The organism is Galactobacter valiniphilus (genome assembly GCF_003575975.1).
GTDB lineage: Bacteria > Actinomycetota > Actinomycetes > Actinomycetales > Micrococcaceae > Galactobacter > Galactobacter valiniphilus.
This window is the reverse complement of the sequence record NZ_QQXK01000029.1, coordinates 1-47,012: the sequence shown is the minus strand read 5'-3', so window position 1 is coordinate 47,012 and position 47,012 is coordinate 1. Positions and strand designations below refer to the sequence as shown.

At 71.9% G+C, this 47,012-nt stretch carries 45 protein-coding genes, 1 tRNA gene, 1 other RNA gene and 1 pseudogene; 37 read left to right on the top strand and 11 right to left on the bottom strand.

Annotation, left to right across the window (positions count from 1 at the left end; all coding sequences use genetic code 11):
- Window positions 1-213 precede the first annotated feature (213 nt).
- Window positions 214-298: transfer RNA gene (locus tag DWB68_RS13180), tRNA-Ser, on the bottom strand.
- Between the two features lie 182 nt (window positions 299-480).
- Here DWB68_RS13180 and ffs point away from each other — a divergent pair.
- Together ffs and gluQRS are read left to right on the top strand one after the other, a co-directional pair.
- Window positions 481-577: signal recognition particle sRNA small type (gene ffs, locus DWB68_RS13175), an RNA gene on the top strand.
- A 49-nt stretch (window positions 578-626) separates the two neighbouring features.
- Entirely contained in the window at window positions 627-1,532 is a 906-nt protein-coding gene (gene gluQRS, locus DWB68_RS13170; protein ID WP_119425585.1) for a tRNA glutamyl-Q(34) synthetase GluQRS, read from the top strand.
- Between the two features lie 93 nt (window positions 1,533-1,625).
- Here gluQRS and DWB68_RS13165 read toward each other — a convergent pair whose 3' ends face one another.
- Window positions 1,626-2,252 carry a CoA transferase subunit B gene (locus DWB68_RS13165; RefSeq protein WP_119425580.1) on the bottom strand — a complete coding sequence of 209 codons (627 nt, stop codon included), beginning with the start codon at window positions 2,250-2,252 and terminating at the stop codon, window positions 1,626-1,628.
- Window positions 2,253-2,254: 2 nt separating this feature from the next.
- Complete coding sequence (locus DWB68_RS13160; protein ID WP_119425579.1) at window positions 2,255-3,166, bottom strand: CoA transferase subunit A; 912 nt, start codon at window positions 3,164-3,166, stop codon at window positions 2,255-2,257.
- A gap of 216 nt (window positions 3,167-3,382) precedes the next feature.
- On the opposite strand from DWB68_RS13160, the gene DWB68_RS17050 reads away from it, so the two are divergent.
- Together DWB68_RS17050 and recR are read left to right on the top strand one after the other, a co-directional pair.
- Window positions 3,383-7,492, top strand: a complete 4,110-nt coding sequence (locus DWB68_RS17050) for a DNA polymerase III subunit gamma and tau (protein ID WP_267896973.1) — start codon at window positions 3,383-3,385, stop codon at window positions 7,490-7,492.
- Window positions 7,493-7,521: 29 nt separating this feature from the next.
- A complete protein-coding gene (gene recR, locus DWB68_RS13150) occupies window positions 7,522-8,121 on the top strand; it encodes a recombination mediator RecR (protein ID WP_119425578.1) in 600 nt (199 codons plus the stop codon).
- A 45-nt stretch (window positions 8,122-8,166) separates the two neighbouring features.
- Here recR and DWB68_RS13145 read toward each other — a convergent pair whose 3' ends face one another.
- Entirely contained in the window at window positions 8,167-9,246 is a 1,080-nt protein-coding gene (locus DWB68_RS13145; protein ID WP_119425584.1) for an FAD-dependent monooxygenase, read from the bottom strand.
- Window positions 9,247-9,362: 116 nt separating this feature from the next.
- On the opposite strand from DWB68_RS13145, the gene DWB68_RS13140 reads away from it, so the two are divergent.
- The gene (locus DWB68_RS13140) at window positions 9,363-10,271 is read left to right on the top strand and encodes a hypothetical protein (RefSeq protein WP_119425577.1); all 909 of its coding nucleotides are present in this window, start codon (window positions 9,363-9,365) and stop codon (window positions 10,269-10,271) included.
- 17 nt (window positions 10,272-10,288) lie between these two features.
- Window positions 10,289-11,245 (top strand): hypothetical protein, encoded by a 957-nt coding sequence (locus DWB68_RS13135; RefSeq protein WP_119425576.1) that lies wholly within the window; start codon window positions 10,289-10,291, stop codon window positions 11,243-11,245.
- Between the two features lie 43 nt (window positions 11,246-11,288).
- Here DWB68_RS13135 and DWB68_RS13130 read toward each other — a convergent pair whose 3' ends face one another.
- Entirely contained in the window at window positions 11,289-12,065 is a 777-nt protein-coding gene (locus DWB68_RS13130; RefSeq protein WP_119425575.1) for a GAP family protein, read from the bottom strand.
- 101 nt (window positions 12,066-12,166) lie between these two features.
- On the opposite strand from DWB68_RS13130, the pseudogene DWB68_RS17250 reads away from it, so the two are divergent.
- Window positions 12,167-12,874, top strand: a pseudogene (locus tag DWB68_RS17250) (histidine kinase); the annotation flags it as partial.
- 634 nt (window positions 12,875-13,508) lie between these two features.
- Window positions 13,509-14,165 (top strand): response regulator, encoded by a 657-nt coding sequence (locus DWB68_RS13120; protein WP_119425574.1) that lies wholly within the window; start codon window positions 13,509-13,511, stop codon window positions 14,163-14,165.
- Here DWB68_RS13120 and DWB68_RS17045 read toward each other — a convergent pair.
- Window positions 14,162-15,178: a polysaccharide deacetylase family protein gene (locus DWB68_RS17045; RefSeq protein WP_147391679.1), complete on the bottom strand. Its 1,017-nt coding sequence runs from the start codon at window positions 15,176-15,178 to the stop codon at window positions 14,162-14,164. The genes DWB68_RS13120 and DWB68_RS17045 overlap by 4 nt on opposite strands.
- A 220-nt stretch (window positions 15,179-15,398) precedes the next feature.
- Between DWB68_RS17045 and DWB68_RS13105 the strand changes: the two genes are divergently transcribed.
- From DWB68_RS13105 to DWB68_RS13035, 16 genes are all read left to right on the top strand, one after another.
- Window positions 15,399-16,541: an ABC transporter permease gene (locus DWB68_RS13105; protein ID WP_119425571.1), complete on the top strand. Its 1,143-nt coding sequence runs from the start codon at window positions 15,399-15,401 to the stop codon at window positions 16,539-16,541.
- Entirely contained in the window at window positions 16,538-17,224 is a 687-nt protein-coding gene (locus DWB68_RS13100; protein WP_119425570.1) for an ABC transporter ATP-binding protein, read from the top strand. The genes DWB68_RS13105 and DWB68_RS13100 overlap by 4 nt, the downstream gene beginning before the upstream one ends.
- A gap of 218 nt (window positions 17,225-17,442) precedes the next feature.
- Window positions 17,443-18,000 (top strand): dihydrofolate reductase family protein, encoded by a 558-nt coding sequence (locus DWB68_RS13095; protein WP_119425569.1) that lies wholly within the window; start codon window positions 17,443-17,445, stop codon window positions 17,998-18,000.
- A 3-nt stretch (window positions 18,001-18,003) separates the two neighbouring features.
- Complete coding sequence (locus DWB68_RS13090) at window positions 18,004-18,435, top strand: ASCH domain-containing protein (protein WP_199700458.1); 432 nt, start codon at window positions 18,004-18,006, stop codon at window positions 18,433-18,435.
- Window positions 18,436-18,585: 150 nt separating this feature from the next.
- A complete protein-coding gene (locus tag DWB68_RS13085; protein WP_233548810.1) occupies window positions 18,586-19,578 on the top strand; it encodes an ABC transporter ATP-binding protein in 993 nt (330 codons plus the stop codon).
- Window positions 19,575-20,810: an ABC transporter permease gene (locus tag DWB68_RS13080; protein ID WP_119425567.1), complete on the top strand. Its 1,236-nt coding sequence runs from the start codon at window positions 19,575-19,577 to the stop codon at window positions 20,808-20,810. Before DWB68_RS13085 ends, DWB68_RS13080 begins: the two co-directional genes overlap by 4 nt.
- A gap of 198 nt (window positions 20,811-21,008) precedes the next feature.
- On the top strand, window positions 21,009-22,295 hold the full coding sequence (locus DWB68_RS13075; RefSeq protein ID WP_119425566.1) for an aspartate kinase: 1,287 nt from the start codon (window positions 21,009-21,011) through the stop codon (window positions 22,293-22,295).
- 182 nt (window positions 22,296-22,477) lie between these two features.
- Window positions 22,478-23,494, top strand: a complete 1,017-nt coding sequence (locus DWB68_RS13070) for an RAD23 family protein (RefSeq protein ID WP_119425565.1) — start codon at window positions 22,478-22,480, stop codon at window positions 23,492-23,494.
- Window positions 23,446-24,003: a hypothetical protein gene (locus tag DWB68_RS16305; RefSeq protein WP_119425564.1), complete on the top strand. Its 558-nt coding sequence runs from the start codon at window positions 23,446-23,448 to the stop codon at window positions 24,001-24,003. The genes DWB68_RS13070 and DWB68_RS16305 overlap by 49 nt, the downstream gene beginning before the upstream one ends.
- 208 nt (window positions 24,004-24,211) lie before the next feature.
- Window positions 24,212-25,744, top strand: coding sequence for an ABC transporter permease (locus tag DWB68_RS13060; protein ID WP_119425563.1), 1,533 nt, complete (start codon window positions 24,212-24,214; stop codon window positions 25,742-25,744).
- A gap of 89 nt (window positions 25,745-25,833) precedes the next feature.
- Window positions 25,834-26,499 carry an ABC transporter ATP-binding protein gene (locus DWB68_RS13055; RefSeq protein ID WP_119425582.1) on the top strand — a complete coding sequence of 222 codons (666 nt, stop codon included), beginning with the start codon at window positions 25,834-25,836 and terminating at the stop codon, window positions 26,497-26,499.
- A gap of 109 nt (window positions 26,500-26,608) precedes the next feature.
- Window positions 26,609-27,064 (top strand): hypothetical protein, encoded by a 456-nt coding sequence (locus tag DWB68_RS13050; RefSeq protein WP_119425562.1) that lies wholly within the window; start codon window positions 26,609-26,611, stop codon window positions 27,062-27,064.
- Between the two features lie 40 nt (window positions 27,065-27,104).
- Window positions 27,105-27,257: a hypothetical protein gene (locus DWB68_RS17195; protein ID WP_325048568.1), complete on the top strand. Its 153-nt coding sequence runs from the start codon at window positions 27,105-27,107 to the stop codon at window positions 27,255-27,257.
- An 84-nt stretch (window positions 27,258-27,341) separates the two neighbouring features.
- A complete protein-coding gene (locus DWB68_RS17190; protein WP_407645705.1) occupies window positions 27,342-27,554 on the top strand; it encodes a hypothetical protein in 213 nt (70 codons plus the stop codon).
- Between the two features lie 276 nt (window positions 27,555-27,830).
- Entirely contained in the window at window positions 27,831-29,237 is a 1,407-nt protein-coding gene (locus DWB68_RS13040; protein WP_119425561.1) for an aspartate ammonia-lyase, read from the top strand.
- Between the two features lie 200 nt (window positions 29,238-29,437).
- A complete protein-coding gene (locus DWB68_RS13035) occupies window positions 29,438-30,292 on the top strand; it encodes a class I SAM-dependent methyltransferase (RefSeq protein WP_119425560.1) in 855 nt (284 codons plus the stop codon).
- A 65-nt stretch (window positions 30,293-30,357) separates the two neighbouring features.
- Here DWB68_RS13035 and DWB68_RS13030 read toward each other — a convergent pair whose 3' ends face one another.
- The gene (locus tag DWB68_RS13030) at window positions 30,358-31,527 is read right to left on the bottom strand and encodes a hypothetical protein (RefSeq protein ID WP_119425559.1); all 1,170 of its coding nucleotides are present in this window, start codon (window positions 31,525-31,527) and stop codon (window positions 30,358-30,360) included.
- 63 nt (window positions 31,528-31,590) lie between these two features.
- Here DWB68_RS13030 and DWB68_RS13025 point away from each other — a divergent pair, with 63 nt between their 5' ends.
- The 3 genes from DWB68_RS13025 to DWB68_RS13015 all read left to right on the top strand — a co-directional run bounded on the left by DWB68_RS13025 (window position 31,591) and on the right by DWB68_RS13015 (window position 34,847).
- Window positions 31,591-32,499, top strand: coding sequence for a 3-methyladenine DNA glycosylase (locus tag DWB68_RS13025; protein WP_119425558.1), 909 nt, complete (start codon window positions 31,591-31,593; stop codon window positions 32,497-32,499).
- Window positions 32,500-32,645: 146 nt separating this feature from the next.
- The gene (locus DWB68_RS13020) at window positions 32,646-33,095 is read left to right on the top strand and encodes a hypothetical protein (protein WP_119425557.1); all 450 of its coding nucleotides are present in this window, start codon (window positions 32,646-32,648) and stop codon (window positions 33,093-33,095) included.
- 180 nt (window positions 33,096-33,275) lie between these two features.
- Window positions 33,276-34,847, top strand: a complete 1,572-nt coding sequence (locus DWB68_RS13015; RefSeq protein WP_119425556.1) for a Na+/H+ antiporter — start codon at window positions 33,276-33,278, stop codon at window positions 34,845-34,847.
- Window positions 34,848-34,917: 70 nt separating this feature from the next.
- Here DWB68_RS13015 and DWB68_RS13010 read toward each other — a convergent pair whose 3' ends face one another.
- A complete protein-coding gene (locus DWB68_RS13010) occupies window positions 34,918-35,136 on the bottom strand; it encodes a hypothetical protein (protein WP_119425555.1) in 219 nt (72 codons plus the stop codon).
- A gap of 184 nt (window positions 35,137-35,320) precedes the next feature.
- Here DWB68_RS13010 and DWB68_RS13005 point away from each other — a divergent pair, with 184 nt between their 5' ends.
- The 4 genes from DWB68_RS13005 (at window position 35,321) to DWB68_RS12990 (ending at window position 38,231) form a co-directional block, all read left to right on the top strand.
- Window positions 35,321-36,508 (top strand): winged helix-turn-helix domain-containing protein, encoded by a 1,188-nt coding sequence (locus DWB68_RS13005; RefSeq protein ID WP_233548809.1) that lies wholly within the window; start codon window positions 35,321-35,323, stop codon window positions 36,506-36,508.
- An 82-nt stretch (window positions 36,509-36,590) separates the two neighbouring features.
- Window positions 36,591-36,713, top strand: coding sequence for a ribosomal protein bL36 (locus tag DWB68_RS13000; RefSeq protein ID WP_119425554.1), 123 nt, complete (start codon window positions 36,591-36,593; stop codon window positions 36,711-36,713).
- Between the two features lie 133 nt (window positions 36,714-36,846).
- The gene (locus DWB68_RS12995) at window positions 36,847-37,575 is read left to right on the top strand and encodes a DUF3159 domain-containing protein (protein WP_119425553.1); all 729 of its coding nucleotides are present in this window, start codon (window positions 36,847-36,849) and stop codon (window positions 37,573-37,575) included.
- Between the two features lie 62 nt (window positions 37,576-37,637).
- A complete protein-coding gene (locus DWB68_RS12990) occupies window positions 37,638-38,231 on the top strand; it encodes a Type 1 glutamine amidotransferase-like domain-containing protein (protein ID WP_199700457.1) in 594 nt (197 codons plus the stop codon).
- 130 nt (window positions 38,232-38,361) lie between these two features.
- Here DWB68_RS12990 and DWB68_RS12985 read toward each other — a convergent pair whose 3' ends face one another.
- Both DWB68_RS12985 and DWB68_RS12980 read right to left on the bottom strand, forming a co-directional pair.
- Complete coding sequence (locus DWB68_RS12985) at window positions 38,362-38,724, bottom strand: YchJ family protein (protein ID WP_158588315.1); 363 nt, start codon at window positions 38,722-38,724, stop codon at window positions 38,362-38,364.
- A gap of 101 nt (window positions 38,725-38,825) precedes the next feature.
- On the bottom strand, window positions 38,826-39,206 hold the full coding sequence (locus DWB68_RS12980; protein ID WP_119425551.1) for a hypothetical protein: 381 nt from the start codon (window positions 39,204-39,206) through the stop codon (window positions 38,826-38,828).
- 225 nt (window positions 39,207-39,431) lie between these two features.
- Here DWB68_RS12980 and gdhA point away from each other — a divergent pair, with 225 nt between their 5' ends.
- From gdhA to purL, 6 genes are all read left to right on the top strand, one after another.
- Entirely contained in the window at window positions 39,432-40,769 is a 1,338-nt protein-coding gene (gene gdhA, locus DWB68_RS12975; protein ID WP_119425550.1) for an NADP-specific glutamate dehydrogenase, read from the top strand.
- Window positions 40,770-40,802: 33 nt separating this feature from the next.
- Complete coding sequence (locus tag DWB68_RS12970) at window positions 40,803-41,579, top strand: DUF1761 domain-containing protein (RefSeq protein WP_147391678.1); 777 nt, start codon at window positions 40,803-40,805, stop codon at window positions 41,577-41,579.
- 185 nt (window positions 41,580-41,764) lie between these two features.
- Window positions 41,765-42,625 (top strand): NAD(P)H-binding protein, encoded by an 861-nt coding sequence (locus DWB68_RS12965; protein ID WP_119425548.1) that lies wholly within the window; start codon window positions 41,765-41,767, stop codon window positions 42,623-42,625.
- Window positions 42,626-42,927: 302 nt separating this feature from the next.
- Window positions 42,928-43,185, top strand: a complete 258-nt coding sequence (purS, locus tag DWB68_RS12960; RefSeq protein ID WP_119425547.1) for a phosphoribosylformylglycinamidine synthase subunit PurS — start codon at window positions 42,928-42,930, stop codon at window positions 43,183-43,185.
- A gap of 7 nt (window positions 43,186-43,192) precedes the next feature.
- A complete protein-coding gene (gene purQ / locus DWB68_RS12955) occupies window positions 43,193-43,951 on the top strand; it encodes a phosphoribosylformylglycinamidine synthase subunit PurQ (protein WP_119425546.1) in 759 nt (252 codons plus the stop codon).
- Window positions 43,948-46,254: a phosphoribosylformylglycinamidine synthase subunit PurL gene (gene purL / locus DWB68_RS12950; RefSeq protein WP_119425545.1), complete on the top strand. Its 2,307-nt coding sequence runs from the start codon at window positions 43,948-43,950 to the stop codon at window positions 46,252-46,254. Before purQ ends, purL begins: the two co-directional genes overlap by 4 nt.
- Before the next feature lie 434 nt (window positions 46,255-46,688).
- Here purL and DWB68_RS12945 read toward each other — a convergent pair.
- Window positions 46,689-47,012 (bottom strand): transposase (locus tag DWB68_RS12945; RefSeq protein ID WP_147391677.1); only part of this gene is annotated, 324 nt, incomplete at its 5' end.

The window sequence follows — 47,012 nt, the reverse complement described above, 5'->3', positions numbered from 1 at the left end:
TCAGAGATCACATCACGCGACACACATCCAAGACTCGCTCACAAGGCCCCCGAACGTGTTTAGCAACACGCCCTAGGCCATCTGGCCCCGCTGAGCGCTTTCGCGGCCGACCTTCGATGGCCCCGAGGGCCCGTGGGACGGCGGCGCGCGGGAGGAACCCGCATAAAAACAACACCTCCGGCTACCAAAGTCGGTAACCGGAGGTGTACTCCGCGGAGGATGGGGGATTTGAACCCCCGAGGGCGTTAACCCAACACGCGTTCCAGGCGTGCGCCATAGGCCGCTAGGCGAATCCTCCTTGGCTTGCCCGCGTGAAGCAGGCTAGACAAGCTTAGCCCACACCGGGGGTGGATCCGAAATCGGACCGGCCCAAGGGCGCTCTTCCGCGCCATCCCACGGATCTCGAGGCTTCGCGCGGCCGGTCGGCCCGCCCGTGGGGCCGCCGATTCGGCCCCAGCCACACAAGCGCCTATACTGAATGACGGCCCCTCATGTGGTGCTATCTCGTCGAACTCCCCCAGGGCAGGAATGCAGCAAGGGTAGATGGGCTCTGGCAGGTGCATGAGGGGCCTTTAACGTCCCCAGACGACGTCCCCAGCCGCTTTTCGCGAAGGAAGTGCGTGACCATGGGTGCCGGCCGCTACGCCCCCAGCCCCTCCGGCGAACTCCACGTCGGCAATCTGCGCACGGCCATGCTGGCCTGGCTCTTCGCCCGCTCCACCGGCCGCGAGTTCATCCTGCGCGTCGAGGATCTGGACACGGCCCGCACGGCCGCCGGCGCCGAGGAGGCGCAGATCCGCGACCTCGCGGCCATCGGCCTGACGTTTGACACCGTCTCCCCGCGCCAGTCCGAGCGCCTGCCCGTCTATGCCGAGGCCCTCTCCTCCCTGAGGGACCGCGGCCTGCTCTACGAGTGCTTCTGCACGCGCCGCGACATCCTCGACGCACCGCGCGCGCCGCACACCCCGCCCGGCGCCTACCCGGGCACGTGCCGCCACCTGAGCGAGGCCGAGCGCGCCGAGCGCCGCCAGCACCGCCCCGCCGCCTGGCGCCTCGCCACCGAGCACGAGACCGTCACCGTCCAGGACACCCTCCTGGGCCCCGTCACGGGGCAGGTGGACGACGTCGTGGTGCAGCGCAACGACGGCACGCCGGCCTACAACCTCGCGGTGGTCGTGGACGATCACCTCTCCGGCGTGGACCAGGTGGTCCGCGCGGACGACCTCGCGTTCTCCTCGCCGCGCCAGGCGCACCTGCGCGGGCTGCTCTACGGCCCCGAGGCGGCCGCCGAGGTCCAGTACGCCCACGTCCCGCTCGTCATCAACGGCGAGAGCCAGCGCCTCGCCAAGCGCGACGGGGCCGTCACGCTCTCCCGGCTGCACGACGTCGGGCTCTCCAGCGAGCGGGTCCGTGACCTGCTGCTCGACTCGCTCCGGCTGCCCGCCGGCCCCCTCGCGGGGGCCGTGGACGGCTTCGACCCGGCGGCGTTGCCGCGCGAGCCGTGGGTGTTCGAGCCGCCGGCCGGCGCCTGAGCTCACGCTCCTCCACGAAACTGCCGGATCGCTTCAGAACGGCCCGCATCTTTCGGCAGTTCTGAAGCGATCCGGCAGTCGGCGGGAAGGGCGTCAGAGGATCGGCGCGGCCGTCGCGGCCCGCACCTCCTCCGGCGACACCCCCGGCGCGCACTCCACGAGCGCCAGCCCCAGCGGCGTCACGTCCAGCACCGCGAGGTCCGTGATGATCCGGTTCACCACGCCGCGGCCCGTGAGCGGCAGCGTGCACTCCGGCACCACCTTGGACGTCCCGTCCTTGGCCACGTGCTCCATCAGCACGATCACGCGCTTGGCCCCGTGCACCAAATCCATGGCGCCGCCCGGGCCCTTGACCATCTTTCCGGGGATCATCCAGTTCGCCAGGTCGCCGTTGACGGAGACCTGCATGGCGCCGAGAATCGCGGCGTCGATCTTGCCGCCGCGGATCATGCCGAAGCTCAGCGCTGAGTCGAAGAAGCTCGCGCCGGGCAGCACCGTGACGGTCTCCTTGCCGGCGTTGATGAGGTCCGGATCCACCTGGTCCTCCGTGGGGTACGGCCCCACACCGAGGATCCCGTTCTCCGATTGCAGGACCACGGTGCGGCCCTCGGGCAGGTAGTTCGGGACGAGAGTCGGCAGCCCGATCCCCAGGTTCACGTACTGCCCGTCCTGCAGCTCCTGCGCGGCCCGCGCCGCCATCTGCTCGCGTGTCAGCGCCATGATCAGGCCCCCGTTCCGGTCGCGTCGGTTCCGGTGCCCGACGGCGAGGGGCCGGCTTCCGTGGTTCCCCCGCCTTCCGGCGGGGTGGGGGTCGCGGCCCCGGGTTCGGTGCCGGCCGCGGGCGGCTCGGCCTGCGCGGGCGCCGGCTCGGCTGCCCGCACGGTGCGCTTCTCGATGCGCTTCTCGATCTGGCCGACCTCCACGACGCTGTGCACAAACACGCCGGGCAGGTGCACGGCGTCCGGGTGGATCTGGCCGGGCTGGACCAGCTTCTCCACCTGAGCGATGCAGATCTTGCCCGCCATCGCGGCGACCGGGGAGAACTGCCGCGCCGCCTCGTGGAACACGAGGTTGCCGTGGGTGTCGCCGACGGCCGCGTGGATCAGGGCGTAGTCGGTGACGATCGATTCCTCCAGGACGTACTCGCCCTCCTGCCCGCCGGGGGCAAAGGTACGCACCTCCTTGGGCGCGGACGCGATGAGGACGTTCCCTGCGTCGTCGTACCTTTGGGGCAGCCCACCCTCGGCGACCTGCGTGCCCGTGCCCGTGCGCGTGAAGAAGGCGGCGATGCCGGCCCCGCCGGCGCGCAGCTTCTCGGCGAGGGTTCCCTGGGGCATGAGCTCGAGCTCGAGCTCGCCCGAGAGGTACTGCCGCGCGAACTCCTTGTTCTCGCCCACATAGGAGGCGTGGACGCGGCGGATGCGACCGGCGGAAAGCAACACGCCCAGGCCCCAGCCGTCCACGCCGCAGTTGTTGGAGGTGATGTCCAGGTCCGTGGTGCCCTGCGCCAGGAGCGCCTCGATGAGCTGGATCGGGTTGCCGGAGAGGCCAAAGCCTCCCACGGCCAGCGACGCCCCGTCCGGGATGTCGGCCACCGCCTCGGCCGGGGTGGCCACCGTCTTGTCCATCGCCATCGAATGCCTCCACAGGTTTGTGTCTGGGGTCTTTCCTTGGGGTGCTGCGGGCGTCGCCCCGGGTTGCGGTGGCGTACCTCACACATGCAACACCACGGCGCCGCCCCTGTCACGGCCCGCACGCGCTTTCCCTCACCGGGGCCGCTGGTCCACGCGATATGCGCCGGCGGGGCATCCGCCCCGGCGAGCCGTCGGCAGACTCGGTAGGCTGGGCGGGTGACTACTGCCCTATACCGCCGCTACCGTCCGGACACCTTCGAGGACGTCATTGGGCAGGACCATGTCACGGTGCCCTTGCGCACCGCGCTGGCGAAGAACCGCGTGAACCACGCCTACCTCTTCTCCGGCCCGCGCGGTTGCGGCAAGACCACCTCGGCGCGCATCCTGGCGCGCGGCCTGAACTGCGAGCAGGGCCCGACGCCCACGCCGTGCGGCGTGTGCGCCTCCTGCGTCGACCTCGCCACGGGCGGCGCCGGCAGCCTCGACGTCATCGAGATCGACGCGGCGAGCCACGGCGGCGTGGACGACGCCCGCGATCTGCGCGAGCGCGCCACCTTCGCCCCCGCGCGCGATCGCTACAAGATCTTCATCATCGACGAGGCCCACATGGTGACCTCGGCCGGCTTCAACGCCCTGCTCAAGATCGTGGAAGAGCCGCCGGAGCACATCAAGTTCATCTTCGCGACGACGGAGCCGGAGAAGGTCATCGGGACCATCCGCTCCCGCACGCACCACTACCCGTTCCGGCTCATCGCGCCCGAGCCCATGCTGGAGTACGTGGAGCAGCTCTGCGCCGCCGAGGGCATCGGCGTGGCGCCCGGCGTGCTGCCCCTCGTCATCCGCGCCGGCGGCGGTTCCGGCCGCGACACGCTCTCCGTGCTGGATCAGCTCATGGCCGGCGCCACGGCCGAGGGCATCTCCTACGACCTCGCGGTCTCCCTGCTCGGCTACACGCACGCCGAGCTCCTGGACGACGTCGTCGACGCCCTGGGTGCGCGCGACGCCGGCACCGTGTTCGGGGCCGTCGACCGCGTCATTCAGTCCGGTCTGGACCCCCGCCGCTTCGTGGAGGACCTCCTCGAGCGCTTCCGAGACCTCATCGTGGTGCGCGCGCTGGGCCCCGAGGCAGCGAGCGTGCTGCACGGTGTCCCCGCCGATCAGCTCGAGCGCATGGCCGCGCAGGCCACGGGCCTGGGCGGCTCCGAGCTCTCCCGCTGGGGCGACGTCACCAACCAGGCCCTCACCGAGATGACGGGCGCCACGAGCCCGCGCCTGCACCTCGAGCTGCTGTGCGCGCGCCTGTTGCTGCCCTCCGCCGACGATTCCGAGCGCGGCCTCGCCGCGCGCGTTGACCGCCTCGAGCGCAATCTGCACTTCTCGGGCACGCCCGTGGAGTCCGGTTCGGTGCCCGACGGCGCCCAGGCGCCTTCCGCCGCCGGCGCACCCGCCGAGTGGGCCGGGCAGGGCGGCGGCGCCGCCGCGGTCCGCCGCGCCCTGCGCGCCGCCCAGGGCGACGAGGCACCGGCGGCAGCGCCGGTTCCGACGCAGTCAACGCCCGCCCAGCAGGACGCCTCCGGGGCTCCCGCGAGCCCGGCTCCGGCCGAGCCCGCCGCCGGGCCCGCTCCCGCGGCTCCCGCTCCCGCCGAGCCGGCCGCCGCGCCGCTTCCGCGCGGCGCCCAGCCCGCCGCGCCTGCCCCGCAGTCCGCGGCCCCCGCGCCTCAGACCGAGGCGCCCGCCGCGCCGATTCCCGCCGGCTTTGCCCCGGCAGAGGACGAGCGTGTGGCGGCGCCGATGCCTCCCACCCCCGCGCCCCAGGAGGCCCCCGCGGAGGACTTCGGCGGCGTCTCCGACTTCCAACCCACGGCCGAGGAGCTCGCCGAAGCCGAGGACGATTCCGACGGCGAGTTTGAGCCCATCGAGTACCCCGAGGATCAGCCGGGTGAGGCCGCCGGTGGCCTCCCGGCCGCCGACCCGCAGGCGGGAATCGCGACGCAGGCCCCGGCTCAGACGTCGGCCCCGGTGGCTCCCGCTCCCGCGCAGCAGGCACCGCGTCAAGCGGCACCCTCGCGCGGCGAGGGGCCGCTCGTTGATCCGAACTTCAAGGGCGCCCCCTTGGATGCCTCCCCCATCGAGGGCGGCGAGGACCACGTGGCCAAGGCCCGCGAGTTCGCCCAGCGCGCCATGGCGGCCGCCGCGGCCAAGAACGCGCAGCCGTCGGAGCCCAGCTTCACGCAGCGCAACGCCCCGCGCGCGGCAGCGCAGGCCCCCGCGCCGGCTCGGCCCGTGGACCAGGCGCCTGCCCAGACCCCGAGCGAGCCCCAGGCTCCCTCGGAGCAGCAGTCCGCGCCCGTCCACGCCGAGCAGTCCCGCCAGCAGGCCCCGCAGCGTGCGCAGGCGCCGCAGGCTCACACCCAGGCGCCGGCAACCGAACAGCGCGCCGACGCCCCCGTTGCCCCGCAGCAGCGGCCCGAGGCCATGCGGGCCCCGCAGGCGCAGCAGGCGCCCCCAGCGGAGCAGCACGGCGCCCCCGCCCAGGGCGGCGACGTGCCGCACCCGGCCGGCGGTGCGGGCTCAGTGGAGATGTTCCGCCGCGCCTGGCCGCAGATCATGGATCACCTCAAGGACTCGCGAAAGTTCGTGTGGTCCATGGTGCAGCCGCACGTTTCGCTCGCCGGCTTCGACGGCCGCACGCTCGTGTTGGCCTTCGCTCACCCGGGTCCGCTCACGGCCTTCCGCTCGCGCCCCGAGGCCGTTGATCTCGTCCGCGCCAGCATCCGCGAGGTGCTCGGTGTGGATCCCGAGATCGACGTCACCCAGGGTGGTGAGGGCGGCCCAAAAGCTGATGGCCGGCCCGCGCCGGCCGCCCCGGTCGCTCCCAGCAACGCCCCCGCCAGCACTCCCGCTGCGCCCCAGCCCGCCGCACCCGCGGTAGCGGACCAGGACATCGCGCCTCTCGACCCCGCCCTCGGCGCCGGCGAGTCCGCGCCTCAGGGTCAGTACCCGGAGCCCGCCGTCGCGGCCGCACCGGCCCTTCAGGCGCCGGAGGCCGGCCCGAGCCAGCCCACCGCGCAGGATCGCGGCGCACCCGCGCCCGCCGAGGTGAGCACCCCCGCTCCCGTCGGTGAGCCCGCCGCTGCCCCCGTCCCTGCCCGGCCCGCCGTAGCCGAGGCCGTTCAGGCATCCCGCCCCGGGCCTGCTCGGCCGGAGGCCCCGGTCGCACCGGCACCCACGCGCCCCGCCGCCGAAGCGCCGGCCGCTCCGGTTCCGGCCCAGGTGCCCGCCGCACCGCAGGCCGATCGGGCCGCCTCCCCGCGGAACGATGGACCCTCCGCACCGGAACGACAGCAGGCTGTCACTCCCCCCACGGCACCGGCGGCCCCGTCGCAAGCGGGCCGCCCGGCCATCGACCCGCGCCTCCTGACGGATCAGGAGGAACCGTGGGATCCCTACGGCGAGGACGCCCCGCCGATCGACGCCGCATGGGAACTGGCCCCGAGCCGCTCCGCGCGCGCCCCGCAGACCGCGTCCCAGCAGCGCGCCCAGCAGGCGCCGCCGCGCCAGCAGCCCGCACGATCCGAGGCCCCGGCCCCCTCGCCCACCAGCGCCACCGGCGAGGCACCGGCGGCACCGATCCCGACCGCGGCGCTGAGCCGCGCCGAGAGCCCCAGCGCCCCGACCCCCGAGCCCTCCGCGGCTCCGGCACCGGCCAACCGCCCGACCGGGAACCGCTCGGAGGAGGCCCCCGCGGCCCCCGCCCCGCGTGCCCAGGCCGAGGCGCCCGCCGCCCCGGCACCGGCCGCACCGCGCCCGGCCGTCCCGACGGAGGCCCCCGCGGCACCCGCCCCGCGCAACGCCGGCACCAACGAGGCCCCCGCGGCCCAGCTCCCCGGTGCGGCACCGAGCACGGCGCCCACCGCCTCCCCGAGCGGCACCCACGGTGCCTCTGGCGCCCCGGCCGCCCCCGCGCCGTCGGGCCTTGGCTGGGGCCAGGCCCCCAGCACCAGCTGGGGCACCGCGCCGTCGAGCACACCGGAGGAGGCCCCCGCCCCGGCCAAGGAGGCCAGGAGCGGGCGGAAGTCCAAGTACCAGGAGCTCATGGCGCGTGCCCAGGCGAGTGCGCCTGCGGCGGAATGGGGTGCGCCGCGCGGAGGTCGTCAGGCCCCGCCGGTAGACTCCGAACCGGTCGATTTCATTCCCAGCGACGATGACGAGGAGCTGGAGAACTCGACCACCTTTGGCCGGGCGGCGTTGGAGCGCCTCCTGGACGCCACGCTGATCGTGGAGCTTGACCCGCAGGGGCAGCCCATCGAGCAGCGCAGACGCTAAGAGCTGGTTTGTCGCGAGGAGATTGAGCCGTGTACGAGGGTGCCGTTCAGGACCTCATCGACGAATTGGGCCGCCTGCCCGGCATCGGTCCCAAGTCGGCGCAGCGCATCGCCTTCCACATCCTGGAGGCCGACAAGGACGACATGCTGCGCCTCGCGGAGAACATCCGCACGGTGAAGGACAAAGTCCACTTCTGCGAGGTCTGCTTCAACGTGACCGAGGCGGAGCGCTGCAACATCTGCCTCGACGTCCGCCGCGATCCCAGCGTGCTGTGCGTCGTGGAGGAATCCAAGGACGTCATGGTCGTGGAGCGCACGCGTAGCTACCGCGGCCGCTATCACGTGCTTGGCGGCTCCATTAACCCCATGGCCGGCATCGGCCCGGACCAGCTGCACATCCGCGAGCTCCTCACGCGCCTCTCCGACGACACGATCCAGGAGATCATCGTCGCGACCGACCCGAACCTCGAGGGCGAGGCCACGGCCACCTACCTCGCGCGCACGCTCAAGACGCTCGGCATCAAGGTCACGCGCCTGGCCTCCGGCCTGCCCGTGGGCGGCGACCTCGAGTACGCCGACGAGGTCACACTCGGCCGCGCGTTCGAGGGGCGCCGCAGCCTCATCGGCTGAGCCACCGCGGGTCCACGCCCGTTTGGCGTGCCCGACGGCGCCCGCTCACCGCGGGCGGCGGGCCTGAAGTCCCAGCGCCCTCCGCGCGCCGCGCGGCAGGGTGCCGGGCGAGTGGGCGAGGCGGCCCAGCCAGCGCGAGCCGAGCCGCACGGGCGCCACGACCGGCCAGCGCCGGCGCGCATAGCGGCCCACCGCGCCGTCCACCCCGCGCTCGAGCGCGCTGACCAACGACTCCGCGTCCCCGATCGCCATGGCGGCACCCATCCCGAGGTTGGGCGTCATGGCGTGCGCCGCATCCCCCAGCAGTGCCGCGCCCTCGACGCCAAAGGCCGGTCGGTCCAGCTCCTCCAGGCGGTGGCGCAGGACCTCGCCCGCCGGCAGGGCCCGCACGGCGTCAAGCGCCCACTGCGACTCGCGCGAGGGGGAGCGCTCCGGCAGCTCCGGCGCGCTCCCCACGGGCGCCGAGGCGACCACAAACACGTACGCGCGGCCCTCCGTCAGCGGCACCACGCCCACCCGCGTCTGCCCGTCCCACGTCTCGGTTGCCGCGGAAGATCCGGATGCTCCCCCGGCTCCAGCCGGCACGGCCTCCCGCGGCAGGATCGCCCGCCAGCTCAGCTGTCCAGCGTCGATCACCCTGCGGCCCGGTGCCACCCAGGAGCGCACCATGGACCGCAGGCCGTCGGCACCCACGACGAGGTCCGCTTCCAGCACGCGCCCGTCGGCGAGCGCCACCTCGGCGCGTCGCTCACCGCCGTCGCTGCCCGCCGCTACGGGAGGCCCCTCGGGGCTGAGGCCGAGCATGACCTCCACGCCGAGCTCGCGCGGATCGAGCAGCGCCGCGAGCGCCGGCCGAGCGATCGCCACCGCCTTGCCCCGCCCCTCGATCCGCCTCCCCGAGGGCCCTCGCAACAGCATCCCGGCGATCGGCTGGGCCACGTCCCCGAGCCCCACACCGGCACGGGCCACAGCCCGCACCGCGGCGCCCGAGAGCACCAATCCGGCCCCCACGGACTCCAGCGACTCCCGTCGCTCCACCACCGTGACCCGGTGCCCGGCGCGGCTCGCACACCGCGCGAACGCGAGCCCGCCGATCCCGCCGCCCACCACCACGATCTCTGCCATGCCGCGGACCCTACCGCGCTCACCCCTAGCCCCGGACCTCTCGCGCCCCTAGGCTCGGCTGAGATCTTTCCGCCGCCGGCCCACCCAGCCGGCGCCCTCCGCCCCCAGGAGCCTTCGTGTCCAAGCACGAGACCCCCGCCCAGCCAACGCGGCGCGACCCGCGCCGCCGTCGTGCCCTCACCACGGTGAGCCTCGGGACGGCCGCCGCCCTGCTGCTGCTCCTGGCCCTCGGCGACTTCCTCCCGCCGGGCGGGCACTGGTGGTCAGAGCGCCCCATGACGGTCGCGGCGCTCTCCACCGTGGTGGGCACCATCCTCATCGGCGTCATGCTCCAGCGCTGGATGCGCGAGAGCGAGGCGGCGCAGCTCGAGCGCCTGTCCACGGTCGCGTACCGCGGCCTGGCCCAGCAGGTGAACGACGCCGGGCGGAACCTGGTGGCGCCCGTCATCGGCGCCGATCTGGGCGCCTTGGCGGTGCCGAGCAGCTGGGGCGAGGACCTCGCCTCGCTGCGCGGGCGGCTGCGCCGCCTGGGGCACGCGGAAACGCACACGCCGGCCTCGGGCTGGTGGCAGCACGTCACCTCCGGCAGCCACGGCGCGGTGCTCGAGGACCTGCTCACCGACCCAGAGTTCGTTGGCTTGCTCTTCCGTAGCGCCGCGAGCGAGCGTCGCGCGCTGCAACAGGCGACCGCCGCGTGGGCCCCCGTCATGCTCATCTCCTCCGCGAGCACCACCGACCTGGGCCGGCTGCGCTTCCTCACCGACTCGCTCGAGTACCTCGAGGAGACGGTGCGCCCGGCGCACGTGCGGATCCTGGAGGCGTCGGCCGGCGCGGAGGCCGCAGCGGAGCCCGTCGAGGTCACGTCGGCCGAGCGGCAGGGCATCGCCGCCGCGTACTGGGCAGTGATCCGCCACTACGAGCGTCTGGGCGACGAGTTCGCCTCCTCCGCCGCGCTGCCGAGCGACGAGCTGCTGGCGCGGCATGTGCGCGGCGGGCGCTGGTTGGGCAGACTGCGACGGGGGTGAGCTGGGAACGTCCGCGCATGACGCGACACACCAGCATCGCCGACACCCTGCTCGCCCGCGCCCAGGAGGCACCTCCGGTGGTGGCCAAGGAGCTGGAGGCCGCTGCGAAGAAGCTCGAGTCCTACTCGCATGCGCCGGGCGACCGGAAGGCTGCGGCGCGCATCACGCCCGTCCTCACCCCGACCGTCGTGGACGCCCTCGGGGAGGCCTTCATCGCGTTGCGCCGGGCCGAACTCGAGGGCACCGACCCCATCTGGGACAATGAGTTCAAGCAGGCCGATTACGCCTTCGCTGCGCTCCTGCTGGCCTCCGAGGACCCCGCCCTGGCCGCGGCGGCAGCGCCGCACCTGGACGCGCTCGTCGAGCTCGTCCCCCGGCTCCACAGCGACCACATCGAACACCTCAATTACCTCGCGAGCGCCGACACCGAGCAAGACGGCCGCATCAAGGCGGCCGCCGCCGCGGTCATCGAGGCCCAGCCGGCCACGCTCGCGGAGCAATGGGCCGAGGCCCTGGGGCTGGCCCTGCCGCGCGAGTACTGGACCCTGACCCTCATCCTCAAGCTCGTGGAGCCGGACAAGGAGGACTTCACGACCCCGCGCATCGACGCCGCGCTCCTCGCCGACATCAAGAACTATCCGGGGGATTCCACCGACTGGAACATCCGCATCGGGCTCGTCAGCAGGAATACCCTCGGCGGTAGCCGCGCTCCCGCGAGCGACAGGGGCATCCCGCTCGGGTCCTACCACCGCGAGGATCGCAAGGGTGAGGCGATCGTGGAGGGTGCCCTCGAGCCCGCGCAGACGCCCTTCGACTTCCCGCGGATCCTCGCCGATCTGCGCGCCGCGCACCCCGAGCTGAACTACGACCTTGGCAAGCTCTCGGTCTCCGGCGGACCGGGGCGGCTGGGCTCGGCGGCGCGCAAGAAGCGCCTGCGCGAGTGGCTCGCCGGTGACTGGACGCCCGAGGCGTAGCAGGCCGAGCGCGCCCGCCCGCCCGCCCGGCCCGGCGCCCGGCTCAGCCCCCGCCAAACAGGGCGGGGAACAGCTGACCCAGCCCCACGCCGTCGGGCCCTGAGGAGGCCCAGCGCACGATGAGAATGCCGCCGATGGCGGCGATCCACTTGGCCGATTCGCTCACGTAGCCGCCGAGCCTCTCGGCAACCCGCCCGAACCACGCATCCGCGCGGTCGCCGAGCAACACCCGCGCGCCCAACAGCACCAGCGCCGGCACGACCATGACCACGCAGTACAGCGCCAGCACACCCAGCTGCACGGGGAAGGCCGCCCCGCTGGCCACGATCAACCCGGACGCGGCGAGATACGGGAGCATGGTCGGCACCTCCAGCAGCCCGGCCACGACACCGAGCCCCACGAGCGCCCACGGCGTGCGCAGGGCCCGGTCGATGCGCGCGCCCCAGCCGCCCTCGGGACCCCGACGGGCCGCCTTCTCGGCCGCCGCCTTCTCGCGCTCGGCCTTGCTCCACGGCCCGGAGAAGCCGTAGACGATCAGCCCCACGCCGGCGGCGAGCGCGACCCACCGGAGGCCGGGGGCCTCGAGCGCCGCACCCACCGCGTCGCCGCAGCGCTCAACGATCACCCGGCCGCCGCTGATCAGCAGCACGCCGAGGGCCAGGTAGAAGGCCGCCACGACGCCCAGGTACAGCAGCACCTTGCCCGCCAGCGCCCGACTCCCCCGGCGCAGGAGGAGCCACAGCGGGATGACGAGCGTGCCGATGCTCGTGGAGTCGATGAGGGCCAGGACGGCCAGCTGGAGAAGGGTCTCGGTGCTCATACACCTCAGCCTCGGCGGTTGGGGCCGACTGCGCCCCGGCCGGGCGGAGGAGGCGCGCCTCCTCCTTTGGTACCGGGCGGCTCGGAGGCTGGCTCGGTTGAATGGGAGCCATGAAGGCTCCTTGGTGGTCGACGACGCGCGGCGACGTGACGCTCGCGTGCGCCTACCTCGCGCTGCTCGCGGCGTGCGCCACCGGCGCCGTGGGCCTGGCGAAGCTCCCGTGGCTGGACCCTGCCAACCCGGCGCTGCCGTGGTGGGGCTTCGCCGCGGCCCTGCCAGGCCTCGCCGGCGCGGCCCTGCGCCACCGCTCCACGCCCGCCGCGCTCATTCTCGTCGCCGCCTCGACGCTCGGCAGCGCCGCCCTCGGTTTCAGCGTTGGGGTCTTCGTGTTCCTGTTTGAGCTGCTCTTCAGCCTTGTGTTGGTGGCCGGGCCCCGCGGGCCCCGCTGGGCGCGCACCCTCGCCGCTGGACTGAGCGCGGCCGCCGTGGGCGGGACGGCCCTGAGCGGCGCGGGCCTGGGCGCGGCCCTCAGCTCGGCACTGCTCGCCGCTGTGGCCCTCTGGCTTCCAGTGCTCTGGGCCGGTGACCTGCGCCTCGCCGACCGGCTCCGTGCGGCCGAGGCCGAGCGGGCCGACGCCGTGACCGCGGCCGCCAGCGCGCGCGAGCAGCTGGCCGTGGAGCGGGAGCGTCAGCACATGGCGGGCGAGCTGCACGACACGGTCTCCGGACACCTCAGCGCCATCGCCCTGCAGGCCCAGGCCGCCGCGCTCACGAGCGACGAGGCGGCACGTTCGCGGGCCCTCGCGCAGATGCGGGCCGGCTCCGTCGAGGCCCTCGAGCAGATGCGCGCGCTCATCGAGGTGCTCCAGGCCGGGCGCCCGCAGCCCGAGGCCACCGGCACGCTCGCCAACCTCCCGGCCCTCGCCGGTCGGGCCCGCGCGGCGGGCCACGCCGTCTTTCTCGAGGAGGGGCACGACGGCGCTGGGCTGGCACCCGCCGCCGAGGCGGCGGTGTTCAGGGCGGCCTCGGAGGCCGTCACCAACGCGCTCAAGCACGCGCCCGGGTCGGCCCTGAGCCTGCGGTTCACGGCGGGCCCGGGGGTGGGCGCGCCGGGTGGGGAGGATGCGTCGCGCGGTGCTGCTGCGCCGGGCCGACAGCGCCCCCTCGGCAACGACGCCCTCGTGCTCGAGGTCGAGAACGGCTCGACCGCCACGCCCCCGGCGCCGCACGCGCCGGCTGGCAATGGGCTGGGCCTGGCCCAGCTGCGTTCCCGCTTCGAGGCCCTGGGCGGCTCGCTCGCGGCCGGCCCCACCCGTCCGGCGGCTGGCTCCTGCGCGCGAGCCTGCCGCTCGCCGGCGCGGCGGCGCCCGCCGCTCCCCACACCTCACTGGCCGGCCTCGACTCCCCGACCACGCAGACCCTCCCGACCGAAGGACCCGCCGCATGAGAACCGTCCTGCTCGTCGACGACTACGGAGCCGTCCGCGCGGGCCTGCGACTGCTCCTGGAGGCCTCGGGCCTTTCGGTGCTCGGCGAGGCGTCCGACGGCGCCACGGGCGCCACGATGGCGCGTGCCCTGCGCCCGGACGTGGTGCTCATGGACGTGCGCATGCCGGGCACGGACGGGATCGAGGGCACGCGCCTCATCGCGGAGCAGGCGGGACCGCCCGTGCTGATGCTGACGACCTTCGACCTGGAGGAGAGCGTCGCCGCCGCCATCCGTGCCGGGGCCGCCGGCTACGTCCTGAAGACGGCCGAGGCCGAGCGCATCCTCGAGGCGATCGAGGAGGTGGGGGCCGGCCGCGGCTTCGTGGATCCAGCGGTGGTGCCCGCCCTCTTTCGCACGGCCGCCCAGGCCACCCGGCCGCCCGCCGTCGTGCCCTCCCCCTGGCCGCCCGCGGACCTGACGCCGCGCGAGCTGGACGTGTTCGCCCTCTTCGCCGACGGGCTGAGCAACCGGGCCGTGGCCCGGGAGCTCGGCCTCGCCGAGACGACCGTCAAGTCGCACGTCTCCAGCGCGCTGGCGAAGCTGGGCCTTGACTCCCGCGTCCAGGCGGCGCTGTGGTTCGCCGAGCACGCGCCCCGGGAGGAGCGGCCCTAGCGGTGCTTCGGCCCGCCGGGCTTCTGTCCCCAGCCGTACGCGATGCCGAGCGTGGGGTGTTGCCCGATCAGCTCGGTGAGTGTGACGAGGTGGTAGCCCTTGGCCCGCAGGTTCTTCAGGATCTGTGGGACGGCCGCAGCGGTGCTCGCGTGGATGTCGTGCATCAGCACGATGTCGCCGGGCTTGGCAGCCGAGGCCGCCTTGATCGTCTGCGCCGTATTGCGCGTGCGCCAGTCCTCGGTGTCCACGCTCCAATCGGCGATGGGGCGCTTGAGCGCCACCTTCTCCGCCTTGTCCAACGCGCCTCCCGGCGGGCGCAGGAACACGGGCGTGACGCCCACGAGCCCCGCGAGTTCGCGGTCCACCTTGGTGAGCTCGGCGAGCTGCTGGGCGCGCGTGAGCTTGGTCAGATTGGCGTGGTCCCACGTGTGGTTGCCGAGCTGCATGCCGGCCGCCGCCTCGGCCTTGACGAGCTGCGGGTAGGCGCGGATCTGTGTGCCGATGAGGAAGAACGTCGCCTTGGCGTCGGCCGCCTCGAGGGCATCGAGGATCCGCTGGGTGTACCGGCCCGGGCCGTCGTCGAAGGTCAGCGCCACGCACGGGACCTTGGAGCAATCGACGGGGTCCGCGATCGTCTGGGGCGGCGCCGTGGGCGCCACCGTGTCCTGCGTGGCGACGGGTGGCGCCGTGGTCGGGGTGGTGGGAAGCGCCGGGCCTTCGCTGCCCGACGGCGTTGGCTCGCCGGAGGCGCTCGCCCCGCCCTCGCCGGTGGTCGGGAGGGCGCCCTCGGTGTGCTCGGTTGGTCCGGTTGGCTCGGTTGGATTGCTGGGGCTTGGCGTCGGGGAGGCTGAGGGGTCGGCGGCGGAACTCGGCGCGCCGCCCGCCCTGGCTCCGGTGCTCGTGGTGCCGGTGCTGCCGCAGCCGCTCAAGACCAGGGAGGCGGCGAGCGCGGTGGCCGCCAGCGCGGCCGGTCGGGGGGATCGTGACGAGGAGGAACGGGAGAAGAGCAACACCCTGACATGCTAGGCCGGGGGCGCAGGGGGAAACGCCGAGAACGGCTCCCCGCAACCCAACGGTGACCCAATGCCTAGCTCCCGGTCAGGGAACGCCGAGGTGCCTCCGTGGCGCTTTCCCCACTTCCCGACAGGGCGTCGATTTCCTTGCGACACTATCCCGGGTGCATACTCGACATGATGCCGACGTGGTGTCGATAACCCACCCCCAGGTCATTCAATGTTTCTTGCGCTGCGCGAACTCTTCTTCGCGCGAGGCCGCTTCGCCCTCATGGGCGTGGTCGTCGGCCTCATCTCCGTCCTTGTTGTCATCCTCTCCGGGCTCGCCTCCGGCCTCGTCAACGACGGCGTCTCCGGCTTGAAGTCGCTGCACGTCACCTCGTTCGCGTTCAACGCGGGCACCATGAAGGACAACGCCTTCTCCCGTTCCACGGTGGACGCCAAGCAGGTCTCCGCGTGGCAGGGCGTGGACGGCGTTGAGCAGGCCGAGCCGATGGGCGTCTCCATCGTCAACGGCACTACCCAGAGCGATCACCAGATCGACCTCACGCTCTTTGGCGTGCAGCCCGGCGGCTTCCTCAGCCCGTCTGCCGAGGCCGCGCTCAGCGCCGGCGCCCCGGGCGACATCGTCGTCTCCGAGACCGCCGAGCAGAACGGCGTGAAGGTAGGCGACACCATCACCCTCGAGCGCAGCGAGGTGCAGCTGCGCGTCGCCGGGTTTACGAAGGACCAGGCAACCTTCGGCCACGTCGACGTCGCCTACCTCCCACTCGAGACCTGGCGCTACCTCGCCGGCGGCGAGACCCAGGCTGGCGCCGTCACGCCGGAGCGCGTGAACGCGGCGAGCTACGAGCTCGCCTCCGTCGTGGCCGTCAAGGCCGCCGAGGGTGCCGCGATCGACACCGCCGCGGCCGACGAGGCGGCCTCCACCATGACCATGGCCAAGAAGGACTCCTTCAACGCCTCCCCCGGCTACCAGGCCGAGACGATGACCCTCAGCATGATCCAGGTCTTCCTCTACGCGATCTGTGCGCTCGTGGTCGGCGCCTTCTTCACGGTGTGGACCATCCAGCGGTCAAAGGAACTCGCCGTGCTGCGCGCCATGGGTGCCTCCACGGGCTTCCTCCTGCGCGACGCGTTGGCCCAGTCCGTCATCGTCATGGTCGTCTTCACGGGCCTCGGCGTCCTGGTGGGCCTCGGCCTCGGCGCACTCATGCCCGACGCCATGCCCTTCTCCCTCGAGGCCGGGCCCGTCGCGAGCGCGACCGTCCTGACCATCGTCCTCGGCCTGATCGGAGCGGCCGTCTCGGTCCTCCGCGTCACCCGCATCAGCCCCCTGCGCGCCTTCGGAGGTGCCCGATGAACAACGCCCCAGCCCTGCTCCTCGAAAACGTCCAGCTCGCCCTGGGCGACGGCGACGCCCGCGTCACCGCCCTCGACCACGTGAACCTGTGCGTGAACGCCGGCGAGTTCGTGGCGATCGTTGGCCCCTCCGGCTCCGGCAAGTCCTCGCTCCTGGCGATCGCCGGCGCGCTCTCCGCCCCGGACGCCGGCCGCGTGGAGATCGCAGGCCAGGACGTCACGCGCCTTTCGGCATCCAAGGCCGCGCGCTTCCGCCGCGAGAACCTGGGCTTCGTCTTCCAGGCGGACAACCTCACGCCCTCCCTCACGAGCGCGGAGCAGCTCCAGCTCGCCGGGCGCATCGCCGGGCGCAAGGACGTCCCGGTGGACGCGCTGCTCGCGGCCGTGGACATGAGCCACCGCGCCGGCCACCGCCCGGGCCAGCTCTCCGGCGGCGAGCGCCAGCGCGTGGGCATCGCCCGCGCCCTGGCCCTGGTTCCCCGCCTCCTGCTCGTGGACGAGCCCACCGCCGCACTGGATCGCGCGCGCTCGCACGAGGTCGTCGAGCTGCTCGCCGAGCGCGCCAAGGTGGGCGGGACGGCCGTGGTCATGGTGACGCACGACCGCGACGTCCTGGGCCACTGCGACCGCGTCCTCGAGATGGTGGACGGCCGCCTGAGCGAGCTCGAGGCCTCCGCGCTCTGAGCGGCAGCACAGCACGACGGCGCTGGGGCGCCGGGGTGTGCCAGGCCCACCCCGGCGCCCCTCGCCTGTGTCGCGGCGAGGACTTACGCTGATCCAGCGCGCCGCGCGGCGCGCGCCGCGCGGCGCGCGCCCGGGGTGGGCACCCGGGGTGGGCACCCGTCGTCGGGCCCTTCTGGGGCGCCCACCCGCACGGTGAGCGCGGACGAAAGGTCAGGCTCATGGCACGCAAGGTCACGGCGGGGCTGTTCATGTCGGTGGACGGCGTCGCGGAGGCGCCCGACACCTTCCAGTTCGATTCCTTCGACGACGAGCTCGGCGCCGGCCTGGGGGCCTTCATGTCCTCCACCACCGACGCCGTCCTGGGCCGCGTCGGCTACACCGAGTGGAGCGGCTACTTCCCCGGCGCCGGGGCCGGCGATCCGTTCGCCGGCTTCATCAACTCGATCCGCAAGCACGTCGCCTCCAGCACGCTCGAGGAGCCGCTGGCCTGGGACAACACCACGCTCATCTGCGGCGATTTGGGCGAGTACCTGCGCGAGCTGAAGAACAATGGAGCCGAGGGAAACATCGCGGTCATGGGCGGCGTGGAGATCGTGCGCAGCGCGTTTGCCACGGGCGAGCTGGACGAGATCCAGCTCATGATCCATCCCGTGCTCTCCGGCCGCGGCCGCCACCTCTTCCAGGACGGTGACCCGCTCCAGCGCCTCACTCTGGTGGACTCCGTCATCACCTCCAAGGGCAACGCTCTGCTCACCTACACCCGACGACAGGACTAAGACGTGGAGCTCTCCGAGCTGCCGATCTCCGAATACGCCTTCCCCGGCCCGCTGCGCGACACGCTCATCGCGGCGGTCCGCTCCGGCGCCAAAACCACCACCTCGTCGCTGCGCGAGGCCTATCCCGTGTGGGACGAGCCGCTGCCCGTGGCGGGCACGATCCAGGCCGTCATCGACTCCGAGGGCGTGCCCCGCTTTGCCACCGAGATCGTCTCCGTCGAGGTGAAGCGCATGGCCGACGTGGACGACGCGTTTGCGATCGCCGAGGGCGAGGGCTTCGCCGGCGCTGCCGGGTGGCGCGCCGCCCACGAGGCGTACTGGCTCTCGGCGCCGAGCGTCGGGGACCTCGGCTACACGCCGGAGCTCACCGACGACACCCTCGTGGTCTGCGAGACCGTGCGCGTGGTGCCCGCCGAGGAGCTCGCGGCGCTCTGAGCGTCGGCCTCCTGAAGAGTTTGCGTGCCGTGTGCCGTTAAGACCCGCGTCTTGACGGCACACGGCACGCATTCTTTGTTGTCGGAACGTGACCGGGTTTCATGCCGAGGGCTGATGGGCCCGGCGCCGCCCGACCGTAGCCTTGCGCACATGATCACTCCTTCCTCGGGCGGCATCGTGGGGCACGGCCTGCGACGCTCCTTCGGTGATGTGCAGGCCGTGCGCAACATGGAGGTGAGCGCCCCGGCGGGGCAGGTCACCGCCCTCGTAGGGCCCAACGGCTCGGGCAAGACCACGCTCCTGCTCATGCTCGCCACCCTGCTCAAGCCGGACGCCGGCACCATCACGGTGGACGGCATCGACCTGGCCGCCGACCCGCGCGGTGCCCGCTCCCGCCTGGGCTGGATGCCCGACACGCTCGGCGTGTGGGAGTCGCTGACCACCACGGAGATCCTGAGCTCGGTGGGCCGGCTCTACGGGCTCGGCAAGGCCGAGTCGCTCACCCGAGCGGCGCAGCTACTGGAGCTCGTGCGGTTGCCCGAGTTCGCCCAACGACCGGCGCGCGTGCTCTCGCGCGGCCAGCAGCAGCGCCTCTCCCTGGCCCGCGCCCTGGTGCACGACCCCTCCGTCCTGCTGCTCGACGAGCCCGCCTCCGGCCTGGATCCCGACTCCCGCCTGGAGCTACGCGACATCCTGCGCGGCCTGGCCCGTGAGGGCCGCGCCATCCTCGTCTCGAGCCACGACCTGGGCGAGCTCGACGAGTTCTCCGACCGGGCCGTGTTCGTCGCGGCCGGCGAGACCGTCCAGACGCAGTCCCTCCTCGAGGCCGACGCGCAGGAGCGCGCCTACTCCATCCGCTCGCTCGACCCCGCGGCCCTCGAGTCGGCGCTGGACCGCCACGGCGTCCCCCATGAGGCGGCCCGCGACGACCGCCGCGCCGCCAGCACCGTCCACCTCGCCTCCGAGGCCGCCGCAGCACAGTTGCTCGCCCTTCTCGTGGGCGACGGCGTGCCCGTGGTGGGCTTCGCCCCGAGCGCCGGCGCCCTCGAGGAGACCTACCGCCGCACGGTGGGCCGTCTCGCCTCGCCACCCACCAGCCCGCCAGCACCGCCCGCCGCGCACACCCAGGAGGTGGCCCCGTGAGCACGCCAACCCAGACCCCCACACGCCCGCACGCACCGACCCCGTCCGCCCCGCGCCTCGGCCACCTCGACGGCGTTGGCACGATCTTCTCGCTCGAGCTGCGCCAGCGCCTGCGCAGCCGCGGCTGGTACGTCATGCTCGGCCTGTGGTTCGTGGTGGTCCTCGGCGTGACCCTCGCCGTGGGCGCGGCCGTCAGGAGCTCCTACACCTCCTCCGTCGATCCGGAGACGGGCCTGAGCCTGATGCCCCCGGGCAGCGTGGGCGCCGGCCAGATCCAGTTCGAGCTCGCGATCGCCTTTGTCCTCGGCTTCGGCTCGCTCATCGCCCCGGTCTTTGCCGCCAATGCGATCAGCGGGGACCGCGCCGGCGGCACCCTCGCGATCGTCCAGGCCACGCTCGTGACGCCGGGGCAGATCCTGTGGGGCAAGTGGCTCGCGGCCTGGGTCGCCTCGCTCGCCTTCCTCGTCGCGGCGCTTCCGTCCCTCGCCGTGGCGGCCTTCAGCGGGGAGCTGCGCTGGGGTTCCTGCCTCCTCATGCTCCTGGTCGTGGCGGTGGAGCTCGGCGTGCTCTGCGCCATCGGCGTGGGCATCTCGGCCGGCACGTCACGTCCGCTGTTCTCGATCCTCGCGACCTATCTCGTGGTCGCGGCGCTGGGCCTGGGAACGCTCATCGTCACGGGTGTCGCCGCCATGACCGTCCACGAGAACGTCCGTTCCTCGCAGATGGAGCCCACCCCCGAGGCCAGCAAGGCCATGCTGGAGTGGGACGAGAAGATGTCGGCCGACCCAGAGAAGTACGCAGACCTCCCCTACCCGCCGGAGGCCGACGACGTGCGGTGCGGCACCGAGGTGACGGAGTGGGAGGCGCCCGCCACCGAGCGTTTCACGTGGCTACTCGCCGCCAACCCCTTCGTGGTGTTGGCGGATGCCGCCGCGCCCCCGCTGGATCCGGTGTTGCAGGACGGCAGCGGCTACGCCTACTTCGCCTCGCCGCAGGCGGGCATCCTCGGTTCCGTGCGGATGGGCGTGCGACAGATGCAGGCCGGCCCGCAGTCCCAGGTCACGTGCCTGGAGGGCAAGGTCCTCACACCGCCCAAGCTCTCGGAGCAGGCGCCCGTGTGGCCCGTGGGCCTCGGCGTGCAGCTGCTGCTCACGGCCGCGATCGTGGGCTGGGGCCGCCGCCGGCTCGTCACCCCCGCCGGCCATTTGGCCAGCGGGACCCGCGTGGCATAGCCCCGGCTCTTCCCCGCCCGACGGCGTGTGGCCCGGTCCCAGCGGACCGGGCCACACGCCGTCGTTCACCGGGAAAAGCAAGCCGGGCGACGCACGCCCGTCACAGACCACGGCCCCCGGCGCGGCCCGACCTAGACTCGCACCACCGGGCGAGGGAGCCCCTCCCCCTGTTGACACCCGTATGGAGTTTGACCGTTCATGAGCCTCATCGTGCAGAAATTCGGCGGGTCCTCTGTGGCCGACGCCGAAGGGATCAACCGCGTCGCGCGCCGCGTCATCGAGACCAAGAACGCCGGCCATGACGTGGTCGTCGTCGTCTCCGCCATGGGCGACACCACCGACGACCTGCTTGACCTTGCAAACCAGGTGACCCCCGAGGGCCCGGCCCGCGAGATGGACATGCTTCTCTCCTCCGGCGAGCGCATCTCCATGGCCCTCCTGGCCATGGCGATCGACGCGCAGGGCGGTTCCGCGGTGTCCTTCACCGGCTCCCAGGCCGGCATGATCACCGACGCCCTGCACGGCCGCGCCCGCATCGTTGAGGTCTCCCCGGCCCGCGTGCGCCGCGCCATCGACCGCGGCATGGTCGCGATCGTCGCCGGCTTCCAGGGCATGTCCAAGGACTCCAACAACATCACGACCATGGGCCGCGGCGGCTCCGACACCACGGCCGTGGCCCTCGCCGCCGCCCTGGGCGCCGATGTCTGCGAGATCTACACCGACGTGGACGGCGTCTACTCCGCCGACCCGCGCGTGGTGCCCAGCGCCCACAAGCTGGCCCAGGTCTCCTCCGAGGAGATGCTCGAGCTCGCCGCCAACGGCGCCAAGATTCTGCACCTGCGCTGCGTGGAGTACGCGCGCCGCTTCGGTGTTCCGCTGCACGTGCGCAGCTCCTTTAGCCACCATGAGGGGACCTGGATTGTGCCCAGCCCCGATGACAAGATCCACCTGCAGGAGGGTGAACCCTTGGAACAGCCCATCGTCGCCGGCGTTGCCCACGACCTCTCCGAGGCCAAGGTCACCATCATTGGCGTGCCGGATATCCCGGGTAAGGCGGCCGAGATCTTCGGCGTCATCGCCGGGGCCAACGCCAACATCGACATGATCGTGCAGAACGTGTCCACGGCCGGTTCCGGCCGCACGGACATCTCCTTCACCGTGCCGATCTCCGAGGGCCAGGCCGCCCTCGAGGCCCTGCACGCGGCGCAGGAGAGCATCGGTTTTGCCGACATCGATTACAACGAGGAGATCGGCAAGCTCTCCCTGGTCGGCGCCGGCATGCGCTCCAACCCGGGCGTCTCGCACACCTTCTTCAAGGCGCTCTCCGACAACGGCGTGAACGTGGACATGATCTCCACCTCGGAGATTCGCATCTCCGTCGTCACGCACGCCGATCGCCTCGCGAAGGCCGTCGAGGCCGTGCACACGGCCTTCGGCCTGGACTCCTCCGAGTCCGCCACGGTGTACGGCGGCACGGGCCGCTGACCCGGGTTTTTTCAGAGCACGACGGCGCCGCCGCCCCTGTGAGGGGCGGCGGCGCTTTCGCTTTGTTGTCCCGATGGACGGGCCTTTTCTGAACGAACTATGCAGAACATTGTTGCGTATTGAACAATGCGCATTGGGCCTTCTTGGTCCGCCTCCCACCCCCCGCACCCGGAGGTCCCTCCATGGACCGCCTTCCCGCGACCGGCCTGCCTGGCAGCGCCCTGTTCGCCCTCTTTGCCATCGCCGCCGTGGCCCTGACGCTCGGCGTGCTGCTGGTTCGCCGTTCCAAGGCCGCGGCCCTGGGCGCCGCGCTCGCGCTGGCCCTGACCCTCGGGGCGGGCGGCGCCGTGCTGTCGGCCCCCACCACCCAGGCCTCGGCCGTCGCCGAGAGCTGCTCGGCCGACTCCCAGGACCCGGACTCCGAACCGGAGGTGGGCGGCGTCTCGAAGTCGAGCGATCCCGCCGCGCCGAGCACCTCGGCCGAGGCCACGGAGGGCAGTGATCCGGCCACGTCGGGGCAGCCGTCAACGGACGAGCCGGACGGCTCAGCCTCACCGACCCCCAGCGAAAGCGACGGCGGCGGTGAGGAACCCGAGCAGTGCACGCCGTCGGAGACGCTGATCGACGGCACGCTCCCGAGTGAGACCACCCTGAACCGCGCCATCTTCTTCAGCAACACCTCGGAGTCCCTGCCGACGTACGACGAGGACGGCAATCAGCTCACGCCCGGCGCGCCGGCCGTGGTGCACGCCGACTTCCAGATCGGGGGCGAGGGCGGGCAGGAGGTCATCGACGCCATCGAGGTCACCGCCGGATGGAGCAACGGAAAGGCGGCCATTCCCACGACGATGGCCAACACCCGGATGGTGGCCGCCGACGGCGCGGCACTCAGCCTCCCGGCAGGCACCACGTGGACGGTGGTGGCCAAGCGAGCCATGACCGGCGACCCCTTCGTCATGCTGCGCGTCGAGATCACCAACCCCGACTGGACCATCCCCTACGGCGACGGCAACTACGGCACGCAGTCCTGCGCTATGCCCGCATCGTGTCCGCGGCCTTTGCCGAGGCGAAGGTCGTCGACCTCACCATCCCGAAGTCCTTGTACGACGACTGCACGAAGGGCCTCGTCGACCGCGTCCTGGCCCTGCCGGTGGCTGGCTCCGACGAGCCGGAGCAGTGCACCCCGGCCAGCCCGCTGATCGACGGCATGGTGCCAGGCACCGAGAACATGCCCCGCTGGGTGAGCTTCACGCACACCGACGCCGGAGGCCCCGGCGCCCCGGCCCGGGTGGAGGCTAGCTTCACCATCTCGGGCCCCGAGGCGCAGGAGGTCATCGGCTCGCTCTCCACCATCCAGCGCTGGGACGGGGACAAGGTCCCGCTCGTGACCGTCATGGAGAACACCCGGATGGTGGGCATGGACGGATCCGACCTCGGGGTGCCCGCGGGCACCCCGTGGACGGTGCACGCCAAGCGGTGGGAGTCCACGGTGCCGGCCGTGCTCCTCGAGGTCAGCATCACGAATCCCGAGTGGACCGACCCGACCCGCGGCGCCGAATACCACGAGCTCGTGGCAGACCCCGCACGTGAGGCGGAGGCCCTGGACCTGACCATCCCGAAGTCCTTCTTCGACGGTTGCTCGGTTGATCTCGTGGACCGCGTCCTCCGCCTGCCGACCGTTCCTGTATCCGTGGCCGTGTCCAAGTAGGCTGCCCCGACCCCAGCGGCGCCCCGCCTTCCGTCCGGAAGGCGGGGCGCCGTCGTCGTACAGAAAACCCACAAGCCCACCCAGCTTGTTCACAGACTTTTACCAGCCCACAGTCAGGACACAGCGGAGGCCAGCGGTGTGCACACGCGCGCTCCCTAATTTTTTGGGGTAGATGGGCGGCATGGTGCCGCCCACGAAGGGACCCCCTATGTTCTTCCGCTACCTGCGGCGCGAGCTCTCCGGCCGCCGCAAGCAGACCGCGATCATCGCCGTCGCCATGGCCCTGGCCATCGCGCTGGTCATCATCGTCAACTCGCTCTCCTCCGGCGTGAAGAGCGCGCAGGAGCAGGCGCTCTCCTCCGTGTACGGCGTGGGCACCGACCTCACCGTCACGAGCGACCCCGCCGCCCCGACCGAGGGCGGCGGCGGCCGCCAGAACTTCGACTTCGGCGAGGACGACGGCACCACCGACGACGAGGGCACGCAGTCCCTCTCGCAGAGCCGCCTCACCACGAGCCGCGGCACGGGCACCTTCGAGTCCGCGGCGCTGAGCACCATCACCGGCACCGACGGCGTCGAGGCCGCCTCCGCGGTCCTCTCGCTGAACAACATCGAGTTCTCCGGCGAGATCCCCCAGCGCCCCGACTCCAGCTCCGGCGGCTCTTCAGACGGCGCCGCCCAGGGCCAGCAGCCGCCGAGCGGCGAGGGCCAGGGCGGCGGCCCCGGCGGCAGCTTCGACGTCAACCAGATGACCGTCATGGGTGTGGACGAGAACGCCGCGACCGTGGGCCCGCTCTCCTCGGTTGAGGTTACCGACGGCCGCGCGCTGGCCGCCTCCGACGCCGGCGAGTACAACGCCGTGGTGGACTCCTCCTACGCCACAAGCGAGGACATCGCCGTGGGCGACAAGGTCAACCTGGGCGGCAAGGACTTCACCGTGGTGGGCCTCGTGAAGGCCACGGGCTCCGACGGCGAGACCGCCTCCAACGTCTTCATCCCGCTGGACCTCTCCCAGACGCTCTCCGGCTCCGAGGACACCATCTCGACGGTGTACGTGAAGGCCGCGTCCTCCAACAACATCACGGCGCTGAAGACCTCGCTCACCGAGGCCCTGCCCGATCAGGAGATCAACTCGCAGGAGGACCTCGCCTCCACCGTCTCCGGTTCGCTCTCCACGGCCTCCAACCTCGTGTCCTCGCTCGGCACCTGGCTCTCCATCGCCGTCCTCGGCGTGGCCTTCCTGCTCGCCGTGCTGCTGACCATCTCCGGCGTCTCCCGCCGCACGCGCGAGTTCGGCACGCTCAAGGCGATCGGCTGGCGCAACGGCTCCATCGTGAAGCAGGTGGCCGGCGAGTCCCTCGTGCAGGCACTCATCGGCGGCGTCATCGGCATCGCCGTGGGCCTCGTGGGCATCTGGATCATCAACCTGGTGGGCCCGACCCTCACGGCCTCGGCCTCCACGGGGTCCGGGATGGGCTTCCCGGACGGTGGCATGGGCGGCCAGGGCGGCCCCGGCGGCGCCGGGGGCTCCGGCACGACGACGGGCGGCGGCCCCGGCGCCGAGGGCGCCTCGAGCGCGGCCTCCTCCGCGGCCGACATCGTCCTCAACGCCCCGTTCACCCCCATGGTCATGGCGATCGCCGCGGGCATCGCCGTGATCGGCGGCCTGCTGGCCGGCCTGCTCGGCGGCTGGCGAGCTGCACGCCTGCGCCCCGCCGAGGCCCTCCGCTCCGTGGCCTGAGCCGCGGCACCACCTCTTTCTAAGGACAAGACATGACCGAGACCACCACGGTGGAACTGGCACAACCGGCCGCGCAGCCCGCGGGTCCCATGTTCGCCCTCACCGACGTCAAGAAGACCTACCAGCAGAAGGGCCGCACCGTGCACGCCCTCGCCGGCGTGACCCTAGAAATCCCCCGCGGCCAGCTGGTCGCCATCCAGGGCAGCACGGGCGGCGGCAAGACCACCCTGCTGCAGATGCTCGGGGCGCTGGACCGCCCCACCTCGGGGACGGTGATCCTGGACGGCCAGGAGATCTCCAAGCTGGGCGACCGCAAGCTCGCCGACGTCCGCGCCAAGCAGCTCGGCTTCGTCTTCCAGCACTACAACCTGATCCCCACTCTCACCGCCCAGGAGAACGTGGAGATGGGCCTGGCTCCGCTGGGCCCGAAGCCCGAAGAGCGCAAGCAGCGCGCCGCCGAGGCCCTGGCCTCCGTGGGCCTCGCCGACCGCGGCGATCACCTGCCCGGCGAGCTCTCCGGCGGCCAGCAGCAGCGCGTGTCCATCGCCCGCGCACTGGCCAAGCGCCCGCAGGTCCTCCTCGCCGACGAGCCGACCGGCAACCTCGACGAGGCAACGCGGGACGACATCATGGGCCTCTTCGAGTCGCTGTGGCGCGAGGGCCTGACCATCGTCATGGTCACGCACGACTCCGCCGTGGCCCGCCGCGCGGAGCGCCGGCTGCACATCTCCGGGGGCAAGCTCACGGAGAAGTAGCCGGGGCGCCGAGGTGAGGGGCGTGGGGCCGGCGAGGTGCGTCGTCGGCCCCACGCCCCTTGCCCCTTCGGGGTGCCGGGCGACGCCGCCAACTGGCAGGATCGGGCGCATGAGCGAGAAGAACCCCGGCCTGAGCGCCGAAGAGAAGGCAGCCGCCAAGGCCCGCGCCGCCGAGCTGCGCGCCGAGGCGCGGTCCAAGAAGGCCGAGGACAAGCTCGCGGCGGAGGCCGCGGCGTACGACGACGCGCTGGCCGCCACCGAGGGCCCGGACCGCAAGCTGTTGCTCGCCTTGGGCGAGATCGTGGCCGCCGAGGCACCCCACCTCACCCGCAAGACGATGTACGGGATGCCGGCGTGGGCCCGCGACGGCAAGACGGTGTTCTTCTTCCAGCCGGCCCTGAAGTTCAAGACCCGCTACCCCACCCTGGGCTTCGATCCGGCCGCCCCGCTGGACGACGGCGAGTTCTGGCCCACCTCCTTCGCCCTCACCGGGATGGGCCCCAACACGCGCCAGCGCATCGCCGAGCTGGTGCGCCAGGCAGCCGAGCCGCTTCCCGCGTCGTGAGCGCGCGCGTGCGGTGGGCATCGGTGGCAGGATTCCCCGCATGAGCGAGAAGAATCCCGGCCTGAGCGCCGAAGAGAAGGCAGCAGCCAAGGCCCGCGCCGCCGAGCTGCGCGCCGAGGCCAAGCGCGCCAAGGACGCCGACAAAGCGGCGGCCGAGGCGCAGGACAACCGCGACGCGATCGAGTCCATGTAGGGCAAGGATCGCGAGCTTGCCGAGCGCATCGCACAGATCGTCGCCGAGGTCGCCCCCGAGCTGGCGCCGAAGACCTGGTACGGCATGCCCACGTGGGCCCGCGACGGCAAGGCCGCCGTGTTCTTCAAGCCGGCCGCCAAGTTCAAGGCCCGCTACGCGACCCTCGGCTTCGAGCAGGGCGCCCTGCTGGACGAGGGCAAGATGTGGGCCACGGACCGCGCGCTCTTGGACATCGACGACGAGGTCGCCGCGGAGATCGCCGCCCTCGTGCGCAAGGCGGCCGGCCAGGCCAGCTAGGCTCCCTGGGCGCTCCGGTACCCAGCCCGCTCGGCACCCAGCCCGCCCGGCACCCTGACCCGACGCCGGCCGCTCACGTGAGCAGGCGGCGTCGGGCACTTTTCCGGGTCCCCGGGCCCAGGGGGTGAAGCGCGATATGCGCTGTGGTCTGACCCCGGGCTAGGGTGGTGGCGTGGGCCGTTCGCGAGCGCGAAACCCACCGCGTCAATGGCGACGCGCCGCCCCCTCCATGACGCCCCGGGCGGACACGAATCACGGACATCAACAGGAGCAACGATGACCACCCCTGCCACCGCAGGAACCCGTGTCGAAAAGGATTCTCTGGGCAGCCGCGAGGTGCCCAACGACGTGCTGTGGGGCATTAGCACCCTGCGCGCCATGGAGAACTTCCCCATCACCGGCCGCCCCATCGGCGGCGTGCGCCACCTCGTGTGGGCGCTCGGAGCGATCAAGCTGGCCGCGGCCCGCGCCAACAATCAGCTCGGCGAGCTGGACGACGAGCGCGCAGGCGCCATCGAGGCGGCCGCCGTCGAGGTCATGGACGGCAAGTGGGACGATCAGTTCCCCATCGACCGCGTCCAGGGCGGCGCCGGCACGTCCACCAACATGAACGCCAACGAGGTCATCGCGCACCGCGCCGCCCAGATCCTGGGCCAGCCCATGGGCTACGTGGACCCGATCGACCACGTGAACCGCGCGCAGTCCACCAACGACGTGTACCCCTCGGCCCTCAAGCTGGCCCTGTACAAGTCCATGGAGCCGCTGCTCACCTCGCATGTCTCCCTCCAGCAGGCCTTCCGTGTCAAGGCGCAGGACTTCGCGCAGATCACCAAGATCGGCCGCACGCAGCTGCAGGACGCCGTGCCGATGACCCTGGGCCAGGAGTTCGGCGCGTTTGCCGACACCCTCTCCGAGGACTCCCTGCTCCTGGAGACGCTCTCCCCGAACCTGCTTGAGCTCAACCTGGGCGCCACGGCCATCGGCACCGGCATCACGGCGCTGCCCGAGTACCGCCCGCTGGTCCTGAAGGCCCTCGCCGACATCACCGGCATCCACATCATCGGCGCCGCCAACCTCATCGAGGCGACCTCCGACACCGGCGTCTTCGTGCTGATCTCCGGCGCCCTGAAGCGCGCGGCGATCAAGCTCTCCAAGATCTGCAACGACCTGCGCCTGCTCTCCTCCGGCCCGCAGGCCGGCTTCGGCGAGATCAACCTGCCCGCCGTCCAGGCCGGCTCGTCGATCATGCCCGGCAAGGTCAACCCCGTGATCCCCGAGGTCGTCAACCAGGTCGCCTTCCGCATCGTCGGCGCCGACAACACCGTGGCGTTTGCCGTGGAGGCCGGCCAGCTGCAGCTCAACGCCTTCGAGCCCGTCATGGCCGATGTCCTCTTCGACGCCGTCGAGTCGCTGACCAACGCGTGCGCCACGCTGGAGACCAAGTGCGTCGTGGGCATCACGGCCAACGAGGAGCTGCTCGCGCGCCGCGTCGCCGAGTCCGTCTCCGTGGTCACGGCGCTCTCGCCGCTCATCGGCTACGCCAAGTCGGCCGAGCTGATGCACCGCGCGCTGGACGAGAAGCGCGGCCTGCTGGAGCTCGCGATCGAGGACGGCGTCCTCGACGCCGAGACGATCAAGCAGGCCCTCGCCGCCGCGACGGGCCACACGGTCGCCGGCGAGTAATCCCCGCCGCGCCCCGCGCGCCCCGCGCGCCCCGCGCTGAAACGGCGCGATCGCTTCAGAACTGCCGCAGTCTTCGGGCCGTTCTGAAGCGATCGCGCCGTTTGGCGTTGGTGGGCTCGGGAGGGCCCGACGGCGCGGGGCCGGGTTCGCGCACTCGGCGCGTGGTGGGATGGGGTTCCCGACAGCTTCCAGGAGGCGCCGTGACCGAGGAGTTCCGCTACGAAGAGGTGGATCCGGAGGCGGCCTATGCCGCCAACCGGGCCAATTGGGACGACCGCGTCCCGCTGCACCTGGAGCACTACGGCCTCGCGGCCTTCGAGGACCCGGCCCACCTCTCCACCGTGGTGGCGCAGGACGCGCCGGTGCTGGAGCGCTTCGCCGGGCCGCTGACGGGGCAAAGCCTGGTTCACCTGCAGTGCCACATCGGCACCGATTCGGTGTCCCTGGCCCGGCGCGGCGCCAGCGTGATCGGCGTGGACTTCTCCGCGCGGGCCGTCGCGGCGGCCACCGAGCTGGCCCGCGCCGCGGGCGCGGACGCCCGCTTCGTGCAGGCGAGCGTGTACGACGCCGCGGCGGCCGTGGGAGGGCAGGTTGACGTGGTCTACACCTCCATCGGCACCATCGGTTGGCTCGACGACCTCGAGGCGTGGGCCCGCGAGATCCACGCCCTCCTCCGCCCGGGCGGGGTCTTCTACTTCCGCGACTCGCACCCCTTCGCGCTGACCTTCGACCCGGATCAGCCCGAGCGGCTCACCCCGCGCTTCAGGTACTTCCGCGGCCCCGAGGCCGAACGCTGGGACGATTCGACGACCTACGCGGGCCCCGGCGAGGTGAACCACTCCGTCACCTACGAGTGGTCCCACCCGATCTCCGAGACGGTCAACGCGCTGATCGGCGCTGGGCTGCGCCTCGAGTTCATGGACGAGGGACGCTCGATCCCGTGGGAGATCTTCCCCGGCATGCCGCGGGACGCGGCCGGCGACTACGTGCTGGAAGGCGACGCCGCGGCGTCGCTCCCCCTCACGCTCACGCTCGTTGCGCGCAGGCCCGAGTGAACCGGAGCGGGCGCTGGCGCGCCGCCGGCTCAGCCCGCTCAGCCCGCTCAGCCCGCTCAGCACGCTCAGCGCTGCTTGAACGAGCCGCCCTTCGCGTCCGCCGTGAAGAAGGCGCTGCCGTAGTCGTTGCGCAGGACGATCGTGATCTTGACGGGCCCCACCTGGCGCCCAAACGACTCGGTCTCGATATCGGTATTCGCGTTCCGTCGCACGGAGACGAGGGCGCTCTCGATCGGCAGGCCCGACTCGCGGGCGGCCCGCTCCACGAGCGGCTCCAGCTTGTCCCACGCCACCGCATCGAGCCTGAACTGCTCCTGGGCGCGCTCGGGTTGGATGGTGGAGGCGCCGCGGTGATCCACGCTGCCGCGGGCGTAGGCCCAGTCGTCGCTTGCCTTCTGCCCGGGCACGAGAGGGATCTCGGCGTCGATGCGTTCGGCCCGCACCACCACCTCGCTCGCGACGGGCGAGCCCGAGCGGTTCGCGAGCTCCCGGATCCCCTGGCTCAGATGGGGCTCGTGGAGCAGATTGGGGTGCAGACCGTCGCCGGCCCGCAGTGACTGCGCACTCTGCACCACCGCCGCCCGGTACGGGTAGATCACCGCCACCGCGCCGGCTGCAAAGGCCAGCAGATACAACGGGGCGCGCCACCACAGCCCGCCGCCCGATCCGCTCAGCAGCGGGCGCCGGACGGTCCCGTCCGGGCGGATCTTGCCCCGGCGTGGGGCGACCGGCGCACCCACGCCGCTCGCCTCGGGCACCCGCATGCGGGCCCACGGCGGCTGGGACGGGTCGTCGTCCAGGAAGGCCAGCTCGGCGCCGTCGGGCGTGAGGAGCGCGACGACGTGAAGCGAGCCGGGTGCATACCGCCCGGCGAGCAGCGGGGAGACGAGGGGCCTGGCCGTGGTGCGGAACGGGGCGCGGCTGCGGGGCAGGACCGTGACCTCGAGCTTCAGGAGCGGGCGGCCGTTCACCTCGATGCCGCTCGTGTGGAACACGTCGACGCGAGCGAGGCCCAGGCGGTCGGCGCGGCGGGCGGCGGCGATGAGTTCGGGATCAGGGCCGCCCAGCCCTCCGGAGCCGGCGCTGCGCGAGATGCCGCCCAGCACGGCAGCGAGGATCGCCACCGTGAGCCCGGTCGGGAAGGCCCAGATGCCGGCGCCGCTCGGCCCAGCGAGCGTTGCCACGCCGGCCCCCGCCAGCAGGCCGAGCGCGGCGAAGAAGACGATGCGGAGCATGCCGCCCCCTCCCCCCTGCGGCCCGGTGCGGGCCGTCCCCCACCCACATGGGATCATGATGCCATGCCCTCCGCCACCCTCACCCTGCTCGCGCCCGAGCAGTGGCGTGCCGCCGAGGCCGCCCACGCGGAGCGGATGGCCGTGTTCACGCAGCCGTATCGCGAGCGCCGCAGCGCCGCGAAGCCGCACCCGGTCCACGACTTCCTCTTCACGTACTACTCGCTAACACCCGGCCAGCTTGAACGCTGGCACCCGGGCGCCGGCGTGGTGCTGCTGGGCGCCGAGGCCGTGGCCGAGCGCGGCGCCTGGAAGCACTACCGGGTCATCGAGGACGCCGACGGCGCCGGGACGCCCGGCGTGTGCGCCGATGTGGAGGCGTTCGCGCGCGACCGTGCTTCGATGGTGAGCTTCGCCGGCGCGATCCTCGTGGGGACGGCCGCTCGGCCGGGCAACTTCGCGTGCTTCGGCCTGCACGAGTGGGCCATGACCTATCGCTCCGACGTTCACGGCGTGCGTCACGCCTACCTGCCGCTGCGCCTCGGGGCGGCCGGGACGGACGAGGTCGTGGAGGCGCACCAGATCCGCTGCACGCACTTCGACGCCTTCCGCTTCTACTCCCCCGAAGCCGTGCCGCTGAACCAGCTGAAACCGACGCGCGAGACGCAGCGGGACCTCGAGCAGCCCGGCTGCCTGCACGCCAACATGGACCTCTACAAGTGGGCGTACAAGCTACTTCCGGCGGTCAGCTCCGAACTCGTCGCCGAGTGCTTCGAGCTCTCCTGGCGCGTGCGGGCCATGGACATGCAGGCCTCCCCTTACGACCTCGCCGACTGGGGCTACGAGCCCATCCGCATCGAGGAGCCGGAGGGCAAGGCAGCGTACGTGGCGGCGCAGCGCGGCTTCGCCGAGGAGGCCGCCGAGCTGCGGGCCCGGCTGCTCGGTGAGCTGCGCACTGCGGGGCTGCTGCCCTGACCACGTGTCACCCCCTCCGCGTCTTCTCACCGAGCCGATCCCGGTGAGAAAGCGCCGACGGGGTGAGGAAGTCGCGGAGGCAGTGAGAAAGCGAGCACGCCCCTGGGCGGCCGCCGCGTTCAGGCTTCGGTGGCAGACTGGAGGGCATGCGTTTCGCCGTGCCCCGTTCCACCGTTGCCGCCCGTTCCCTGGCCGTCCTTGGCGCCTCCGCCGCGCTGCTCGCCGGCCTGGCCGCCTGCTCCGAGCCGGCCTCCGACGCCCCGGCGCAGGCCGTCACGTACAAGATCGTGGCGACGGGCGAGAACCTGAGCCAGATCAGCGCGGTGGCCTACTACACGACGCCCGCCCCGGGGAAGTCCAGCGTGCGCGCGAACATGGGCACGGTCCCGCTCACCCCGGTCGAGGGCAAGGACGCGGCGATGTGGCAGACCGAGACCACGGTGACGAAGGGCTCGCGCATCGACGTCACGGCCGCCCCCGCCAGCAGCAAGACCTCACTCTCCTGCGTGGTGCGCGTGGACGGCAACGAGTTCCTCAGCGCCGCGGCGGGGCCCGGTCAGCCCGTCACCTGCAGCACGCAGAAGCAGGGGAACTAGCCCCGCGCGCGGCCGGCGCCCGCGCGCCCCAGGCGAGCGCGCGCCGTCGTGCATCGGGCCTGCCACGCACTACGCCAGCTGCCTTATTTATTGCGCCGAGCGCGTGAAAGCGCGTCACGAAACTGAGGCGAAACCCCCACCTGGAAGAATGGACCCAAGGGTAGAAGGGGTCGATAACTGATGGAATTCATGGTCCTCCTGATCGCGCTGCTGTTCGGCACGGTCCTCATGGTGGGGGTGGGCGAGCGACTTCGCTTGCCGTATCCCGTGCTGATGCTGCTGTTTTCGGCAGCGCTGGCGCTGGTCCCCGGCCTGCCCGAAATCCACATCGAACCCGAACTGATCCTCCCGATCTTCCTTCCCCCGCTGCTCTTCGCGGCCGCCCAGCGCTCCAGCTGGTCAGTGTTCCGCGTGCGCTGGAAGTCGCTCATCCTGCTCGCCGTGGCCCTCGTGGCCGTCACCGCGTTTGCGGTGGCCGGCGTGGCGAACTGGATCGTCCCGACCCTGACCTTCACGGGCGCCCTCGCCCTCGGCGCGCTCGTGGCGCCGCCGGATCCGGTCGCCGTGGAATCCGTGGCCGGCAAGGTCTCCATGCCGCGGCGCCTGCTGGCCCTGCTGCAGACCGAGGGCCTCTTCAACGACGCGATCGCGATCGTCATCTACACCGTCGCCGTGCAGGCCACCGTCAAGGGCACGGGCGTGGACGCGTGGCTCGTGCTGCAGTTCATCATGAGCGCCGCGATCGCCGTGGTGCTCGGCTTCGTGGTCGCGTGGCTGGTCGGCTGGCTCAACCGCTTCGTGCCAAACATGGTGGCCCGCTCCGCCGTGACCATCGTGGCGCCGTACGCCGTCTACATCCTGGCCGAGGAGGTGCACGCCTCCGGCGTCGTGGCCGTGGTCGTCACCGCCCTGGAGATGGGCCGCCGCGCCCGCGCCCAGGACTCGCAGGAACGCCTCACGCGACAGTCCTTCTGGGCCGTCGTGGAGCTGCTCACCACGGGCGCCGCGTTCGGCCTGGTCGGCATGGAGATGCGGTACGTGCTGCAGGACGAGGGGCGCGACATCCTGCGCTTCATCCCCGGCGTGATCGCCGTCTGCGTCGTGGTGGTGCTGGTGCGCTTCGCGTGGTTCTGGCTCATCTACAAGTTCGGGGGCACGGAGTCCAAGGCGCGCACGCCCGGCTCCATGAAGGACGTGCTGGTCCTGACGTGGTGCGGCATGCGCGGCCTGGCCACGCTGGCCCTCGCGCTCGCCCTCCCGCTCACGACCAACGCCGGGGACGCGTTCCCCGACCGCAACTTCATCGTCACCGCGGCGGCCGGCGTGCTGCTCGTGACCCTCGTGTTGCCCGGCCTGACGCTGCCGAGCCTCATGAAGTCGCTCAAGCTCGCCGTGCACGACGCCGAGGAGGCACGCCAGGAGCGCCAGCTCGCCCGCCGCGCCGAGCGCGTCGCCATCGAGACGATCCGCAACTCCGAGGCGGCCGCCGCACTGCCCGAGAAGCGCCGCGCCGCCCTGGAGCGCCGCCTCTCCTCCCTGCACTCGATCCTCGAGGCCGACTACTCCGACGACCCGGAGAAGATGCTCAAGATCAAGGCTGTGCTGGAGGCCATGGACGCCGTCCAGCACGAGGCCATGGACGCAGCGCGCCGCGAGGTGCTCGCCGCCCGCAAGCAGAAGGGCATGGACCCCGAGGCCGTGGACCGGGTGCTGCGGCGTTTGGATCTGCGCACCGTGACGCTGGACCGCTAGGTCCCCGCGCGTTTTGTTGGCAGGTGCACGACGGCGCGTGGTGACGCCGGGCGGACGGGTCGGGCGCACCCTAGGCCCGGTTGCGCGGGTGCTGCTTGGCCGTGCGCTCGTTGCCGCGGCGGTAGTTGCCCGTGACGCGGGCCATGAGCTCCTGCGCATCGCCGCGCTGTGCGTCGTCGAGGAACTCCGCGGCCCTTCGCCCCCGCAGCACCGTGGCTGGCTTGCCGTGGTGCGTGATGACGACGTCCTCGCCGCGCACGCGAAACTCGAATCCACCGGGCGATCCCATGCCGGGATTCTCTCCGGCGCCGTGCGCGAGGGGCAAGGGGGCCTGACTCCAACAACTTGGAGTGCGAAATGCGCTCAAGCGGGTCCTCTTGAGCGCATTTCGCACTCCAAGCCGGTGCTGCAGAACCTCCCTGCCTCACCCCCCGCTCGCCGCGACGTCGGCCCCCTTCGGTACCCTTCCGAGAGTGAGTACGCCCCACCCCCTCGAGCTCTCCGCGGCCCAGGCCCGCCGCATCGCCCTCGCATCCCAGGGCTTCGGTGGCGGCACCCCCAAGCTGCGCCAGCGCCGCCCGTTCGACCCCGCGCTCGGCGCCCTGCACGTGCTGCAGATCGACTCGGTCACCGTCTTTAGCCGCAGCCACTACATGCCGGTGCACTCCCGCCACGGCGTCTACGAGCACGCGGCCCTGGACAAGGAACTCTGGGAGAGCGGGCGCTACACCGAGTACTGGGCGCACGAGGCGGCGCTCCTCCCCGTCGAGGACCGCCCCCTGTTCGCCCCGCGCATGGCCCGCTTCCGCGAGCGCTACGCCGGGCTGGCCGAGGAGCTCGCCCCGGCCGCGGCCCGCGTGAAGGAGCGACTTCGCGACGAGGGCCCGCAGACCGCCAACTCCCTCGAACACGAGCCCCGCGCAGGCCGCGGCACGTGGTGGGGCTGGAGCGAGACCAAGCGCGCCGTCGAGATGCTCTTCGCGACCGGTGAGGTGGCGGTGGCCGGCCGCAAGGGCTTCCAGCGCGTCTACGGGCTGGCCGAGGACGTCCTGCCGCGCGAGGCCCTCGGCGAGGTGGACGCGGACAGCGCTAAGCTCACCCTCCTCGAGCGCGCGGCGCGCAGCCTCGGCGTCGGCACCCTGGCGGACCTCGCCGACTACCACCGCTTCAAGCCGAGCACCGTCAAGAGCCAGGTCGCCCAGCTCCAGGAGGAGGGCGTCCTCGTCCCGGTCGCCGTCCAGGGGTGGACCACGCGCGGCGGCAAGCCGGAGGCTGCCTGGATGCACCGCGACGCCAAGCTCCCGGCGCGCCTGGCACCCGACGCCCTGCTCACGCCCTTCGACCCGCTCGTCTGGTTCCGCCCGCGTGCCGAGCGCCTGTGGGACTTCCACTACCGCATCGAGATCTACACGCCGGCCCCCAAGCGCGTCTTCGGCTACTACTGCCTCCCGCTCATGGTCGGCGGCCGCCTCGCCGGGCGCATCGACTTGAAGGCGGACCGCGCCGCCGGCGCGCTCCTCGTCCAGGCCGCCTGGCAGGAGCCGGGCGCACCCCTGCAAACGCCCGACGTCGCGGCGAGACTCCTGCGCCAGGCCGCGGCCTGGCAGGGCCTCACCGAGATCCGCGTCAGCGGGCGGGGGAACCTGCCGCTCGCGCTCTGAGTCCATGCCCGGATGGGAATACTGCGGAAGCCTCCCCGCGTTGAGATCACTAACAAGAACGATTCTCAACAAGGAGGCCCTCGTGAAGGTCCGCAGTTCCCTCCGCGCGCTCAAGCAGGCGCCCGGCGCCCAGGTCGTCCGCCGCCGCGGCAAGACCATGGTCATCAACAAGCTCCACCCCCGCCTTAAGGCCCGCCAGGGCTAAGGGGCCGCTCCACACGCATCCTTCAGCTCCACTGCGATCCCCGCGTGGAATTGAAGGAATCGCGTGGAGCCCAGCCCGGGTGAGCCCGGCCACGGCTTTTCGGTACACGGCCGTAGCCAAATAGAATGGCGGCATGAGCGCGAGCCCTGCCCCCCAGCGCGAACCCGAGCACTCCCCCGAAGCCGCCACCGCGGCGTCGGGCAGTGAAGCGACCCCGGCCACCCAGCCGGCCCAGCGCGAGTCGCTCTCCCAGCTCCTCGGCGGCGGCAAGGCCGCGCTCGAGGCGTCGGTGCCTCCCATCGCCTTCGTGCTGGGCTGGATGCTGAGCAACCACAGCCTGTGGTGGGCCTGCGGCGCGGCCGTAGCGGGCGCCATCGTGGTCGCCATCCTCGGCTTCGTGCGCGGCGACAAGCCCCGCGCCGTGGTCATGGGCCTGCTGCTCGTGGTGGTCTCGGCGCTCATCGCCGGCCGCACGGGCAACGCCGCCGACTTCTTCCTGCTGCGCCTGCTTTCTAATGCCGCGAGCGCGCTGGCCTGGGCGGCAGCCAACGTGATCCGCTGGCCGCTACTGGGCGTGGTGCTTGGCACGATCATCGGCACCAAGACCACGTGGCGCAAGGATCCCGTGCTCCTGCGCGCCTACACGCGCGCCTCGTGGGTGTGGGTGGGCCAGTACGTGGTCCGCATTCTCGTCTTCGGCGCGCTCTACCTGGCCGGGTCCACCACGGCGCTCGGCATCGCGCAGGCGGCGCTGACGTACCCGCTGATCCTCGTGTGCCTGGCCGTCTCGGGCTGGGTACTGTTCAAGAACATCCCGGCCGGCCACCCCGGCGTGCGCCACCCGCAGGTGCCGGCGGCCTAGCCCGCGGCACGCTCCTCCCCCGGCCCGGCGCCCAGCAAGTCGGCGCTGATAGCGTGCCGGGCATGGTTGAACAGCTCCAGCACGGCACCATCGTCACCCTCGGCGGAGGGGGCTTCCTCATGTCCCCCGACGGCACCTCGCGGATCGACGACCTCATCCTGAGCCTGAGCGGCGCGCGGCGCCCCCGGGTGTGCTTTGTTCCCACGGCCAGCGGCGACGCCGCCAGCGCGTGCGAACGCTTCGAGGCCGCCTTCCCGGCGGAACGCGCCGAGACGAGCGTGCTCAGCCTCTTCAACATGAGCCCCTACGGCTATCGCGACCCGTCGATGCTCCTTGAGCAAGACGTGGTCTACGTGGGCGGCGGCTCCACCGCCAACCTGCTCAGCCTGTGGCGTCAGCACGGGGTCGTGGACCGTCTGCGGGAGGCCGCCTCCCGCGGCACCATCCTGGCCGGCATCAGCGCCGGCATGAACTGCTGGTTCGAGGCCAGCTCCACCGATTCCTACGGCCCGCTTGCGCCGCTGACGGACGGCCTCGGCTTCCTGCCCGGCGGCGCCTGCCCTCACTACCTGGGCGAACCGGGCCGCCGCGAAGCGCTCCTCGAATGCGTGGCGGGGGGCGTCTCCCGGACACCCTCGCGCTGGACGACGGCGTAGCGGCCGTCTGGGTCGATGCTCGCCTGGAGCGCGTGGTCGCCGAGGTGCCGGGCGGCGTGGCCGCCCGCATCACGCGCACGCCTGATGGCGCACACGAGGAACGGCTCGCGGCACTGGAGTTGGGCGGCGCTTAGGCCCCGCCGAGCTGCCCGTCGACGTAGAACCAACGCCCGCCCTCGCGCGTGAAGTTGCTGCGCTCGGTCTGCCGGCCGCGGCCGTCCTCGTCCTGGTACACCGCGGTGAACTCCACGACGCCGCTCGCATCCGCTGCGCCGCCGGCCACCGTGTCCTGGATCAGGAGTCGCTTCCACACCATGCCGGGATCGAGCTCCAGCTCGACCGGGCGCGTGGACGCGTGCCAGGTCGCCAGCAGGTACGCGGCGTCCAGCACCGCGAAGGCCGTGTAACGGCTGCGCATGAGGGCCTCGGCCGTCGGGGCGCCGTCCCCCTCCACCGCGCGGGCCACGCGCTGATCCCCCGCACGCAACGACATCAGGGCGAGCTCACCGTGAGCCGAGGCCAGGTACCGCCCGCAACACGCAGACCCCAGAGCGCCGCCGCCGCACGGGCAGGGCGCGTCGATCCATGCTCCGCTCACGCCGCGGGCCCGCCCTGGGCCCCGGCGCCATCGGCGGGATCGTCTCCGGCAGCGGAACCGTCGGACTCATCGGCGACGCCGTCAACGGCACGCTCAGACGACCGCTCGGCGGCGGAGGCCGAGTCATACGGGCCCGGAACCGGGCCCGCGGAAGAGGCGGCGGGCACCCCGGTGACCGCCGCCTCGGCGGCCTCGGCCGCGGAGGTCGGCAGGGCGTCGTCGTGCGGGTGGGCCACGGCCCCCGCCTCCGCCACGAGGCGGTCACGCCGATACCTGGCCACGAGCCAGGCAATGCCGCTGGCCGCCCCCGCCCCGAGCGTCATCAAGAACCACGCCGGCGGGCGCCCGGAACGGTGTGACGAATCCTTGCTGGCCATGGGCCCAGCCTAGTGGGCGCCCGGCCCCGACGGTATGGCCGCGCCACGAAATCTCTCCTTTACCGCCCGGAAACCACCAAAACTCCCTCGAGCCCAGGCGCGACAAGGGTTGCACGCCGCCCGCCTGAACCGTCCGGACGGTCATGTCACGAAACGATCCTGAAACACCGCGTCCATCTACCGTGAAGGCTCACCCTCGACCCATGACCTAGAGGAGAACAACAAGTGGAAACCCAGCTTGAGAACATCTATGCGGACGTGTTGCGCCGTAACCCCGGCGAGCCGGAGTTCCACCAGGCCGTCACCGAGGTCTTCGAGTCGCTCGGCCCCGTGATGGCCCGTCGCCCCGAGTACGTCGAGGCCGGCGTGCTGGAGCGCCTGTGCGAGCCGGAGCGCCAGATCATCTTCCGTGTGCCGTGGGTGGACGACGCCGGCCGCGTGCAGATCAACCGCGGCTTCCGCGTGCAGTACAACTCGGCCCTGGGCCCGTACAAGGGCGGCCTGCGCTTCCACCCCTCGGTGAACATCGGCATCATCAAGTTCCTCGGCTTCGAGCAGATCTTCAAGAACTCCCTGACCGGCATGCCCATCGGCGGCGGCAAGGGCGGCTCCGACTTCGACCCGCACGGCAAGTCCGATGCCGAGGTCATGCGCTTCTGCCAGTCCTTCATGACCGAGCTCGCCAACCACATCGGTGAGTACACCGACGTCCCGGCCGGCGACATCGGCGTGGGCGGCCGCGAGATCGGCTACCTGTTTGGCCAGTACCGCCGCGTCACCAACTCCTACGAGTCCGGCGTCCTGACGGGCAAGGGCCTGACCTGGGGCGGCTCCCGCGCCCGCACCGAGGCCACGGGCTACGGCGCCGTGATCTTCGCGAACGAGATGCTCAAGACCAAGGGCAAGTCCTTCGACGGCGCCAAGGTCACCGTGTCCGGTTCCGGCAACGTGGCGATCTACGCGGTGGAAAAGGCCCAGCAGTTCGGCGCCACGGTCCAGGCGTTCTCGGACTCCTCCGGCTACATCGTGGACGAGGCCGGCGTCGACCTGGCCCTGTTGCGCGAGGTCAAGGAGGTGCAGCGCGGCCGCATCGCCGACTACGCCGCCCAGCGCCCCAGCGCGCGCGTGGTCACCGGCGGTTCCATCTGGGACCTGCCGACCGACATCGCCCTGCCCTGCGCCACGCAGAACGAGCTCACCGGCGCCGACGCCGCGACGCTCATCAAGAACGGCGTGTGGGCCGTCTCCGAGGGCGCCAACATGCCCTCCACCCCGGAGGCCGTGTCCGCGTTCCGCGAGGCCGGCGTGCTCTTCGGCCCCGGCAAGGCCGCCAACGCCGGCGGCGTTGCCACCTCCGCCCTGGAGATGCAGCAGAACGCCTCGCGCGACTCCTGGACGTTCGATCACACGGTCACCCGCCTGACCGACATCATGGTCGGCATCCACGAGACCTGCCTCGCCGCCGCCGACACCTACGGCAAGCCCGGCGACTACGTCTTCGGCGCCAACGTGGCCGGCTTCACCAAGGTCGCCGACGCGATGATCGCCCAGGGCATCATCTGATCTAGAGCCAGCTTTTCAGTGCCCGACGCTTGCTTGACTTGGGCCCGCGCCGCGGCCGACGATCGCGCCACGGTCCTCGCTGAACGACTCGCGCCGATGGCGTCGACCCCGCCCGTCAACTACCTCGCCGTGCTGCTGACGGGCTGGATCCTGTTCGTCGGCTTCAAGGTCACCGTCCACACCGTGCTCAACGAGTTCCTCATCATGACGGTCATGGCGCTCATCATCGGGTTGTGGGCGCCGGGCGGGCTGGGTGGGGGGGCGACGTCGGCTTCGTGGCGGGCTGACAAGCCGCGGCGCGCGCCCTACGCTCTGGCCATGAACGAACTTCTGGCGGTGAACCTCGCCGTTCCGACGACGCCGCTCATCAACTACTGGGCCGTGCTCGCTGCGATGGTCTCCTCCATGGTGGTGGGCTTCGTCTTCTACCACCGCAAGGTGCTCGGAACGCGCTGGATGGCGGCCGTGGGGCACACGGAGGAGTCGGTCGAATCCGGCCCCGTGTGGATCTATCCGGCGGCCATGGCGGCGTCCTTCGTCACCGCCTGGATCCTCGCCGGGGCTGGCTACCTCTCCTACCTCTTCTACGGCGGCTCCTTCCTCTGGAATGTGCTCCTCACGGGCTGGATCCTGTGGTTCGGGCTCACCGCCCTGCGCTTCTTCGTCCACGACCTCTTTGGGCCCTCGCGCGGCAAGCACACGTGGCTCGCTGCCCTCAACGAGTTCGCCACCGTGACCGTCATGTGCCTCATCATCGGGCTGTGGGAGCCGGCCGGGCTCGATCAGTACGTCCAAGTCGTCGGGGGCTGACGAACCCACGTGGCCGCGGCCCACGATGCTCCGACCGCCGGAAATCAAGAAATCGACGTGAGAAAAGCCTGATCGACAATCTCCCGTCGATTTCCTGATCCCGGGGAGTTCTCCCGGGGCCCCTTGGCGGCGCGGGCGCGGCGGGGCAGGATCACGAGTACCTGTCATTCGTGGAAGGGGTCCCCATGACCACGTACGCCGTCACCGCCGCCACGGGCCAGCTTGGACGCTTGGTTCTCGACGCCCTGATCGCCTTGGACGTTGCGCCGGGCGACATCGTCGCGATCGCCCGGGATCCCCGCAAGCTGACCGAACTCGAGCCGCTCGGCGTCACCACGCGCGCCTCCGACTACGGCAACCCCGAGGCCCTCTACGAGGCGTTGCAGGGCGTGGACCGGCTCCTGCTCATCTCCGGCAACCAGGTGGGCCGCCGCCTCGAGGAACACACCAACGTGCTCGACGCGGCGCGCGGCGCCGGGGTGGCCCGCGTCGCCTACACGTCCATCCTGTGGGCCGACTTCAGCACCAATCCGCTCGCGGAGGAGCACCTCGCCACGGAGCGGATGATCGCCGACACCGGGCTGCCGCACACGCTCCTGCGCCACGGCTGGTACACCGAGAACTACACGAGCCAGATCCCGCAGTACGTGGCCCAGCGCGAGATCGTGACCGCCACGGGCGGCGCCACGCTTGCCACCGCCGTGCGCGGGGACTTCGCCGCCGCCGACGCCTTTGCCCTCGTCAACGACACCGCCGACGAGGTCGTCTGGGAGCTCGCCGGGCCCGGCTGGACCATGCAGGAGTTCGCCTCCGAGGTCTCGGCGCTGGCCGGACAGCAGATCCTGGCCCGCGACGTCACGCCGGCCGAGCTCGTCGAGCGCGCCGTTGCCGCCGGGGTGCCCGAGGGCGGTGCCCGCTTTGGCGCGCAGATCGACGCGAGCATCGCCGCCGGTCAGCTGGACGCCCCGTCCGAGCCGCTGCGCCTGCTCCTGCAGGGCCGCGAGCCGCTCACCATGCCGCAGCTCGTCGCGGCGGCACAGCACTGAGCTGCTCAGCACTGAACAGTGCCCGACGGCGGGTGGCGGGCTCCCAGCCCGGCCACCCGCCGTCGGGCGGCGCCTAGCCAGAGCCCGCCCGACACACTGCCACCCGCCCACCCGGCCACGCGCCGTCGTGCACCAAAAACGTGCCCCTCCTGGGCCTTGCCCGGGGTCACAGGTCACCGAGTTCGCCCCAGGGCTCCGGCCCGATAGACTGACGAGGCAAGCTCGCGGAGCGCCGTCCGGCGTGAGACGGCACGGTGTTCTTAGCGCGCATACCCACCTCATGCGTACCCAGGAGAACCCTGATGCCCCGGATCGTTGTCGACGTCATGCCCAAACCCGAGATTCTCGACCCGCAGGGCAAGGCCATCGTCGGCGCCCTGCCCCGACTCGGCTTCACCGCCTTCTCCGGCGTTCGCCAGGGCAAGCGCTTTGAGCTCACCGTGGACGGCGAGGTGACCGAAGAGATCCTGGCCCAGGCCCGCGAGGCCGCCGCCACGCTGCTCTCTAACCCGGTGATCGAGGACGTCGTCGCCGTCACCGTCGTCGCCGACGCCGAGTGAGGCCCTGATGCCTCGCACCGTCGAATTCCCGTTCCTCGTGGACAACACCCTGCCCACGTTCCCGAACTCCGGCGTCAAGATCGGCGTGGTGACCTTCCCGGGCACCCTCGATGACCGCGACGCCGCCCGCGCCGCGCGCATCGCCGGCGCCGAGGTCGTGCCGCTGTGGCACGCGGACGATTCCCTGCAGGACGTGGACGCCGTCATCATCCCCGGCGGCTTCTCCTACGGCGACTACCTGCGCGCCGGCGCCATCGCCCGCTTCGCGCCCATGATGGACAAGATCGTGGACGCAGCGAACTCCGACGCCAAGCTGCCCGTCCTGGGGATCTGCAACGGCTTCCAGATCCTGACCGAGTCTCACCTGCTGCCCGGCTCCATGATCAAGAACAACCACCTGCACTTCATCTGCCGCGATCAGCAGCTCAAGGTGGAGAACGTGGACACCCGCTGGACCGGCCTCTACGAGCAGGACCAGACCATCACCATCCCGCTGAAGAACCAGGACGGCCAGTACGTGGCCGACCAGAAGACGCTGGACGCGCTCGAGGCCGAGGGCCGCGTGGTGTTCCGCTACGAGGGCCTGAACCCCAACGGCTCCCGCAACAACATCGCCGGCATCACCAACGAGGCCGGCAACGTCGTGGGCCTCATGCCGCACCCGGAGCACGCCGTGGAGAAGGGCTTCGGCCCCGACCACACGGGCACCGACGGCATCTACTTCTTCACCTCCGTCATCAAGCACCTCCTGGAGGCCTCCAAGTGAGCGCGCAGAAGTTCAACATCGACACGGTCGAGAACGCCGCGGCAACCCCGGGCGAAGAGCAGCCGTGGGCCGAGCTTGGCCTGAAGCAGGACGAGTACCAGCGCATCGTTGATCTGCTGGGCCGCCGCCCCACCGCCGCCGAGCTCGCGATGTACTCGGTCATGTGGAGCGAGCACTGCTCCTACAAGTCCTCCAAGATCCACCTCAAGAAGTTCGGCGCCAAACTGGACGAGGCGATGAAGAAGGACATGATGGTCGGCATCGGCGAGAACGCCGGCGTGACCGACCTGGGCGACGGCTGGGCCGTGACCTTCAAGGTCGAGTCCCACAACCACCCGTCCTTCGTGGAGCCCTACCAGGGCGCCGCGACCGGCATCGGTGGCATCGTCCGCGACATCATCTCCATGGGCGCCCGCCCCGTGGCCGTCATGGATCCGCTGCGCTTCGGCGCGATCGATCACCCGGACACCGCCCGCCTGGTGCACGGCATCGTCTCCGGCATCGGCGGCTACGGTAACTCCCTTGGCCTGCCGAACATCGGCGGCGAGACCGTCTTTGACGAGGTCTACCAGGCCAACCCGCTCGTGAACGCCCTCGCCGTCGGCGTGCTGCGTCACGAAGACCTCCGCCTCGCCAACGCCTCCGGCGTGGGCAACCGCGTGGTGCTCTTCGGCGCCCGCACGGGCGGCGACGGCATCGGCGGCGCCTCCGTGCTGGCCTCCGAGTCCTTCGACGACACCAAGCCCTCCAAGCGCCCCGCGGTGCAGGTGGGCGATCCCTTCGCCGAGAAGGTCCTGATCGAGTGCTGCCTTGAGCTCTTCAAGGCCGAGCTGGTCGAGGGCATCCAGGACCTGGGCGCCGCGGGCATCTCCTGCGCCACCTCGGAGCTGGCCTCCAACGGCGACGGCGGCATGCAGGTGGAGCTCACCGACGTGCTGCTGCGCGACCCCACCCTGACCCCCGGCGAGATCCTCATGTCGGAGTCGCAGGAGCGCATGATGGCGGTCGTCACGCCGGAGAAGTCCGCCGCCTTCGAGGCCGTCATGGCCAAGTGGGGCGTGGAGTACTCCTGGCTGGGCGAGGTCACCGACACCGGTCGCCTCATCATCACGTGGGACGGCGAGACGATCGTCGACGTCGATCCGCGCTCGGTGGCCCACGACGGCCCCACCTACGATCGCCCGCAGACGCGCCCGGCCCGCCAGGACGCGCTGCAGGCCGACACCTTCCGCTCTTCCGCGGCCGGCGCCTCGCTGCCGGCTTCCGGCGACGAGCTGCGCTCGTCGCTGCTGGAGCTCATCGCCTCGCCGAACCTCTGCGACAAGTCCTGGATCACCAACCAGTACGACCGCTACGTCGGCGGCAACACCGCCCAGGCGATGCCCGACGACGCGGGCGTTGTTCGCGTCGACGAGGCCACGGGCATGGGCGTGGGTCTGGCGACCGACGCCAACGGCCGTTACGCCTACCTGGATCCCTACGCGGGCGCCCAGCTGGCGCTGGCCGAATCCTACCGCAACGTCGCCACGACTGGCGCCGTGCCGATGGCCGTCACCGACTGCCTGAACTTCGGCTCCCCCGAGGATCCCGAGGTCATGTGGCAGTTCGTGCAGGCCATCGACGGCCTGTCCGACGCGTGCCTCGAGCTGCAGGTCCCGGTCACGGGCGGCAACGTCTCGCTGTACAACCAGACCGGCTCCACGGCGATCCACCCCACCCCCGTGGTGGGCGTGCTTGGCCGCTTCGACGACGTCTCCCGCCGCACGCCCTCGGGCTGGCGCGAGGAGCACGACGGCGAGGCCATCTACCTGCTGGGCACCACGAGCGACGAGCTGGACGGCTCCGAGTTCGCGAACCTGCGCGGCCACCTGGGCGGCCTGCCGCCCAAGGTTGACCTGCAGGCCGAGAAGACCCTGGGTCAGATCCTGATCGCGGCCTCCCGCGACGGCATGCTCGACGCCGCGCACGACCTCTCCGAGGGTGGCCTCGCCGCCGCCCTGTCCGAGATGGTCCTGCGCCACGGTGTGGGCGCCCGCGTGAACCTGGAGCCGCTACTGCACCGCGACGGGGTGGACGCCTTCACGGCGCTCTTCTCCGAGTCCCAGGGCCGCGCCCTCGTGGCCGTGCCGCGTGCCGAGGAGGAGCGCTTCGCCGACATGGTGGGCATGCGCAACTACCCGGCCCTGCGCCTGGGTGTTGTCGAGGCCGAGTCCGGTGCCCTGGACGTCCAGGACCTGTTCTCCGTGCCCGTCGAGGAGCTGCGCGAGGCCAACACGGCCACGCTCGCCAAGCACTTCGGCTGATCGTGGGTGCCGCGGCCTGGCCGCGGTGCTGGAGGCCCGCTCTCTTGCACCGTTCGCGGTGCGGAGGGCGGGCCTTTCGCTTTGCGTTGTGTGAGAGGGTTGCACGATGGTTCGGTAGTTGACACAGCAAACGAACGGATGTTCTGCGTAGTTTTGGTCACGATCAGTGCGTGTCCGTCCGTAGTTGGCATAGAGTGTCACGGTTGCGCGGTCCCCCCGGTCGCGTGCTCCTCCCGCGGAGATTCAACCCCCGGAGAATCGCCATGACTTGGTCGCTTCGCGCCCGTGCTGGCGCGCTTCTCGGCGTGGCCGGACTGGCCACCGCCAGCCTCGCCGTCGTCGCCACCGCGGCTTCGGCCGCCCCCACCACGACGACGTTCAACCCGTTCGACGTCAACGGCGGCTTTTCGGGCTCTTCGGACATCCGGTGGGGGTCATGGGGTGAGGCCGCCGGCGGCGAGGAGCATGCGGAGCCGGTAGTTGTGCTGGTTGCGGAAGCCGCGGGCGAGGCGGCGGTGAAGCTCGATGATCCCGTTCACGGCCTCAGTTCCGCCGTTCGATGATCGTCCGGTCGTGAAGTAGGCCAGGAACGCAGCCCGCCAGCGGCGGAGGGTGCGGCCAAGGCGGGCGATCTCGGGGATCGGGCAGGTGTGGAATGTGTCGACGACCTTCTCGGCGATCCGCCGCCCCTCGGCGAGGTCCTTCTGGTGGTAGGCGGAACGCAGTTGCTGGGCGCACTGCCACGCGACGAACACCTC

Bases quoted from the DNA above. Each gene is read 5' to 3' on its own strand.
- DWB68_RS13010 (WP_119425555.1), bottom strand. From the start codon at position 35,136: ATGGGATCGCCCGGTGGATTCGAGTTTCGCGTGCGCGGCGAGGACGTC.
- DWB68_RS13020 (WP_119425557.1), top strand. From the start codon at position 32,646: ATGCGTTTCGCCGTGCCCCGTTCCACCGTTGCCGCCCGTTCCCTGGCC.
- DWB68_RS13055 (WP_119425582.1), top strand. From the start codon at position 25,834: ATGTTCGCCCTCACCGACGTCAAGAAGACCTACCAGCAGAAGGGCCGC.
- DWB68_RS13030 (WP_119425559.1), bottom strand. From the start codon at position 31,527: ATGCTCCGCATCGTCTTCTTCGCCGCGCTCGGCCTGCTGGCGGGGGCC.
- purQ (WP_119425546.1), top strand. From the start codon at position 43,193: ATGCCTCGCACCGTCGAATTCCCGTTCCTCGTGGACAACACCCTGCCC.
- DWB68_RS12980 (WP_119425551.1), bottom strand. From the start codon at position 39,206: ATGGCCAGCAAGGATTCGTCACACCGTTCCGGGCGCCCGCCGGCGTGG.
- DWB68_RS13100 (WP_119425570.1), top strand. From the start codon at position 16,538: ATGAACAACGCCCCAGCCCTGCTCCTCGAAAACGTCCAGCTCGCCCTG.
- purS (WP_119425547.1), top strand. From the start codon at position 42,928: ATGCCCCGGATCGTTGTCGACGTCATGCCCAAACCCGAGATTCTCGAC.
- DWB68_RS12990 (WP_199700457.1), top strand. From the start codon at position 37,638: ATGGTTGAACAGCTCCAGCACGGCACCATCGTCACCCTCGGCGGAGGG.
- DWB68_RS17195 (WP_325048568.1), top strand. From the start codon at position 27,105: ATGAGCGAGAAGAATCCCGGCCTGAGCGCCGAAGAGAAGGCAGCAGCC.
- DWB68_RS13165 (WP_119425580.1), bottom strand. From the start codon at position 2,252: ATGGCGCTGACACGCGAGCAGATGGCGGCGCGGGCCGCGCAGGAGCTG.
- DWB68_RS17190 (WP_407645705.1), top strand. From the start codon at position 27,342: ATGCCCACGTGGGCCCGCGACGGCAAGGCCGCCGTGTTCTTCAAGCCG.
- DWB68_RS13025 (WP_119425558.1), top strand. From the start codon at position 31,591: ATGCCCTCCGCCACCCTCACCCTGCTCGCGCCCGAGCAGTGGCGTGCC.
- DWB68_RS13060 (WP_119425563.1), top strand. From the start codon at position 24,212: ATGTTCTTCCGCTACCTGCGGCGCGAGCTCTCCGGCCGCCGCAAGCAG.
- DWB68_RS13160 (WP_119425579.1), bottom strand. From the start codon at position 3,166: ATGGCGATGGACAAGACGGTGGCCACCCCGGCCGAGGCGGTGGCCGAC.
- gluQRS (WP_119425585.1), top strand. From the start codon at position 627: ATGGGTGCCGGCCGCTACGCCCCCAGCCCCTCCGGCGAACTCCACGTC.
- DWB68_RS12995 (WP_119425553.1), top strand. From the start codon at position 36,847: ATGAGCGCGAGCCCTGCCCCCCAGCGCGAACCCGAGCACTCCCCCGAA.
- DWB68_RS13050 (WP_119425562.1), top strand. From the start codon at position 26,609: ATGAGCGAGAAGAACCCCGGCCTGAGCGCCGAAGAGAAGGCAGCCGCC.
- DWB68_RS13015 (WP_119425556.1), top strand. From the start codon at position 33,276: ATGGAATTCATGGTCCTCCTGATCGCGCTGCTGTTCGGCACGGTCCTC.
- DWB68_RS13135 (WP_119425576.1), top strand. From the start codon at position 10,289: ATGACGCGACACACCAGCATCGCCGACACCCTGCTCGCCCGCGCCCAG.
- DWB68_RS13095 (WP_119425569.1), top strand. From the start codon at position 17,443: ATGGCACGCAAGGTCACGGCGGGGCTGTTCATGTCGGTGGACGGCGTC.
- DWB68_RS13075 (WP_119425566.1), top strand. From the start codon at position 21,009: ATGAGCCTCATCGTGCAGAAATTCGGCGGGTCCTCTGTGGCCGACGCC.
- DWB68_RS13070 (WP_119425565.1), top strand. From the start codon at position 22,478: ATGGACCGCCTTCCCGCGACCGGCCTGCCTGGCAGCGCCCTGTTCGCC.
- DWB68_RS13085 (WP_233548810.1), top strand. From the start codon at position 18,586: ATGATCACTCCTTCCTCGGGCGGCATCGTGGGGCACGGCCTGCGACGC.
- DWB68_RS13120 (WP_119425574.1), top strand. From the start codon at position 13,509: ATGAGAACCGTCCTGCTCGTCGACGACTACGGAGCCGTCCGCGCGGGC.
- DWB68_RS12985 (WP_158588315.1), bottom strand. From the start codon at position 38,724: ATGTCGTTGCGTGCGGGGGATCAGCGCGTGGCCCGCGCGGTGGAGGGG.
- DWB68_RS12965 (WP_119425548.1), top strand. From the start codon at position 41,765: ATGACCACGTACGCCGTCACCGCCGCCACGGGCCAGCTTGGACGCTTG.
- DWB68_RS13105 (WP_119425571.1), top strand. From the start codon at position 15,399: ATGTTTCTTGCGCTGCGCGAACTCTTCTTCGCGCGAGGCCGCTTCGCC.
- DWB68_RS13145 (WP_119425584.1), bottom strand. From the start codon at position 9,246: ATGGCAGAGATCGTGGTGGTGGGCGGCGGGATCGGCGGGCTCGCGTTC.
- DWB68_RS13130 (WP_119425575.1), bottom strand. From the start codon at position 12,065: ATGAGCACCGAGACCCTTCTCCAGCTGGCCGTCCTGGCCCTCATCGAC.
- DWB68_RS13040 (WP_119425561.1), top strand. From the start codon at position 27,831: ATGACCACCCCTGCCACCGCAGGAACCCGTGTCGAAAAGGATTCTCTG.